General features: G+C 59.7%; 47 protein-coding genes and 1 tRNA gene (2 of these 48 cut by a window edge). 27 read left to right on the top strand and 21 right to left on the bottom strand.

Going from position 1 to position 57,671, the window contains the following annotated elements:
• Positions 1-263, bottom strand: partial view of an MFS transporter gene (locus KKQ10_RS04615; RefSeq protein WP_215500363.1) — the start only. 1,003 nt of this gene lie to the left of the window's left edge; 263 of the gene's 1,266 nt are visible here — the first part of the coding sequence; it begins with the start codon at positions 261-263; the stop codon falls past the left edge of the window.
• A gap of 52 nt (positions 264-315) precedes the next feature.
• A complete protein-coding gene (locus tag KKQ10_RS04610) occupies positions 316-1,260 on the bottom strand; it encodes a DMT family transporter (protein ID WP_215500362.1) in 945 nt (314 codons plus the stop codon).
• 99 nt (positions 1,261-1,359) lie between these two features.
• Here KKQ10_RS04610 and KKQ10_RS04605 point away from each other — a divergent pair, with 99 nt between their 5' ends.
• Entirely contained in the window at positions 1,360-2,226 is an 867-nt protein-coding gene (locus tag KKQ10_RS04605; protein ID WP_127646731.1) for a LysR substrate-binding domain-containing protein, read from the top strand.
• A gap of 47 nt (positions 2,227-2,273) precedes the next feature.
• On the opposite strand, the gene proP is transcribed toward KKQ10_RS04605, so the two are convergent.
• Positions 2,274-3,776 (bottom strand): glycine betaine/L-proline transporter ProP, encoded by a 1,503-nt coding sequence (proP, locus tag KKQ10_RS04600; protein WP_215500361.1) that lies wholly within the window; start codon positions 3,774-3,776, stop codon positions 2,274-2,276.
• 230 nt (positions 3,777-4,006) lie between these two features.
• Between proP and KKQ10_RS04595 the strand changes: the two genes are divergently transcribed.
• Both KKQ10_RS04595 and KKQ10_RS04590 read left to right on the top strand, forming a co-directional pair.
• A complete protein-coding gene (locus KKQ10_RS04595) occupies positions 4,007-6,211 on the top strand; it encodes an OsmC domain/YcaO domain-containing protein (RefSeq protein ID WP_215500360.1) in 2,205 nt (734 codons plus the stop codon).
• 75 nt (positions 6,212-6,286) lie between these two features.
• Positions 6,287-6,727 (top strand): hypothetical protein, encoded by a 441-nt coding sequence (locus tag KKQ10_RS04590; RefSeq protein WP_215500359.1) that lies wholly within the window; start codon positions 6,287-6,289, stop codon positions 6,725-6,727.
• Between the two features lie 104 nt (positions 6,728-6,831).
• Here KKQ10_RS04590 and KKQ10_RS04585 read toward each other — a convergent pair whose 3' ends face one another.
• On the bottom strand, positions 6,832-7,113 hold the full coding sequence (locus KKQ10_RS04585; protein WP_127646739.1) for a hypothetical protein: 282 nt from the start codon (positions 7,111-7,113) through the stop codon (positions 6,832-6,834).
• Between the two features lie 88 nt (positions 7,114-7,201).
• Between KKQ10_RS04585 and KKQ10_RS04580 the strand changes: the two genes are divergently transcribed.
• Positions 7,202-7,720 carry a P-loop nucleotide/nucleoside kinase family protein gene (locus KKQ10_RS04580; protein WP_215500358.1) on the top strand — a complete coding sequence of 173 codons (519 nt, stop codon included), beginning with the start codon at positions 7,202-7,204 and terminating at the stop codon, positions 7,718-7,720.
• Positions 7,721-8,025: 305 nt separating this feature from the next.
• On the opposite strand, the gene KKQ10_RS04575 is transcribed toward KKQ10_RS04580, so the two are convergent.
• Together KKQ10_RS04575 and KKQ10_RS04570 are read right to left on the bottom strand one after the other, a co-directional pair.
• The gene (locus tag KKQ10_RS04575) at positions 8,026-8,502 is read right to left on the bottom strand and encodes a hypothetical protein (protein ID WP_215500357.1); all 477 of its coding nucleotides are present in this window, start codon (positions 8,500-8,502) and stop codon (positions 8,026-8,028) included.
• Positions 8,503-8,777: 275 nt separating this feature from the next.
• Entirely contained in the window at positions 8,778-9,392 is a 615-nt protein-coding gene (locus KKQ10_RS04570) for a TetR/AcrR family transcriptional regulator (RefSeq protein ID WP_127646745.1), read from the bottom strand.
• A 131-nt stretch (positions 9,393-9,523) separates the two neighbouring features.
• Between KKQ10_RS04570 and KKQ10_RS04565 the strand changes: the two genes are divergently transcribed.
• The gene (locus tag KKQ10_RS04565) at positions 9,524-10,720 is read left to right on the top strand and encodes an MFS transporter (protein ID WP_215500356.1); all 1,197 of its coding nucleotides are present in this window, start codon (positions 9,524-9,526) and stop codon (positions 10,718-10,720) included.
• A gap of 266 nt (positions 10,721-10,986) precedes the next feature.
• The gene (locus tag KKQ10_RS04560; RefSeq protein ID WP_215500355.1) at positions 10,987-11,244 is read left to right on the top strand and encodes a DUF2790 domain-containing protein; all 258 of its coding nucleotides are present in this window, start codon (positions 10,987-10,989) and stop codon (positions 11,242-11,244) included.
• 44 nt (positions 11,245-11,288) lie between these two features.
• Here KKQ10_RS04560 and KKQ10_RS04555 read toward each other — a convergent pair whose 3' ends face one another.
• The gene (locus tag KKQ10_RS04555) at positions 11,289-12,233 is read right to left on the bottom strand and encodes a LysR family transcriptional regulator (RefSeq protein WP_215500354.1); all 945 of its coding nucleotides are present in this window, start codon (positions 12,231-12,233) and stop codon (positions 11,289-11,291) included.
• Between the two features lie 85 nt (positions 12,234-12,318).
• On the opposite strand from KKQ10_RS04555, the gene mug reads away from it, so the two are divergent.
• The 14 genes from mug (at position 12,319) to KKQ10_RS04485 (ending at position 31,975) form a co-directional block, all read left to right on the top strand.
• A complete protein-coding gene (gene mug / locus KKQ10_RS04550) occupies positions 12,319-12,840 on the top strand; it encodes a G/U mismatch-specific DNA glycosylase (RefSeq protein WP_215500393.1) in 522 nt (173 codons plus the stop codon).
• A 303-nt stretch (positions 12,841-13,143) separates the two neighbouring features.
• Positions 13,144-13,659 carry an Hcp family type VI secretion system effector gene (locus KKQ10_RS04545; RefSeq protein WP_008084998.1) on the top strand — a complete coding sequence of 172 codons (516 nt, stop codon included), beginning with the start codon at positions 13,144-13,146 and terminating at the stop codon, positions 13,657-13,659.
• A gap of 128 nt (positions 13,660-13,787) precedes the next feature.
• A complete protein-coding gene (locus KKQ10_RS04540; RefSeq protein ID WP_215500353.1) occupies positions 13,788-16,694 on the top strand; it encodes a type VI secretion system Vgr family protein in 2,907 nt (968 codons plus the stop codon).
• Complete coding sequence (locus KKQ10_RS04535; protein WP_215500352.1) at positions 16,691-21,343, top strand: RHS repeat-associated core domain-containing protein; 4,653 nt, start codon at positions 16,691-16,693, stop codon at positions 21,341-21,343. Before KKQ10_RS04540 ends, KKQ10_RS04535 begins: the two co-directional genes overlap by 4 nt.
• Positions 21,340-21,669, top strand: a complete 330-nt coding sequence (locus KKQ10_RS04530; protein ID WP_215500351.1) for a hypothetical protein — start codon at positions 21,340-21,342, stop codon at positions 21,667-21,669. The genes KKQ10_RS04535 and KKQ10_RS04530 overlap by 4 nt, the downstream gene beginning before the upstream one ends.
• Before the next feature lie 67 nt (positions 21,670-21,736).
• Positions 21,737-22,000: a PAAR domain-containing protein gene (locus tag KKQ10_RS04525; protein ID WP_039771176.1), complete on the top strand. Its 264-nt coding sequence runs from the start codon at positions 21,737-21,739 to the stop codon at positions 21,998-22,000.
• Positions 22,001-22,118: 118 nt separating this feature from the next.
• On the top strand, positions 22,119-26,825 hold the full coding sequence (locus KKQ10_RS04520; protein ID WP_215500350.1) for an RHS repeat-associated core domain-containing protein: 4,707 nt from the start codon (positions 22,119-22,121) through the stop codon (positions 26,823-26,825).
• 15 nt (positions 26,826-26,840) lie between these two features.
• Positions 26,841-27,455 (top strand): Imm43 family immunity protein, encoded by a 615-nt coding sequence (locus tag KKQ10_RS04515; protein ID WP_215500349.1) that lies wholly within the window; start codon positions 26,841-26,843, stop codon positions 27,453-27,455.
• Positions 27,431-28,093 (top strand): Imm43 family immunity protein, encoded by a 663-nt coding sequence (locus KKQ10_RS04510; RefSeq protein WP_215500348.1) that lies wholly within the window; start codon positions 27,431-27,433, stop codon positions 28,091-28,093. Before KKQ10_RS04515 ends, KKQ10_RS04510 begins: the two co-directional genes overlap by 25 nt.
• A 107-nt stretch (positions 28,094-28,200) precedes the next feature.
• Complete coding sequence (locus tag KKQ10_RS04505) at positions 28,201-28,596, top strand: hypothetical protein (protein WP_127646772.1); 396 nt, start codon at positions 28,201-28,203, stop codon at positions 28,594-28,596.
• 38 nt (positions 28,597-28,634) lie between these two features.
• The gene (locus KKQ10_RS04500; RefSeq protein ID WP_215500347.1) at positions 28,635-29,018 is read left to right on the top strand and encodes a DUF1801 domain-containing protein; all 384 of its coding nucleotides are present in this window, start codon (positions 28,635-28,637) and stop codon (positions 29,016-29,018) included.
• A 136-nt stretch (positions 29,019-29,154) separates the two neighbouring features.
• Positions 29,155-29,229 (top strand) — tRNA-Gln (locus KKQ10_RS04495).
• 172 nt (positions 29,230-29,401) lie between these two features.
• Positions 29,402-29,782, top strand: a complete 381-nt coding sequence (locus KKQ10_RS04490; RefSeq protein WP_127646776.1) for a RidA family protein — start codon at positions 29,402-29,404, stop codon at positions 29,780-29,782.
• A 204-nt stretch (positions 29,783-29,986) separates the two neighbouring features.
• Positions 29,987-31,975, top strand: a complete 1,989-nt coding sequence (locus KKQ10_RS04485; RefSeq protein ID WP_215500346.1) for a peptidase U32 family protein — start codon at positions 29,987-29,989, stop codon at positions 31,973-31,975.
• A gap of 27 nt (positions 31,976-32,002) precedes the next feature.
• Here the strand turns inward: KKQ10_RS04485 and KKQ10_RS04480 are convergent, their stop codons facing one another.
• Complete coding sequence (locus tag KKQ10_RS04480; RefSeq protein ID WP_215500345.1) at positions 32,003-32,965, bottom strand: Dyp-type peroxidase; 963 nt, start codon at positions 32,963-32,965, stop codon at positions 32,003-32,005.
• A 407-nt stretch (positions 32,966-33,372) separates the two neighbouring features.
• Here KKQ10_RS04480 and KKQ10_RS04475 point away from each other — a divergent pair, with 407 nt between their 5' ends.
• A complete protein-coding gene (locus tag KKQ10_RS04475; RefSeq protein ID WP_215500344.1) occupies positions 33,373-38,085 on the top strand; it encodes an RHS repeat-associated core domain-containing protein in 4,713 nt (1,570 codons plus the stop codon).
• A 95-nt stretch (positions 38,086-38,180) separates the two neighbouring features.
• On the opposite strand, the gene KKQ10_RS04470 is transcribed toward KKQ10_RS04475, so the two are convergent.
• Genes KKQ10_RS04470 through KKQ10_RS04450 form a run of 5 tightly spaced genes read right to left on the bottom strand, consistent with a single transcriptional unit; the run spans position 38,181 to position 44,666 of the window.
• Positions 38,181-39,449 (bottom strand): FAD-dependent oxidoreductase, encoded by a 1,269-nt coding sequence (locus tag KKQ10_RS04470; protein ID WP_215500343.1) that lies wholly within the window; start codon positions 39,447-39,449, stop codon positions 38,181-38,183.
• 3 nt (positions 39,450-39,452) lie between these two features.
• On the bottom strand, positions 39,453-41,030 hold the full coding sequence (locus KKQ10_RS04465) for an aldehyde dehydrogenase (NADP(+)) (protein WP_215500342.1): 1,578 nt from the start codon (positions 41,028-41,030) through the stop codon (positions 39,453-39,455).
• 59 nt (positions 41,031-41,089) lie between these two features.
• Positions 41,090-42,037 (bottom strand): dihydrodipicolinate synthase family protein, encoded by a 948-nt coding sequence (locus KKQ10_RS04460; protein ID WP_215500341.1) that lies wholly within the window; start codon positions 42,035-42,037, stop codon positions 41,090-41,092.
• Positions 42,038-42,088: 51 nt separating this feature from the next.
• Positions 42,089-43,015 carry a 4-hydroxyproline epimerase gene (locus tag KKQ10_RS04455; protein ID WP_215500340.1) on the bottom strand — a complete coding sequence of 309 codons (927 nt, stop codon included), beginning with the start codon at positions 43,013-43,015 and terminating at the stop codon, positions 42,089-42,091.
• A gap of 22 nt (positions 43,016-43,037) precedes the next feature.
• The gene (locus KKQ10_RS04450; protein WP_215500339.1) at positions 43,038-44,666 is read right to left on the bottom strand and encodes an APC family permease; all 1,629 of its coding nucleotides are present in this window, start codon (positions 44,664-44,666) and stop codon (positions 43,038-43,040) included.
• A 199-nt stretch (positions 44,667-44,865) separates the two neighbouring features.
• On the opposite strand from KKQ10_RS04450, the gene KKQ10_RS04445 reads away from it, so the two are divergent.
• Complete coding sequence (locus KKQ10_RS04445) at positions 44,866-45,639, top strand: AraC family transcriptional regulator (protein WP_215500338.1); 774 nt, start codon at positions 44,866-44,868, stop codon at positions 45,637-45,639.
• Between the two features lie 9 nt (positions 45,640-45,648).
• Here the strand turns inward: KKQ10_RS04445 and phnE are convergent, their stop codons facing one another.
• The 5 genes from phnE to KKQ10_RS04420 all read right to left on the bottom strand — a co-directional run bounded on the left by phnE (position 45,649) and on the right by KKQ10_RS04420 (position 49,453).
• Complete coding sequence (gene phnE, locus KKQ10_RS04440) at positions 45,649-46,416, bottom strand: phosphonate ABC transporter, permease protein PhnE (RefSeq protein WP_215500337.1); 768 nt, start codon at positions 46,414-46,416, stop codon at positions 45,649-45,651.
• A complete protein-coding gene (locus KKQ10_RS04435) occupies positions 46,413-47,240 on the bottom strand; it encodes a PhnE/PtxC family ABC transporter permease (protein WP_215500336.1) in 828 nt (275 codons plus the stop codon). The genes phnE and KKQ10_RS04435 overlap by 4 nt, the downstream gene beginning before the upstream one ends.
• The gene (locus KKQ10_RS04430) at positions 47,234-48,031 is read right to left on the bottom strand and encodes a phosphonate ABC transporter ATP-binding protein (RefSeq protein WP_215500335.1); all 798 of its coding nucleotides are present in this window, start codon (positions 48,029-48,031) and stop codon (positions 47,234-47,236) included. Before KKQ10_RS04430 ends, KKQ10_RS04435 begins: the two co-directional genes overlap by 7 nt.
• Complete coding sequence (locus KKQ10_RS04425) at positions 48,028-48,897, bottom strand: putative selenate ABC transporter substrate-binding protein (RefSeq protein WP_127646803.1); 870 nt, start codon at positions 48,895-48,897, stop codon at positions 48,028-48,030. The genes KKQ10_RS04430 and KKQ10_RS04425 overlap by 4 nt, the downstream gene beginning before the upstream one ends.
• Positions 48,898-49,054: 157 nt before the next feature.
• Positions 49,055-49,453, bottom strand: coding sequence for a RidA family protein (locus tag KKQ10_RS04420; protein WP_215500334.1), 399 nt, complete (start codon positions 49,451-49,453; stop codon positions 49,055-49,057).
• Positions 49,454-49,577: 124 nt separating this feature from the next.
• Here KKQ10_RS04420 and KKQ10_RS04415 point away from each other — a divergent pair, with 124 nt between their 5' ends.
• Both KKQ10_RS04415 and souR read left to right on the top strand, forming a co-directional pair.
• A complete protein-coding gene (locus tag KKQ10_RS04415; RefSeq protein ID WP_215500333.1) occupies positions 49,578-50,504 on the top strand; it encodes a LysR family transcriptional regulator in 927 nt (308 codons plus the stop codon).
• Positions 50,505-50,570: 66 nt separating this feature from the next.
• On the top strand, positions 50,571-51,593 hold the full coding sequence (gene souR / locus KKQ10_RS04410) for a transcriptional regulator SouR (RefSeq protein WP_215500332.1): 1,023 nt from the start codon (positions 50,571-50,573) through the stop codon (positions 51,591-51,593).
• Positions 51,594-51,618: 25 nt separating this feature from the next.
• Here souR and KKQ10_RS04405 read toward each other — a convergent pair whose 3' ends face one another.
• Complete coding sequence (locus KKQ10_RS04405; protein WP_215500331.1) at positions 51,619-52,674, bottom strand: alpha/beta fold hydrolase; 1,056 nt, start codon at positions 52,672-52,674, stop codon at positions 51,619-51,621.
• A 303-nt stretch (positions 52,675-52,977) separates the two neighbouring features.
• Here KKQ10_RS04405 and KKQ10_RS04400 point away from each other — a divergent pair, with 303 nt between their 5' ends.
• Entirely contained in the window at positions 52,978-53,391 is a 414-nt protein-coding gene (locus KKQ10_RS04400) for a cupin domain-containing protein (RefSeq protein ID WP_215500330.1), read from the top strand.
• 5 nt (positions 53,392-53,396) lie between these two features.
• Here KKQ10_RS04400 and KKQ10_RS04395 read toward each other — a convergent pair whose 3' ends face one another.
• Together KKQ10_RS04395 and KKQ10_RS04390 are read right to left on the bottom strand one after the other, a co-directional pair.
• Positions 53,397-54,416: an AraC family transcriptional regulator gene (locus tag KKQ10_RS04395; protein ID WP_215500329.1), complete on the bottom strand. Its 1,020-nt coding sequence runs from the start codon at positions 54,414-54,416 to the stop codon at positions 53,397-53,399.
• Positions 54,417-54,506: 90 nt separating this feature from the next.
• Positions 54,507-55,202, bottom strand: a complete 696-nt coding sequence (locus tag KKQ10_RS04390) for an SDR family NAD(P)-dependent oxidoreductase (RefSeq protein WP_215500328.1) — start codon at positions 55,200-55,202, stop codon at positions 54,507-54,509.
• Between the two features lie 400 nt (positions 55,203-55,602).
• Between KKQ10_RS04390 and KKQ10_RS04385 the strand changes: the two genes are divergently transcribed.
• On the top strand, positions 55,603-56,229 hold the full coding sequence (locus tag KKQ10_RS04385; protein ID WP_127646819.1) for a TetR/AcrR family transcriptional regulator: 627 nt from the start codon (positions 55,603-55,605) through the stop codon (positions 56,227-56,229).
• A gap of 196 nt (positions 56,230-56,425) precedes the next feature.
• On the top strand, positions 56,426-57,671 hold the 5' portion of the coding sequence (locus KKQ10_RS04380) for an OmpP1/FadL family transporter (RefSeq protein WP_127646821.1). The gene runs 26 nt beyond the window's last position; 1,246 of the gene's 1,272 nt are visible here — the first part of the coding sequence; its start codon is at positions 56,426-56,428; its stop codon lies beyond the right edge, outside the window.

Raw genomic sequence — 57,671 nt, 5'->3', positions numbered from 1 at the left:
CTACCGGTCACCAGCAACGCGGCAATCGCGATCACCGCCCGTTTGCTGCGAGTGTTGTCGACGAGTGCGCCGGCCGGTGTCTGGGTGAGGAGGGCAGCGATGCCGGCGAGGGTCATCACCAGCCCGATGCTGGCCGGTTCCCAGTGATGCACCGCCAACAGGTAAATGGCGAGATAAGGTCCGAGCCCGTCGCGCACATCGGCCAGGAAGAAATTGAGGCTGTCGAGTGAGAGATTGTTGCGACGATCGGAGTGAGTGATCACGCTGGTATCTTCAGTAATCGAGGTTCGGCGAAATGACACAACCTCCGCTAAGTCACTGACTTGTCGCCTGCGGATTTAGTTTCCTGCAGGATGCCGGCGGCACATTTTTTTCACTCGACTTTCGTCCCAGCAATGGCAACCCGACAAGGGTCAAGCCGATACCGAGCATCGCGCTGACACTCAGCGGATCGTCGAACTGCAACCATGCCCACAACAGCGTCACCGGTGGCGTCAGAAACAGCGCGCCACTGATGCGCTGCATGCTGAAACGCTGCAGACACAGCCAGTAAAATCCGTAACCGCCGAAGGTCGAGAAAACCACCAGCCACAGCACTCCACTGGCAAAGTCTGCACTGATGGGCGGGCGCACTTCACCCTCAAGCCCGGCCAGCAACGCAAACAGCGGGATTACCGCACACGTCTGAATGAACAGCGCCGTGGTGGCCGGCATCGCGACGCCAGGCCGGGCTTTTTCAAACAACGTGGCCGCCGCCAGCGACAGCACCGCCAGCAACGGCAAACTGTAGACCCACAGCCCCGCACCGGCCCATTCGACACTCGCGGCGCTGGCCAGCAGCATGCCGATCACGCACAACGCCAACCCCAGCCATTGCCAGCCGCGCGTGCGCTGGCCCGGGACACTGCCGGCCAGCAATACAATCGTCAACGGCAACAGATTGGCAAACAGTGACGCAGTGCCCGGTGTGACGCCGAGTTGAATCGAGGCGGCAATCGGCCCGATGTACCCGCCAATCGCGAACAGCCCAAGCAGCGTCTGATGCAGCACAGCTTTACCGCGCAAACCACGCAATCCCGCCCAGGCGAACGGCAGCAACAGTAACGCCGCCAGAAAAAAACGCCACAACGAGGCCAGGTATACGCTGCCCTGATCGGCGACGTAGCGATAGCCGATGAAGCCGGAACTCCAGCTGACCACCATCGCCATCAGCAGCGCGGCACTGCTCAGCGACGAAAAGCGAATAGGCACGACGTTCATCGAATGGCACCTGACAGAGGGTTGAGTTCGATGATATGAATCAAGCGCCGATGCATTCAAACGATACGATATGCACCACTGATGCAGGATTTCTCAACCATGGCTGAAGCCCTTGATATCGAACTGCTACGCACCTTTCAGGCGATCGTGCGTTTCGGGCAATTTCTCGCCGCCGCCAGTTTCCTCAACAAGAGCCCGTCGGCGGTCAGTCTGCATGTGCGGCGCCTGGAAGCGCTGGCGGGCGGGCGCTTGCTGGAGCGCGACAACCAGACCGTCAACCTCACGCCACTGGGGCGACGCTTCGCCCTGCAGAGCGCCGAACTGTTGCGTCATCACGATCAGTTGCTGGCGAGTTTCAGCACGCCACTGGCCAGCGGTCGGATCAGGCTGGGGATTTCCGAGGAGTACGCCGGCGCGGTGCTCGGGTGTACGTTGCCGCACCTGTCGGCGGACTTTCCGCACATCGAGCTGGAGGTCGAAACAGCTGCCAGCGGCCGTTTGAGCGCGCGCCTGGAGCGCGGTCAACTGGATCTGGCGTTGCTGGTCGTTGTGGTCGATACGGCGCCATCGACGCGTTGCGTAAAAGTGCTGGGCCTGACGCAACCGGTGTGGGTCGCTGCGCACAATTACACGCAGGATCTCGCCAGGCCGGTGCCGCTCGCTTTGCACGGCAAGGGTTGTCCTTATCGCAGCGTTGCGGTGGATGCGCTGAGTGAGCACGGACGCCGCTGGCGGGCGGTGATCGTCAGCGCCGGCGCTACTGCGCTGGAAACAGCCATCGAGGCCGCACTGGCGGTGGGCATTGTCGATCGCGCACAAGTGCGACCGGGCATGCGGGTGCTGAGCAGTGAGGAGGGGTTTCCCGAGTTGCCGCTGCACGAGTTGCGCCTGATGCAGGCGCCGGGCGAATTGAGTGAGGCGGGGGAGGTGTTGGTGCGTTTGATCGGTGACGGCTTCGTGTTGTGACGTGTTGATCGACGGCAGCCCGAGCAGGGCTGCCGCCAGTCATCACATCAGTTGATGCGCGGATGCTGCTGCACCAACTCCTTGCGCTTGGCTTCCAGCTCGGCGATTTCGGCGTCGATGTCTTCGATTTTCTGCTCGATGTTGTCGTGGTGTTCCTTGAGCAGTTCCTTGGCTTCCTCAAGGTCCGACGCGGCCGGCGCGGCACCACGCAACGGCTTGTTGGCGGTCTCTTTCATGGTGATGCCAGTGATCAGGCCGACCACGGCAATCACCATCAGGTAGTAGGCCGGCATGTACAGGTTGTCAGTGCTTTCCACCAGCCAGGCCACGGCGGTCGGGGTCAGGCCGGCGATCAACACCGAGACGTTGAAAGCGGCGGCCAGTGCGCTGTAGCGGATGTGGGTGGGGAACATCGCCGGCAGGGTCGAGGCCATCACGCCGATGAAGAAATTGAGCAACACCGCGAGGATCAGCAGGCCGGAAAAGATCAGGCCGATCTTGCCGCTGTTGATCAGCATGAACGCCGGAATCGCCAGCAGGAACAAACCGATGCTGCCGACCACGATGAAAGGCCTGCGACCAATCTTGTCGCTGATAAAACCAATCGCCGGTTGCACGAACAGCATGCCGACCATGATCGCGATGATGATCAGCACGCCGCGGTTTTCGCTGTAGTGCAGGTTGTGCGACAGGTAGCTCGGCATGTAAGTCAGCAGCATGTAATAGGTGACGTTGGTCACCGCTACCACGCCGATGCAGGTCATCAGGCTGCGCCAGTGTTTGGTCGCGACTTCCTTGAACGAGACTTTCGGGCCACCGGCCAGGCCTTCGCGATCACCTTCTTCGAGTTTCTCGACGTGCTGCTGAAATGCCGGGGTCTCTTCCAGCGCATGACGCAGATAAAGGCCGATCATGCCCAGCGGCAGGGCGAGGAAGAACGGCAGGCGCCAACCCCATTCGAGGAATTTCTCTTCGCCGATGATTGTGGAGATCAGCACCACCACACCCGCGCCGAGAACGAAACCGGCAATCGAGCCGAAGTCCAGCCAACTGCCGAGGAAGCCACGTTTGCGGTCGGGCGCGTATTCGGCGACGAAGATCGACGCACCGGTGTACTCGCCGCCGACCGAGAAACCCTGGGCCATTTTCGCCAGCAACAACAGGATCGGCGCCCAGATGCCGATCGACTCATAGGACGGTATCAAGCCGATCGCGAAGGTGCTCAGCGACATGATCACGATGGTCGCGGCCAGGACTTTCTGCCGCCCGTACTTGTCGCCCAGCGCACCGAAGAACAGGCCGCCCAGCGGCCGGATCAGGAACGGCACCGAGAACGTCGCCAACGCCGCAATCATCTGCACGCCAGGATCGGCACCGGGGAAGAAGATCTTGCCCAGTGCGTAAGCGACGAAGCCGTACACCCCGAAGTCGAACCATTCCATGGCATTGCCCAGTGCGGCGGCAGTGATCGCTTTGCGCATCTTGGCGTCGTCGACAATGGTGATGTCTTTCAATCCGATCGGATTGACGGTGTTTTTCCTTGATTTCATGCGAGTCACTCATAGCTGAACGGATTCGATGCCATTGTTTTGGTGGCATGGGTTCTTTCCGTCAGATACAAGCAGACACGAAATAATTCACTGCTTGTGGCATTTTTGTCGTCCGCACGAGCAGAGGCGCAGCAGAGCCCACCCGACGGCGATTACGCAAAAGCACAAGACGTCGGGCTGAAAACCCGGATAATGGCCGCCAATTCGTTTTTGCTCTCTGGTAAACCCGCATGGAAATCAAGGTCAACTTTCTCGACAACCTTCGACTTGAAGCCAAGTTCGACGACTTCACGGTGATCGCCGATCAGCCCATTCGCTACAAGGGCGATGGCTCGGCACCGGGGCCGTTCGACTACTTCCTGGCGTCGTCGGCCTTGTGCGCGGCTTACTTCGTGAAGTTGTACTGCGAAACGCGCAACATCCCCACCGACAATATCCGTCTGTCGCAGAACAACATCGTCGACCCGGAAAACCGCTACAACCAGATCTTCAAGATCCAGGTCGAGTTGCCGGCGGACATTTCCGAGAAAGATCGTCTGGGCATCCTGCGTTCGATCGATCGCTGCACGGTGAAGAAAGTCGTGCAGACCGGCCCCGAGTTCGTGATCGAGGAAGTCGAGAACCTCGACGCCGACGCGCAGGCGCTGCTGATGCCGCATTCGACGTCGGAGGCGGGCACCTACATTGTCGGCAAGGATCTGCCGCTGGAGCAGACCATCGCCAACATGTCGGGGATCCTCGCCGATCTGGGCATGAAGATCGAAATCGCTTCGTGGCGCAACATCGTGCCTAACGTGTGGTCGCTGCACATCCGCGACGCGCACTCGCCGATGTGTTTCACCAACGGCAAGGGCGCGACCAAAGAGGGTGCACTGGCCTCGGCACTGGGCGAGTTCATCGAGCGCCTGAACTGCAACTTCTTCTACAACGACCAGTTCTGGGGCGAAGACATCGCCACCGCCGAGTTCGTGCATTACCCGAATGAGCGCTGGTTCAAGCCCGGCCCGAAAGACGAGCTGCCGCCAGAGATTCTCGACGAATACTGCCTGGACATTTACAACCGCGATGGCGAGCTCAAAGGCTCGCACCTGTACGACACCAATTCCGGCAACACCCAGCGGGGCATCTGCTCGCTGCCGTTCGTGCGCCAGTCGGATGGCGAGGTGGTGTACTTCCCGTCCAACCTGATCGAAAACCTGTTCCTGAGCAACGGCATGAGCGCCGGCAACACCCTGGCCGAAGCGCAGGTGCAGTGCTTGTCGGAGATCTTCGAACGCGCAGTCAAGCGCGAAATCCTCGAAGGCGAATTGGCCCTGCCGGACGTGCCGCAGGACGTGCTGGAGAAGTACCCAAGCATTCTCGCCGGGATCAAAGGCCTGGAAGAGCAGGGCTTCCCGGTGCTGGTGAAGGACGCGTCGCTGGGGGGTGAATTCCCGGTAATGTGTGTGACCCTGATGAACCCGCGCACCGGCGGGGTGTTCGCCTCGTTTGGCGCGCACCCAAGCCTTGAAGTGGCGCTGGAGCGCAGCCTGACCGAATTGCTGCAGGGCCGCAGTTTCGAAGGCCTGAACGACCTGCCACAGCCGACGTTCTCTGGCCAGGCGGTGACCGAGCCGAACAACTTCGTCGAGCACTTCATCGACTCCAGCGGTGTGGTGTCGTGGCGCTTCTTCAGTGCCAAGGCCGATTTCGAGTTCGTCGAGTGGGACTTCTCCGGTCAAGGCGAAAACTCCAATGCCGAAGAAGCCGCGACCCTGTTCGGCATCCTGGAAAGCCTGGGCAAAGAAGCGTACATGGCGGTCTACGACGACCTCGGTGCCAACGCTTGCCGGATCCTGGTGCCGGACTACTCGGAAATCTACCCGGTGGATGATCTGATCTGGGACAACACCAACAAGGCCCTGCAATTCCGCGCCGACATCCTCAACCTGCACAGCCTGAGCAAGGTCGGCCTGCGTAACCTCGTTCAGGGCCTGGAGAACAGCGAGCTGGATGATTACACCGACATCACCACGCTGATCGGCATCGAGTTCGACGACAACACGCCGTGGGGCAAGTTGACGATTCTGGAACTGCGTCTGCTGATCTATCTCGCCCTGCAGAAATTCGAACCGGCCAAAGACCTGGTCGAAGCCTTCCTGCAGTACAACGACAACACTGTCGAACGCGGCTTGTTCTACCAGGCGGTGAATGTGTGCCTGGAAATGGAGCTGGACGAGGATCTGGAACTGGCCGATTACGAAGCCAACTTCCGTCGCATGTTTGGTGACGAGCGGATGGACGCGGCGATTGGTTCGGTCAACGGCAGTGTGCGTTTCTATGGTCTGACGCCGACCAGCATGAAACTGGAAGGGCTGGATCGTCATTTGCGTCTGATCGACAGTTACAAGAAGCTGCATGCGGCGCGGGCCAATGCGGCGGCGTTGAAGCGCTGAATGCCAGCCCTGTGCTGAGGGGATAAATCCCCTCAACACGTTGTTTTGCCACTAATGGATCATGGAGATTCAAGGATGGACGAAAAGGTCGTCAAGTCGAAGTTGGTCAACTTTCTGGTGGCTGACGTCGAAGTCGATTACGAAGGCGTAGGTGATTTTTACGATGCTGCCGGCAGTGGCAATGTCAGTGCCTTGGCCGGCGTGCTGGAGGGCTTCCAAGAGGTTTACGGCGGGCTGTGGGTCGGCGGCAAAATGACCCTTACGAATGCCGCTGTGTACTTGAACGCCAACGCCATGAATCGCATGGTTCAGGACGGCACACTGGACATCAGAGTGCCGCTGGGAATGGTCCGCAAGGTCACCCTTGAAGGCGGCTTCATCACTAAAATCGTCTGTCTCGACACGGATGCCGGCAGCCTTCTGTTCCGTTGCTATGGCGCGAAGGACGTCGTTGCGTTGATCGAGAAAATGATCCAGCCACGGGTTTCGACGGGCGTGCTCAAGCGCGGCGCCTAGTGCGATCGTAAGGTCGTGCGCCAACCCCTCATGCACCGCAAAACCTGAGGGCGCTGGGCTTGTCGGCGATGGGGCGGTGTCAGCCAACATCATTGTCGTCGCTGTCAGCGTTTGCACTGTGCCTGCACCACCTGACAAGTGTTCGGCGTTCCGCCGGAGCGGCTCGCATAACGCATGCAGTTATTCATCGATTTCTTGCGCGCCATGCTCAGGGTGTCGCCCCAGGCCAAACCGCCTTCGCCGGAGGTGGGCACGGCTTTGGCGTAGCAGTTCGAGCCGTTGGTGGCGTAGCGTTTGCTCGAACAGCCTGCCGTCAGCGTCACGGCGGTGGCGAGCAGGGTGAGTAGCAGCCAGGACGAGCATTGGCGGACGGTGGTTGCGGTCATCAGGTGTCCTCGTTGGGTCAGAGGCTGCAATTGCCTCGCTGACAGGCGTTGGGCATTATCCAGCAATCGACATAAGGAAGCGTCCCCGATGTGTGCACCGACATTACACCTGATGTGCGGCAAGATCGCCTCGGGCAAATCCACACTGGCCAAATCGCTTGCAGAGGAGCACGGCGCGATTGTGCTGAGTGAAGATCAGTGGCTGTCGCGGCTGTATCCGCAGCAGATCAAATCCGTAGCGGATTACGTTCGATGCGCGCGACAGATTCGCGGGGTGCTGGGGCCGCTGGTGATCGATGTGCTGGCGGCGGGGGTGAGTGTGGTGCTGGATTTTCCAGCCAATACTGTGGCAGATCGGCAGTGGTTGCGAGGGCTGGCGGATAGCGCGCGGGTGCCGCATTGCCTGCACCATCTCGACGTGGATGACGCCACCTGCCGCGCCCGGCTGCATGCACGCAACGCGCTGGCCGAGCATGAGTTCGCGGCGTCGGATGCGGAGTTTGATTTGATCACACGTTACTTTCAGGTGCCGGAAGTGGGAGAGGGGCTGGAGATCGTCACGCACCGCATTCACCAGCAGGCTAGCTCCCACAATGATCTCGACTAGCCGTCAATCCTGAGTTCACCGCAGTAACCCTGTGAGCGAGCTTGCTCGTGAAGAGGCCGTGTCAGCCGCCATCCTCTTTGGCTGACCCTCCGCAATCGCCAACAGGTTAGCTTCCCCTGGCGACTCAGTTGCCCATCCTCCCGCGCCGCAATGTCGGCCCACGCTTGCCGGTTTTCAGCCAGCGGATTCACGCCATCAACCACGACACTGTGCCAGGTTCCTGCCAGGCCGCTGAACACAATTAGCATTGGCAATCCTTGGTCGCAGCGGCCCATGTCGCGTGCACAGTGAATCGCGATCCGAACTTACAACGCCCACATCCGGACCAGAGCAAATTTCAGATCGACACTGACGCAGGTCCGGCCATCCACCCATTCATCTTCGCGAAGGCGGCGTCCGGTGTTGGTTTCGCGCTCGCCTTTGGCGATGACCAGAACGAACAGGCGGGTCGGACATTCGAAAGAGCGCAAACGGTCGACATCGGCCCGCACCGACCAATCGCCTTCCAGGCACTTGGCCTGCGAGACATCGCCCAGGCATTTGATTTCGGCGACCATCCTTGTTGCGCCGTTGTCGTCCAATGAGTACAGATCGGCTTTGCGTCGATCGCCTATTGGCAGGTCTGTCCAGATCTCGACCTCGTCTTCGAACCAGGCTTGAAGGCTGATTTGCGCCTGAATCCAGTGTTCGCGGCAACTGTTGAGTTGCAGCACTTGCTCAAGGTTCTTCTCCATGCCGCGAAAAGCTCGTTCGAACAACTCAAGCCATTGAGTGGTGTCCATTTCACACGTCCTGTTTCGGTCCATTTGGGGGAGGGGATTATGGACGGGATTGCCTTCAATCGAGAACCCCACATTCATCACCGAACCCTGCAGGAGTGAGCCTGCTCGCGATAGCGGTATGTCTCTGACATTTCCGTTGTCTGACACACCGCTATCGCGAGCAGGCTCACTCCTACATTGGATCTGTGATAACCCCCCATCTCGTGTTCATCGCGGCCTGATGAAAAAAATCTGATTGACTTCACCATCAGAAACTTCGTTGTTGAAGCCAATGTTCAGGGTGAGGCAGTAATGTCCCACGCCAACATCACCTGACTGATCGCCGCATCAATCACCGCAAGCGCGGTGTTATCCCGCGCCAGTATGGAAATCCCCTGCAGAAAGCTGTCAAACACGGTCGCCATCGCGACGGCGTCAGTCTGCTCGGGTAGCTGACCCTCGCGAATCCCACGCTCGACACACGCCACAATCCCCGCTCGAGTGCGGGCGCGGGACCGGGTGAGGGCTTCGACCACGCGGGCATTCTCCGGGCCTGGCGCGCTCATGACGCCGAGGGTGACCATGCAGCCCTTGGGGTGGCCGTCGTCGCACTGCATGCGCGCGGACTGGCGCAGGGCGGTTTCGATGGCTTGGCGCGGTGGCAGGGTTTCATCCCACAGGCATTCGGTGACCTGGGCGAAGGTTGCCAGGTAACGCTGCACGCATTCATCGAACAGGGCTTCCTTGGAGCCGAACGCGGCGTAGAAGCTCGGCGCGGAAATGCCGCCACCCAGTTCCGCCTTCAACAAGGCGAGGGAAGTGGAGTCGTAGCCGTGTTGCCAGAACAGTTGCATGGCCTGATCGACGGCGTCGTCGCGGTCGAAAGCGCGGGGGCGGCCCATTCTCGCCATATCGGAACTCCTCGAAAAGATGATTTAGATACTAGTCGATACATAAGTCGTTGACAACGAGCGGGACCTGCCGCCAGTATTTTATATCGATCGGTATCTAAGTCTGAATTTCTCTGCTCAAGGAGCTTCCCGTGACACCTTCAATCACTTTATCGGCAGCGCCCAAACGCCTGCCCGTCGGCGCATTGCTGGCGCTGGCGATGACCGGGTTCATCTGTATTGTCACTGAAACGCTGCCTGCGGGCCTGTTACCTCTGATCAGCGAAGGCCTGGAGATTTCGCCGTCGATGGCCGGCCAAATGGTCACCGCGTATGCGTTGGGTTCGGTGCTGGCGGTCATACCCATGACCATTGCGACGCGCGGCTGGCGTCGGCGCAATGTGTTGCTGCTGACCGTTGTGGGATTCCTGCTGTTCAATTCGATCACGGCGTTGTCATCCCACTATGGGGTGACGCTGGTGGCAAGGTTCTTCGCGGGAGTTTCGGCGGGGTTGGCCTGGAGTCTGCTGGCCGGTTATGCCCGGCGCATGGTCGAACCCGATCAACAGGGCAAGGCGTTGGCGCTGGCCATGGTCGGTACGCCGATTGCCCTGTCGCTGGGTGTGCCGCTCGGTACCTGGCTGGGCGGGCTTGTGGGCTGGCGGACGACGTTCGGCATCATGTCGGCCATGACCTTGATATTGATCGTCTGGGTGTTGGTGAAGGTGCCGGACTATCCGCCGCAACCTGCGCATCAGCGCATGTCACTGCGCAGCGTGTTGACGACGCCGGGTGTTCGACCGGTGCTGGCGGTGGTGATCAGCTGGATGCTGGCGCACAACATTCTCTACACCTACATCGCGCCGTTCGTGGCACCGGCAGGGCTACAGGATCGCGTGGATCTGGTGTTGCTGGTCTTTGGCATCGCCGCGCTGGCGGGGATCTGGCTGACCGCGAAACTGGTGGAGCCGCTGCTGCGCAAGACGGTGTTGGTGAGCCTCGCGACGTTTGCGGCAGTGTGCGTGGTACTGGGTTTGCTGGGGCGCGTGCCGGAAGTGATCTACGTCGGTGTAGCGGTGTGGGGACTGAGCTTCGGCGGCGCGGCGACGTTGTTGCAAACGGCGTTGGCGGACGCGGCAGGGGACGGCGCCGATGTGGCGTTATCGCTGAATGTAGTGGCATGGAACAGCGCGATTGCCGGCAGCGGGGTGGTCGGTGGGGTGTTGCTGGACAAATGGGGTGTTGCCTCGTTTCCGTGGGCGATGGTGGTGTTGGTGGGTGTGGGATTTGCGATTGCGTGGTGGGCGCGGGTGCATGGCTTCAGGCCTGGGGCGCGTGGGGCGCGGTAGTTTCTGCATCATCAGTGACTGGGCTGGCGCTTTCGCGAGCAGGCTCGCACACATTGGTTTTGCGGCGTTCACGAATGCAGTGTCGGACACAAAACCTGTGGGAGCGAGCTTGCTCGCGAATTGGGTGTCCACGGTGTGCAGGTTTTATTCATCACCATTTTGGACACAGTGTTTGTCCAGCCGACCGATTTTTGCCGTGCGCTTCAAGCCCTAACATCGTCTGCAACCCGTGACCCAACACGGTTCCTCACAAGACGGTGAACATCATGAAGCTTTCAAAAATCGCTCTTCTTCTGGTCCTTGGCGGTATCGGTGCGCAGGCGTTTGCTGCTGACGCACCTGCCAGCCCCGAGGTAGAGGTCTATAACTATGCGACTCAACTCGACATCGCTCATGTGATCTCGATCTCTGACACCAGTGAGCAGTGCGGCGTGGTGCCTGCGCAGATGACTTATGACGACTCGAACGGTGCGCGGCATGTCGTGCAATACCAGGTGATGGGCAGCGGTTGTTCCAACGGTTGATGTCGGTGCAGGCGCTGGAGGGTCGACACTCCAGGTCTGCGGCACTAAGCGTTGGCGAGTTGTCTGGCGCCGGCCGTGTCCTCATCGGACGCCAGCAGTTGTGGGATGGCGGTTTTCAGGAACTCCACCCAGGTCTTGATTTTGGCGTCGACGAATTTGCGCGACGGGTAGATCGCGAACAGGTTGTATTCCTCCAGGCGGTACTCCGGCAGGACCCGCACCAAAGTGCCTCCCTCCAATCCTTCGACGGCTGATGCCAGCGGCTGAATGCCGATGCCCATGCCATTTCTGATCGCCGTGGCCATGCCGTCGGCGGTGTTGATGTGGAAAGGCGAGTCCGGGATATTCTGCGTTTCCATGCCTTGTGGCCCTTCGAACACCCAGTTTTCTGCGGGCATCACCGTGTTGACGATGCGCAGGCAGTCGTGCGCGCTGAGGTCGGCGGGTGTGGCGGGGTGGCCGCGTTTGGCGAGGTAGCTCGGCGAGGCGCAAAGGATGCTGTAGGTGGTGCCCAGGCGTTGCGCGACGAAGCCGGAATCGGGCAGGTCGCGGGCAAGAACGATGGACATGTCGTAGCTTTCTTCGATCAGGTCGGGCAGGCGATTGCTCAGGTTCAGGTCGAACATCACCGAGGGGTGAATCTCGCGGTAGCGGGCGATGGCGTTGATCACGTAGTGGTTGCCGATCGCAGCCATGGCGTGGATCTTCAGGCGCCCGACCGGCAGGGTCTGGGCGGTGCCGGCTTCTTCATCGGCTTCGCGCAGGTCATCGAGAATTTTTTCGGCGCGCTGCAAATAACGCACGCCGGCTTCGGTCAAGGCGAGGCGGCGGGTGGTGCGGTTGATCAGGCGCGTGTGCAACCGGGCTTCGAGGCTGGAGACGGCTTTGGACACGTTGGTCGTGGTGGTGTCGAGCACATCGGCTGCGGCGGTGAAGCTGCCGCTCTGGGCGACGGTGACGAAGCAGCGCAGGGTCTGAATAACGTCCATCGTGTTGTTGTCTCTGTGGATGGGGCTGCCATTCTAGAGTTTGCCGTGGGGGGTATTGCAAATGTTTGCGAGCGAGGGCGGGTGCATGGCGGGTGAAGGGCTTGAGGACATTCTTGTGCCGGGGCTTTCGGTGGTGTTCTGTGGGATCAATCCGGGCTTGCTCGCGGCATCGCAAGGGCATCATTTTGCCGGGCGCAGTAATCGCTTCTGGCGCACCTTGCACCTGGCCGGGTTCACGCCGCATGAAGTGCAGGCGGAGGATGACCGCAGCCTTGTGCAATTTGGCTGCGGGTTGACGGCGGTGGTCGAGCGGCCGACGGCGCGGGCGGATCAGTTGGCGGTGGCGGAGTTCGCCGCAGCGGCCATGGGCTTTGAACAGAAGATCACCCGCTATGCGCCGCGCTATGTGGCGTTTCTGGGCAAGCCTGCGTATGCCGCGTTGTCGGGGCAGAAAGTCGTGGCGTGGGGACCGCAGGCAAAGACCTTTGGCGGCGCGCAGGTGTGGGTGTTGCCGAACCCGAGCGGCAGGAATCTCGCGTTCAATCTTCAGCAACTGGTGGACGCTTATCGTCAACTGCAAGTGGCGGCGTCAGAGCCGAAAATCTAAACATCACAACTGCGCAAAAAGTTGCGCAGTTGTTTCGCGGATTTCACCCGAGAACGCCCTTCAAACCCTTATAAACCGTGCCCTCCAGCCAAGTGCGCAAGAAGTTGCACAGTACTGCGCAACTTCTTGCGCACTTTTTTCTGTTTGTCGACGTTTAAAGCGTTAGAGCGCGAAGACATGGTCGCTAAATCCTTGATCGGTAATAGCTAGATGATGGCTGGCATGGATTTTGATATCTGAGCAGACACCCGGACGGGCAATGGTGCCTGTCGGTGTGTTTTTTCAAGCAAGGAGAGCATCCCCATGGCAACACCAGCGTACATGTCCGTCACTGGCGAAAAACAAGGTCTGATCACTGCCGGCGCATTCACCGCCGACTCCGTGGGCAACACCTTCCAGGAAGGTCACGAAGACCAGGTCATGGTTCAGGCATTCACCCACGACGTGATCATCCCGCGTGACCCGCAATCCGGTCAGCCAACCGGTCAGCGCGTGCACAAACCAGTGGTGATCACCAAGGTCTACGACAAGGCTTCGCCACTGCTGCAAGCAGCACTGACTTCCGGCGAGCGCATGAGCGAAATCGTTATCCAGTGGTACCGTACTTCGGCTCAAGGTACTCAAGAGCACTACTACACCACCAAACTGGAAGACGCGATCATCGTCGCCATCAACAACAAAATGCACAACTGCCAGGATCCAGGCAACGCGCACTTCACCCACCTGGAAGAAGTGCAGTTCACCTACCGTAAAATCACCTGGACCCACGAAGTCTCCGGTACTTCGGGTTCCGATGACTGGCGTGCTCCAGTCGTTTAATCGCGACTGATTGTTGTACCGCCCCGGCCAGTGCGGCTGGCCGGGGCGGCTTTGACCTACAGAATTTTTTGCGTGCGCCACGCTCCACGGAACCGGCGCCCGTCGCAGCATTGCGCGAGGAACAAGGGATGTTCTCACCGGCCAATCAGCCTCATTTCAATCTGACCATCGATGGCGCGGACAGCGATTTCCAGGTGCTGTCGTTCACCGGGAAAGAGGCGCTCAACACCCCCTTCGAATTCGAACTGGAACTGGTCAGTGAGAAGGCCTCGATCAACCTCGAAAGCCTGCTGCACAAACTCGCGTTCCTGCAGCTGTCGCCCAGCGGCACGGGGATTCACGGGCTGATCTACAGCATCGCCCAGGGCGAGGCCGGCAAGCGCCTGACCCGCTACAAAATCTCCCTGCGCCCGCAGCTGTCGTACCTCGCGCATCGGGTCAATCAGCGCATCTTCCAGCAGATGACCGTGCAGCAGATCATCAGCAAGGTGCTGGAAGAACACGGCATTCTCGCCAGCGACTATCACTTTCAGTTGAGCGCGATTTACCCGGAGCGCATCTACTGCGTGCAGTACGACGAAAGCGATCTGCATTTCGTCCAGCGCCTGTGTGAGGAAGAGGGGATTCACTACCACTTCCAGCACACCGCCAGCGGCCACAAACTGATGTTCGGCGATGACCAGACGGTGTTCCCGAAACTGGCGCCAGTGGCCTATCAACAGGACTCCGGGCTGGTCGCCGATCAACCGGTGGTCAAGCGTTTCGGCCTGCGTCTGGCGACCCGCACCAGCCGCACCACGCGCCGCGATTACGACTTCGTCAAACCGAAGATCGAGCTGGAAAGCGACGCCAAGAGCAACGCCCAGCCGGATCTGGAAGATTACGATTACCCGGGGCGTTTCGTTGATCGCGAGCGCGGCAAACACCTGGCCAACCGTGCACTGGAACGCCATCGCACGGACTATCGACTGGCCGAGGGCAACAGCGATCAGCCGATTCTGGTCAGCGGGCATTTCCTCGCCCTGACCGAACACGCCAACCCGACGTGGAACGACCTGTGGCTGCTCACCGAGATCTTCCACGAAGGCAAACAGCCGCAAGTGCTTGAAGAGTCGGTGACCAGCGACACCACCGACAACAAGGACGATTTCCACCAGGGCTATCGCAACCGCTTCAATGCGATCCCGTGGGACGTGCCGTACCGTCCGCCGCTCGATCACCCGAAACCGAAAGTGCTCGGCACCCAGAGCGCCGTGGTCTGCGGCCCTGAGGGCGAAGAGATCTACTGCGACCAGTACGGTCGGGTGAAGGTGCAGTTTTTCTGGGACCGCGAAGGCGAGCACGACGACAAGACCAGTTGCTGGATGCGCGTGGCCTCAAACTGGGCCGCGGAAACCTTTGGCGCGATCAACATTCCGCGGGTCGGCATGGAGGTGTTGATCACCTTCCTCGAAGGCGATCCCGATCAGCCGCTGATTACCGGTTGCCTGTACCACGGCGCGAATCTGCCGCCGTACAAACTGCCGGACTTCAAGACTCTGGCGACGGTCAAGAGCAAGGAATACAAGGGCAGCCGCGCCAACGAACTGCGCATCGACGACACCACCAGCGAGATCAGCATCGCGCTGCGCAGTGATCACGGCGCCAGTGCGATCAACCTCGGCTACCTGACCCATCCGCGCCCGAGCGGCGGTCAGCCCCGTGGCGAAGGTTTCGAGCTGCGCACCGACCGCCATGGCGCGGTGCGTGCTGGCGCCGGTTTGCTGATCACCACCGAGCCGCGTCCGAACGAATCCAAGCACCACAAGGACCTGCCGGAAACCGCTGAACGTCTCGCCACCGCGAGCGACCAGCAAGATGGTTTTGCGGTGCAGGCCAAAGAGCTACAAGCGCAGGAGGCCGGCGATCAGGACGACGTGGCCAAAGCCTTGCACGCGCAGCATCAAGGCGTGCTCGGCTCAGGCCCAGCGAACATGACCGCCAACGAATTTCCGGAATTCACCGAGCCGCATCTGGTGCTCGCCAGTCCCGCCGGCATCGCCCTGACCACCCCGCGCTCCAGCCACATCGCCACCGGCGAACACCTGGCGCTGAGCAGCACCGGGCACACCAGTTTCTCCATCGGCAAACGCCTGCTGGCCAGTGCCAGTCGCGGCATGCGCCTGTTCGTGCAAAGCATGGGTTGGCGTCTGGTAGCCGCGTCCGGCGACATCGACGTGCGTGCGCTGAAGGACAGCATCAACCTGCTGGCCAAACTCAACATCACTGCCAACGCCGACCGCATCACCATCACCGCCAAGACAGAACTGGTGATCCAGGGCGGCGGCAGCGCCACCACCTACAACGCCGGCGGCATCACCCACGCCACCAGCGGCCCGTACACCGCGCACGCAGCGAACTTCGCCTACACCGGTGCGAAAAGTCTGGCCGGCGTGTTCCCGGAACCGCCGAAACCGGGCAAGGGCAATCTGGAGTTGTTCAACCAATACGCCGGGCGTCAGGGCATCAAGGAAGGCGATTACGAAGTGATCGACGCCTTGGGCAAAAGCATCAAGGGCAAGCTCGACGCCAAGGGTTTCGCCAGCGTCGCCGGCGCCGCCCCGGGGCCTGCGCGCGTGCTGTTCGGCAAGGACCCGGCGGACACCTGGAGTGAAGGCAGCTACATCGGCAAACCGGAATGGCCACTGAAACCGCCAAGCGCTGAAGACGTACCGAGCCAGGTGCAGGCGATGGTTGCGCAGGTCCTGCCGAACAAGAACTGGGACATGCTGGAAAAGGGCAAGGAACTGGCCCAGACCGGCATGGGCGCCATGCAGACCGCCCAAGGCGCGATGCAAACGGCGCAGCAGGTGAAGGGGGCGGTGCAGGGCGGGGCGGCCGGGTTGCCGAAACTGGCGAGTGCGGCGCTGCCGAGTGCTTCGGGGATTTTGGGGGCGGCGAGCAAGGCGGGCAAGTTGCCAACGCTTCCTGCTCCAGCCCTACCAAAAACTTCTATTAAAACCCCGGGCCTGCTGGCGGGTGAGATGCTGTCATGACGACTGAAACTGCTGTTGTGAAACGTGAGCCTCAGGTTGCCATCGTTCCACTCAATACGCTGGACCTCCAGGACGTAGGGCGCGGCGCTGCGGTGTTTGACGCATGGCTGCAATCGATAAGCGGCGGTGTGGTGACTTTGGACCGCATCAAGAATGTCGCGGGTGCCTTGCCTGTTATTGGCAACATCATGGCCCTGGTCGATGCCTTGGGTGACATTGTGACTCTCGCCAAAAGCAAACAACGAGAAGTGCTCGACTGGGTCAGTCTGGGTATCAACTTGATCGGTGTGCTGCCTGCTCCACCGACGATGGCGGCGGCTCGTATGAGTTTGCGTCCGACGCTGTTTCTTGTGCGTCAGGAGTTACGCAATAGCGCCAAAGTGCTGTTGGGTGATTCGATGATCGAGGTGTTGGTCGGGCATTTGAACGCCACAATCGTTGGCACCATCGATGACTTTGTGAAGCAGGCCCAACCAAAACTGGCGGGTATTCTCAACGATGCGGGCGAACTGGGTCAGAGCGCAATTACCGAAATCGCCAAAGGTCTGGAGACAACGGTCAATGGCAACCTGAATGCCAAGGGGGATGTTCAGGCAGCCAAGAAAAAGTTGAGCGCCGCCGGTGACCAGTTGCTCAATGATCCAAAAGCTGCGATCAGCAATATTTTTGGTGCAGCATTCAGTGCATATAAGGCGGCGGGGAAAGGCGTAGCCAATACCGCGGCGAAGAACCTGCTACCGGAGCAGGCCAGGCAGTTGGTGCTCAAACACACCACTTCGCTGAAAGCGCTGGGTCCGGAGTTGCGTAGCCAGCTGGGCAAATTGGCTGACCCTGGCACTCGGCATTCAATCGGTTGGTTGATTCAAGTATTGGGCGGCGCCGTGACCAGTTTCCGCAAACGTCGCGGACACGGGCAAAGCGCAGGCGTCAAGCCCAATGCTACCACCCAGGCCAAGCACAAGGCTGGCGAAGGCCGTCTTGAAGCCAGCAGTCGTCAGGCCCCCGCATCAGCAAACTGCAACAGGTGCAAGAACGGCGTCAAGTCAGGTACCGGAAACAGTATCAGCTTCGCTATGGGATCAGAAAGCCTCAGCCATGTTGACTTCCGCTTGCCAGGTCCTTTTTCAATCGAGTGGGTGCGCACCTATAACTCACGACTCAGCACTTACGATCAGGGCGAATTGGGCGCTCGGTGGGTCACTGAATTTACAACCCGAATCGACTGTGTCGACGACGGCTTGGCGTTCCACGATATAGATGGTCGTAGTCACACTTTCCCTCTACCGAAAGTCGGGCAGTTTCATTACGACGCGATAGAAAACATCACACTGGTTCGAGTTGACGAAACAGAGTTACTGATTTGTCGTGGTTTCGAGCGTCGGGAGACCTATGTTCGAAGTGGACAACGTTATCTATTGAGTGGCGTTGTCCTGCGCAGCGGTGCGGGTATCAAACTGCATTATGAGCATCACCATGGGACCATTCCTGTGTTATCCGACCTGATGACCTATCAGGGCGACGTGACGAATGTCCTCACGCATATCGGCACAATGATGGATGACCACGGGCGCCTTACGGGGCTTTGGGAAATTCGTGAAGGTCAACCGGAGCGTCAACTGTGTGCGTATCAATACGACACCCAGGGTGACCTCATCCTGGCTCAGGACGAAAATGGCGCAGTCTGGAATTATCAGTATCAACAACATCTGATAACCCGCTATACGGATCGAACCGAGCGGGGCATGAATATTGAGTGGCTTGGCCAGGGACCCGATGCCAAAGCCATTCGGGAATGGGCGGATGACGGCAGCTTTGATACGCGCCTTGAATGGGATGAAAACATTCGCCTGACCTACGTCACCGATGCTCACGGCAACGAGACATGGCATTACTACGACATCCTTGGCTACACCTACCGCATCCGTCATCCCGACGAACGTTCCGAGTGGCTGTTCCGTGATGACGCAAAAAACCTGATCAGACACGTGCATGCCAATGGCAGCACAGACCGTTACAGCTACGACGAGCGAGGCAATCTCCTCGAACACATCCGGGCCGACAACACCGAAGTGCATTTCGCCTATGACGATCAAGACCTGTTGATCAAGATCAGTGATGCCGAGGGTGGACAATGGCAACACGGCTTTGACGATCAAGGCAATCTCGTTGAGGCGACCGACCCGCTAGGGAACAAGACCGAGTACGCCTATAACTCGGCGGGTGTACCAGTCGCCATCAAAGACGCCAACGGAAACGGAAAAGCCCTTGAATACAATGACCTTGGGCAGCTGGTCGAATACACCGACTGTTCTGGCAAGACGAGTGCCTGGGAATACAACTCACGTGGGCAGATGATTTGTTTCACGGACGCCTGCGGCGAAAGTACAGAGTACGAATACCGCGCAGGTCAATTGGTACTGATCAGGCATCCCGACAAGACCGAAGAGCGTTTCGAACGTGACGCCGAAGGCCGGATGCTTGCACATACCGATGGCCTCGACCATTGCATTACCTGGCGTTACAACGCCGCAGGGTTGGTGATTGAACGAGTCGACGCAGCAGAACAGATCCAGCGTTACAGCTGGGATACGTTGGGTCGGTTGACCGAGGTGGAAAACGAGAATGGTCGCTCCACGCTATTTCGCTATGACTCGCTTGGGCGCCTGTTGTCCGAAACCGGAGTAGATGGTCACACTTCTTACTATCAGTACGATCCTGAAACCGGCCGTCTGGCACGCATCATCAACGGTGAACGCGCAGTTTCATTTAGCTTCGACCCGATGGGGCGAGTGACGGGGCGTCGAGCCAGTCTTGGGGACCAGGTGCAGAGTGAGGCGTTCGCCTACGATGGTAACGGCAAAATGGTGTTGGCCGAAAACGCTGACAGTCGCCTGCAGTTCTTTCATGATCTGGCCGGTAACCTTCAGCGCGAGCACCATTACTATCTTTCATTGGAAAAGCCAACCGTCGCTGTCTGGCGACACGACTACGATGCGTTGAATCAACGTGTTTCCACCCTCCGTCCGGACGGGCATCGTGTCAGCTGGCTTACGTATGGCAGCGGTCATCTGTTGGGTATGCGGCTTGATGATCACGAGCTGATCAGCTATGAACGCGATGACATGCATCGAGAGGTGGCACGGCATCAAGGCAACTTTTTGCTGCAAACGCAAAAGTGGGACCCGTTGGGGCGCCTCCAGGAGCAGTTGGTCGGTCGACGTGATGACAAAGCGACCCTGCTCAAACGTGAATATCAATATGACGCGGCCACCCAACTGTCTGGCATCAGTGATTCGCGTCGTGGTGCTCACGCTTATCTCTACGACCCCGTCGGGCGGTTGCTCAGCGCGCTTACTCGCCATGGTGAGGAAACATTCGCGTTCGATCCAGCGGGCAATCTGTTAGAGAACAAAGCCATGGAAATGCGTGGGCCGCTGGACCTGACCCCGCCGCGCGACAAACTGGTCGACAATTTGTTGCTGGAGTACGCAGGCACTCATTTCGAGTATGACGATCGCGGCAACATGATTCAGCGCTGGAAAAGCGGCAATCGCAGCCAGATGAAATGGGATCTGTTTGATCGCCTCGTGCATTTCGAAGACAACCGCCTTGCGGTGGACTTTGCTTATGACGCGCTGGGCAGACGCCTGTACAAAAACTCCGTTGCGCACTTCAAACGCCGTCCGGAGGCGGGCTCTCAGTGGAATCGCAATGAACACAGTCGCGTACAGCGTGAACATGGTTGCGGTTTCACCCTCTATGGCTGGGACGGTGATAATTTGGCCTGGGAGAGCAGTCCGGATGAATTGGATGGCACACCCGGTCGAACGGTTCACTATGTCTTTGAACCGCAAACCTATGTTCCCCTGGCGCAGGCGGTGCGTCATGCACCGATAAGTCTGTCTGGTGTGACCGAATTCAACGGTGAATACAGTCTGGAAAATGACCCCGTCTGGAATGACGAACCCACCGCGAAACCGTTTGATGCGTTGGCCTGGTACCAGTGTGACCACTTGGGCACACCGCAGGAACTGACGGATGCTCAGGGCCAGATTGCTTGGAGTGCGCAGTACAAGGTTTGGGGGGCTGCCAGTGAGCAGCGTTCAGAATGGGCGCGACAGAACGGGATCAAGAATCCGATAAGGTTCCAGGGTCAGTATCATGATCATGAGACTGGGCTGCATTTAAACCGCTATCGCTACTATGAACCCGAAACGGGCCGTTTCATCAGTAAGGATCCGATTGGCCTTGCAGGTGGTTTGAACCTGTATCAATACGTGCTTAACCCATTGAGTTGGGTCGATCCGCTGGGGCTCTCGGCATCTTCGGATCTGCCTCGCATGAAGGGCACGAACACCCGTCGCGCAGGCACTACATTGACTAATGCCGGGTTCACAAAAACCAACGACAATGGTGTCAATCAAAAGTGGAAGCATCCCGACGGGTCCGAGGTCAGGGTTCATAAGTACGGGAACCAGAATCCCTGCCCTTACAAGTCAGGCAATAACGCGCATATCCATAAAGAAGATCCATCCGGAAATCAGCTGGACGATCGTGGATCAATATCCACCGATCCAAACAAAACACACATCGGCATGCGCAATCCTGCCGACCTACCGACGGTTCGAAACAGGCCACACGGATCATGAGTTACGAATACAAACTGGTGTTCGACGACACCACCTCTGCCAGTAAGGTAATGAGCGAAGTAGAGGGCAGCGACGCGTGTGTTCGCGTGCAGCCCGGTGATCTCTACTTGAAAGATCGGTCGCTCAACAGCAGCGCTGATTATGACGCTCGATTGATCCATGAAAACGAGAGCGTTCTGTGGCTTCAGGTCAATTTCAAATCATTGAGCCTGTACCAGACCATGCTTTCGGCGCTGGGTGACAGTGCCTATAGATGTCTTGAGGATGGTGAGGAAGATGAAGAGGTGCAGCTCAAGGAAGCATTTCGCATCAAGGGCATTGTTTGAACAGCGCTTGAATGTCTGCATCGTGCATCCGTGCCAATAGACAGGCCAAGGTCAAAGGAGTGACAACATGAAAGACGCCATTCGCTTGGGCGACTCCACCACTCACGGTGGCAAGGTGCTCGAAGCGTTCTCCCGGACCGATCTCAACGGCAAGCCGATTGCCGGGCTCGGTCACAAGGTCAGTTGCCCGTTGTGCAAGGGGATTTTCCCGATTGCCGAGGGCAGCAGCACCTACACCGTCGATGGCGTGCCCATCGCGCTCGACGGCATGAAAACCGCCTGCGGTGCGGCACTCATTGCCAGCGGCCCGAAAGGGGCGGTTGTCAGCTGAGCCACTGAATTTCGATAGGGAACCGGATCTCCGATCAGGGGCGTTGTATCGCCTGGTCGCCAGAGGTCTGCACCTTCAATAACCACCCGAAGAGACCTCCGGTCTGTTGGATGTTGTCATGACGACTGAAACTGCTGCGGTAAAACGAGAATCCCAGGTCGCTGTTGTACCGCTTAATCAGATTCAAGTAGCGGACGTCGGACGCGATGCTGCCAAGTTCGATGCATGGCTGCAGGAAGTCAGTGGTGGTTATGTAACGCTTGAACGGATCAAGTATTTCGCCGGAGCCCTGCCCGTAGTCGGCAACATCATGGCGCTGGTCGATGTATTGAATGACATTGCCGTTTTATCGCGTAGTCAAAAGCGTGATCCGCTGGATTGGGTCAGTCTTGGCATCGACCTTATTGGCGTCATACCTGTGCCGGCGAATATGGCTGCCGCACGCATGAGCCTGCGACCGACGCTTTACCTGGTCAGGCAGGAAATGAAGGTCGCTGGCAAGGCTCTCTTGGGCGATGCGTTGATCAACGTGATTGCCGGTCACCTGAACGCGACGATTGTTGGCGAGATTGATCATTTCGTTAAGACGGCCCAATCCGCCTTGCCGGATTTACTGGATAAAGCCGGGCAAAAGGGTGAGGAGTTCCTGAAGCAGATTGCCACGGGGTTGAACGCGGTCGTAGACGCTGATCTTGATTCGGGTGTTGACCTCAAGCGAGCAGGGAAAAAAATGGACGGTGTGGGAGGACAACTCCTGCATGACCCCAGCAAAGCTATCAGCAATATTTTTGATGCTGCCTGCGATGTCTATAAAGCGGCCGGGAAGGGCGTAGTGAACAGTGCTGCCAAGCACTTGTTGCCTAAGGAGGCCAAGAAACTCGTCCACGATCAGACAAAAATTCTGGTTGCCATGGGGCCGGAGTTACGGACCCAGTTAAAAAAACTCAGCGATCCGAACATGCCGTTTTCCATCGGTGCGCTCTTGATCGTATTGGCCAAGGCTGTGAAAGCCTGGCATCTGCGTAACAGGCGTGGTGTCGCGGGGCACGTGAAGGTGGGGGGTACGAGCCAAGCCAAACACCGGGCGGGTGAGGGCAGAACAGAAGTCAGGAAAACGGAAGTCCCGGCGAAGAAGAAACCCAATGCGGAAAAAAATGGTACGTGTCCGGGTACTTGCGACAGCATCAGCTTTGCGGTCGGTTCCGAAAGTATTGCTCACACGGATTTCAACCTGACCGGCCCATTCCCGATCGAGTGGACGCGCATCTACAGCTCAGACCTGCAGGCCTATGACCAGGGCGATCTGGGTGCACGATGGATTACGTCATTCACAACACGCTTCGACCTCGTCGACGGTGCCTTGCAGTTCCATGATGCGGATGGGCGTAGCCATGACTATCCGCTGCCTGAAATCGGGCTGTTTCACTACGATGCGATTGAAAATCTCACCGTTGTTCGGGTGAGTGACGACAAGTTGCTGCTCTGCCGTGGTTTCGAACGCAAGGAAACCTATGTGCGTCGTGGTCAACAGTTTTTGCTGGTCGGTGTGGAGTTGCGAAGCGGCGCCGGCCTCATGTTGCATTACGAGCATCAGCAGGGTGACCGGACAGTACTGTCTGACCTGATCACGTATGAAGGTGAACCGGGCAAGGTGCATCTGCATCTCGGCACGATGATTGACGAACAGGGGCGTTTGACCGGGCTCTGGGAGATTCGTGACGGTGAACCTCTGCGTCAGCTTTGTTCCTATGTGTACGATTCGGCAGGCGATCTGGTTCAGGCCCAGGATGAAAATGGTGCTGCCTGGCGTTATCAGTATCAACACCACCTGATCACCCGTTACACCGACCGCACTGGCCGGGGTATGAATTTGCAGTGGCAAGGCGACGGCGCCGATGCGAAGGCTGTTCGCGAGTGGGCTGATGACGGCAGTTTCGATACGCGTCTGGAATGGGATGAAAACATTCGTCTGGTGTATGTCACAGACGCGCTCGGTCACGAAACCTGGCACTACTTTGACAGCCTTGGTTATACCTACCGCATCCGGCACGCCGATGATCGCTCCGATTGGTTCTTCCGCGATGACGCCAAGAACGTCATTCGCCACGTTCGCGCTGATGGACGTTCTGAACGCTACAGCTACGACGAGCGAAGCAATCTTCTCGAGCACATTCGTGCCGATGACACGGTGGTGCACTATGCCTACGACGATCTCGACCAACTGATCAAGATCAGCGATGCCGAGGGCGGCCAGTGGGTGAGGGCTTACGACGATAAAGGCAATCTTGTCGAGAGTGTCGACCCCCTGGGCAACAAGACCGAATACGCCTACAGCCCGGCGAGCCTGTTGGTCGCCGTCAAAGATGCCAACGGCAACGAAAAAAAGCTTTCCTACAATACTTCCGGGCAACTGGTGGAGTACGTCGACTGCTCAGGCAAGACCAGTGCTTGGGAGTACAACGAACGTGGGCAAATGGTTTGCTTCACAGATGCCGCCGGTCAGAGCACCGAGTACGCGTACAACGCCGGGCAACTGATGTTGATCAAGCACCCGGACAAGACCGAAGAGCGTTTTGAGCGCGATGCGGAAGGCCGTTTGCTGGCTCATGTCGATGACCTGGATCGTTGCACCACCTGGAATTACACCGCCGCAGGATTGATTGCTGAACGGGTTGATGCGCTGGAGCATGCGGTCCGGTATCGCTGGGACAAGCTTGGTCGTCTGGTCGCCCTGGAAAACGAAAACGAACGCCGTGCGCATTTCACCTACGACCCGATCGGCCGGCTGCTTGAAGAAACCGGTTTCGATGGCCGTTCCACTCGCTATGTGTATGAGCCGGAATCCGGACGCCTGGCCAGTATGTACAACGGGGAGCGGTGCATCGAGCTGCGTTACGATCCGATGAACCGCGTGATTGAGCGTCGCGCCACTCTGGGTGATCAGCAGCAGAGCGAGACCTTTGCCTATGACGGCAACGGCCACCTCATTTTTGCAAGCAATACCGATAGCCGCCTGCAATGGTTCCATGACCTGGCTGGCAACCTGGTGCGTGAACATCAACACTATCTGCAGTTGGAGCGTCCGAAAGTCGCGGTTTGGCAGCATGAGTACGATGTGCTCAATCAGCGGGTTGCGACTATCCGCCCTGACGGGCATCGCGTCAGCTGGCTCACCTATGGCAGTGGGCACTTGCTGGGGATGCGTCTGGACGATCACGAGTTGATCGGTTACGAGCGAGACGATTTACATCGTGAGGTGGCACGACATCAAGGCAATCACTTGTTGCAAACGCAGAAGTGGGATCCGGCAGGTCGGCTGCTCGAACAGTTGCTCGGGCGTAGCGACGATAAATCTGTGCTGCTCAAACGAGACTATAAATATGACGCCGCTGGTCAACTGACCGATATCAATGACAGTCGCCGTGGCCCGTTGTCCTATCGTTACGATCCAGTCGGTCGGCTGATCGGTGCTGTTTCCCGTCTTGGCGTGGAAACCTTCGCATTCGATCCGGCCGGTAATCCTCTGGATGACACGGCTTTTGAAATCATCAGACCGCTGGACCAGGCAGCGCCCCGCAGCAAACTTCTCGACAACCTGTTGCGTGAGTATGCCGGGACGCACTATGAATACGACGCGCGTGGAAACCAGATCAAACGTTGGCAAAACGGCCGTCATAGTCAGATGCAATGGGATCTGTTCGATCGTCTGGTGCGTTTCGAAGACGACCGCCTGGTGGTGGATTATGCGTACGACCCACTCGGTCGCCGCTTGCATAAAAACTCCAGCGCTCACTACAAACAGCGTCCAGAGGCCGGTTCGCTCTGGAACCGCAATGAGCATGCCCGCAAACAGCGTGAATTGGGCTGCGGTTTCACGCTGTTTGGCTGGGATGGTGACCATCTGGCATGGGAAAGCAGTCCGGTTCAACATGATGGTGATACGGGCCGTACTGTCCATTATGTATTCGAGCCGGCGACATTCGCTCCCGTTGCCCAGGCATTGAGTCACAAGCCGATCAGTCTTGCCAATCAACCCACCTATGATGATGCCTACGCTCAGGAAGATGACCCACTGTGGAATCACAAGCCGATTGCGCAAGCCTTTGATGCCATCGCGTGGTACCAGTGTGACCACCTCGGCACACCGCAGGAACTTACTGACCAGCAAGGCGAAGTGGCGTGGAGCGCGCAATATAAAGCGTGGGGCAGCGCAATCGAGCATCACTCGCCCTCAGCTCATCAACAAGGGCTGACTAACCCGATCCGCTTTATGGGGCAGTACCACGATCATGAGACCGGTCTGCATTACAACCGGCATCGGTACTATGACCCGGAGGTCGGCCGCTTCATTTCTCGCGATCCGATCAGCTACGCCGGGGGGATCAATTTCTATCAGTATGCGGTCAGCCCCACGCAGTGGGTCGACCCGAACGGGTTGTGCAGTACTGCGCTCAATCGAGCGCTCGGCGGCACAACCCATGACAAAATGCAGGCGCATCACCTCATTCCTGAGGAAGTGTGGGGAAGGCAAGCCAGCTTCTTCTCGGATATCGGGATGGGCGCAGACCGCGATAAAAAGGCAAACGGGTTATTGATGCCTGACAGTGCGGATAAGGCGAAACAAACCAAGCGCGTTTTTTATCATTGCGGATCGCATGGTAAGGTTTATAGCCCGATGGTTAACAACATGGTGACGACCGTCAGGAGCAAATATGAGGCTGGTGTCATCGATGAAGCTCAGGCGCGAGCTCAGATATCCGCGATTCAGACAAGATTAAGAACAAGTCTGTCAGTGCGCGGAACAAGACAACGCCGACTTCGATAAGCAGGGAGAGTTGATATGGAATTTTATGTGCTTTCTCAAAAGGAAGAGCCTGGTTGCCCGACAGGCTTCTTGCAAGCCGATCTTTACGATAAATTTTACTCGGATACCAAAGCTGTCGAGCATGGTTTTTTTTCGTGGTATGCGGAGAAAATTCATTACAAAACACACACGCCCTATCCTGAAGGAATGGTGCTTATTTCTAAAGACAAATTCTATGACTTTGATATAAGGAGCGTGGCGCGATTTTACATAGTTAGTGACGACTTCATGTCTGTTTGCAGCGATTTAGACGTAGGCGTTACTGATGCTGTAGCCATTCAGGTGGTTTCCAAGGGCGGGGAAAAAATCTCATCAAAAAATTACAATGCCGTACTTTTTGAAGAGCTGGATGTGCGCTCGGAGACCGATCCTGCTTCTACTTTTATAGAAGAGGATGGATTGATTTTCAGGTTCAAAAAGTTAGTGCTGCCTACCGATTTCAAACGTCATCTGTTCAAATTCAAGGGTTTGATTTCAGGAAGTAATACACTTATTTGTTCGGGTGAATTCAAGGCGCTTGCAAAAGATATTAAAGGGGTGAACTTTACGCCTTTGGAAGATGTGGTTTGGTCGGCTATCAAGCCAGTTTGAGTATGGCTGATTGCAATACGATGAATTATTATGTTCTGTCTCAGAAAGAAGCGCCGGGTTGCCCGTCAGGGATTTTATATGCCGACCTTTTTGATAAATTCTATGCAGATACAAAGGGTGTGGAGTTCGGCTTTTTCCCTTGGTACGCAGAAAGAGGAAAGCCCGGGCCACGCACTACTTTTCCGGAGGGTATGGTTCTTATATCCAAGGACAAGTTTTATGATTTCGATGTCCGTAGCGTTTCAAAGTTCTTTTATGTCGTGAGTGACGAGTTTCTGGCTGCCTGTCGTCAGGTTGAAGTCAATATTGTCGACAGCGTGAAAATCCAGGTTCTGTCAGAAGCGGGTGAGAGGATCTCGAAAAAGGATTACCATGCCGTGTTGTTTGAGGAACTGGATGTGCGGGCTAACAGTGATCCGAGATCCACATTTGTAGAGGAAAATAGTAGGCCGATCAGGTTTAAAAAGCTGGTTCTTCCTGATGATTGGAAGTTGGACCTGTTCAAATATAAACGGCTGATTTCTGGTAGCGACAGTCTGGTCTGCTCTGAAACATTCAAAAAGTTGGCGGAGGGATTCAAAGGTGTTGAGTTCAATCCGTTAGACTCCGTTCAATGGTCCGGGATCAGAAGAGTTTGAAAACGGCAAGACAATAGGATGGCTGTGCTCAGCCCATGAGTTGGTTGAGTAAGAAGTAATTGACGCCATGATGGAACTTAAATCGCTCTAATCTTAAAGGAATAAATATGAAAGCCACTTCTTGGATCCTCGCACTGACCACCACTATCGGCCTTTCCGGCCTGGCTCGCGCAGAAACGCCAGATCCCGCTACCCTGAAAGGCATGTACGACACCGGTCGCAACATGTCCGGCCTGATCAAGCATTGCGTCGACAAGGGCTATCTGAAAGCGGACAGCACTGAAAACGCCAACAAAATGGTGGCGTTCGTTGCCAATATGCCGGGCGAGTTCGACAAGGCCGATGGCGACAAGAACGAAGGTTTCGGGCGCAAGGGCGAAGTGTTGGCCGACGGTCAATACAAGAGCCTGGAAGGCAACCTCCCGCCGGATCTGAGCCTCAAGCAATGGTGCGAGCAAGCGGATCAGGGAATGCGCGAGGGACTCAAGCAAATCGGCTTGTAATCGAACCGATTCAAACGACGCCATGGAGAACCTCCGCCATGAAACCCGAAACACCGCTCACCGACGCCTCGGCCCTGATCGACGCACGAATCGCTGAACTGGCCGATTGGCGCGGCGCCATCCTCGGCGAGATCCGCAAGGTCATTCACCAGGCCGATCCCGAGGTGGTGGAGGAGTGGAAGTGGCGGGGGGTTCCAGTGTGGTCGCGGGGTGGCATCATTTGCACCGGCGAGACCTACAAGGCCGCGGTGAAAATGACCTTCGCCAAGGGCGCGGCGCTGACCGATCCTGCGGGGTTGTTCAACGCCAGCCTGGAGGGCAACACCCGGCGGGCGATTGATATTCACGAGGGCGATCAGCTCGATGAGCAGGCCTTGAAAGCGCTGATTCGCGAGGCGATTGCGTTGAATTTGTCGACGTGAAACGCGGCGTTTGCCCTGATTCATAAATAACTGGCTGTTTTAAAACAATTTTTTTGCACTTGGGGCTTCCCAGATCAGAAAAAGGTTGGTAAATTGCGGCCCATTCTCGCAGAGCTTGTTACAGAGCTTGAGATACAGGGGCGTCGCCAAGCGGTAAGGCAGCAGGTTTTGATCCTGCCATGCGTTGGTTCGAATCCAGCCGCCCCTGCCATATTCAAGAAAAACGCCAGTCCGAAAGGGCTGGCGTTTTTTTATGCGTGCGATTTGTGTCTGGCCGCGACGGTTGCCTGAGCCGGAGCGGGGGACTGTTGTAAACTCCCCCGCGAAAAGTCCCGGCAGGTTGTTCGCCGGCGACCCTCACTCTCTCCAGACAAGAGACTTACATGGCTAATCAAGACCTCAGCTTCACCCCTGATCCGGATGTGGATTCGATTTCCTCCGACGTTGTCGGTTTCAACGGCATTCTGGTTTCGACCCAGATCCCGACTCGCGCCGACGGCAGCCTGGAGCTGGGCGACATCACCCTGCAAAGCGAATGCACCTTGCAAGCGCTGAAAGTGGCGCTGGAGCGGGCGGGCAGTTCGATGGATCGGGTCATGCACCTGACTATCTATCTCACCGACATGGCTGACCGCGCGGCGTTCAACGAAGTCTACAAGCGCTTCTTCGCCAAGCCATGGCCGGTTCGCGCCGCTGTGGGCGTGGCATCGCTGGCGGTTGAAGGCATGCGTGTGGAAGTCACCGCGATGGCCGCCAAGGCCTGATGTAATGCCGCATCTCTGTGCAGGAGCTGTCGAGTGCAAAGAGGCTGCGATCTTTTGATCTTGAAAATCAAAGTCAAAAGATCGCAGCGTGCCGCAGCTCCTACAGAGGCGGATTGAGTTGCCACTTGGCAGCACAGGCGTGCCGGCCGGGCGTTTCGCAGCTACAATGCGCGCCTTAACCGTGACCGCCTGACTAAAAAAACTATGTCCTTGCCCAAGCATCACCTGGAACTGCTCAGCCCCGCCCGTGACGTGGCCATTGCCCGTGAAGCCATCCTGCACGGCGCCGACGCCGTGTACATCGGTGGCCCGAGCTTCGGCGCGCGCCATAATGCCTGTAACGAGGTGAGCGAAATCGCCGAGCTGGTGGAGTTTGCCCGCCGTTATCACGCGCGCATTTTCACCACCATCAACACCATCCTGCACGACAACGAACTGGAGCCGGCGCGCAAGCTGATCCACCAGTTGTACGACGCCGGTGTCGACGCGCTGATCGTCCAGGATCTGGGCGTGATGGAACTGGATATCCCGCCGATCGAGCTGCATGCCAGTACCCAGACCGACATCCGCACGCTGGAGCGGGCGAAGTTCCTCGATCAGGCCGGTTTCTCGCAACTGGTGCTGGCCCGTGAGCTGAACCTGAAAGAAATCCGCGCCATTGCCGACGAAACCGATGCCGCCATCGAGTTCTTCATTCACGGCGCCCTGTGCGTGGCGTTCTCCGGGCAGTGCAACATCTCCCACGCGCAGACCGGCCGTAGCGCCAACCGGGGCGACTGCTCCCAGGCGTGCCGCTTGCCGTACACCCTGAAAGACGAAAAGGGTGGGGTGATCGCCTACGAAAAACACCTGCTGTCGATGAAGGACAACAACCAGAGCGCCAACATCCGCGCGCTGGTCGAGGCCGGTGTGCGCTCGTTCAAGATCGAAGGTCGCTACAAGGACATGGGCTATGTGAAGAACATCACCGCCTATTACCGCCAGCGCCTCGATGACGTGCTCGAAGACCGCCCGGACCTGGCTCGTGCCTCCAGCGGTCGCACCGCGCACTTCTTCCTGCCGGACCCGGAAAAGACCTTCCACCGTGGCAGCACCGACTACTTCGTCACCGATCGCAAGATCGACATCGGCGCGTTCGACTCGCCGACCTTCACCGGTCTGCCAGTGGGCACGGTCGAGAAAGTCGGCAAGCGTGACATGCAGGTCGTGACCCAGGAGCCGCTGTCCAATGGCGATGGCCTGAACGTGCTGGTCAAGCGTGAAGTGGTGGGTTTTCGCGCCAACATCGCCGAACCGAAGGGCGAGTTCGAAGAGGATGGCGAGAAGCGCTATCGCTACCGCGTCGAGCCGAACGAGATGCCGGAAGGCCTGTACAAGCTGCGCCCGAATCATCCGCTGAACCGTAACCTCGACCACAACTGGCAACAGGCGCTGCAGAAGACTTCCGCCGAGCGCCGCGTGGCCCTGAGCTGGGTGGCGCGTCTGCGTGAAGAGCAACTGGAAGTGACCGCCACCAGTGAAGAGGGTATCAGTGCCAGCGTGACCCTGAACGGTCCGTTCGGTGTCGCCAACAAGCCGGAGCAGGCGCTTGAGCAACTGCAGGATCTGCTCGGTCAGCTCGGCACCACCCAGTACCACGCCATCGACGTGAAACTGGATGCACCGCAGGCGTTCTTCATCCCGAACTCGCAGCTCAAGGCCTTGCGCCGTGAAGTGATCGAAGCCCTGACTGCCGCCCGTGTCGCGGCGCACCCGCGTGGCAGCCGCAAGGCCGAAACCACGCCGCCGCCAGTGTACCCGGAGTCGCACCTGTCGTTCCTGGCCAACGTCTACAACCAGAAGGCGCGCGACTTCTATCACCGTCACGGCGTGAAGCTGATCGATGCGGCGTACGAGGCCCACGAAGAGGCTGGTGAAGTGCCGGTGATGATCACCAAGCACTGCCTGCGTTTCTCGTTCAACCTGTGCCCGAAACAGGCCAAGGGCGTGACCGGTGTGCGCACCAAGGTCGCGCCGATGCAGCTGATTCACGGCGACGAAGTGCTGACCCTGAAGTTCGACTGCAAGCCGTGCGAGATGCACATCATTGGCAAGATGAAAGGCCACATCCTCAACATGCCGCAACCGGGCAGTGTGGTCGGCCACATCAGCCCGGAAGACCTGCTGAAAACCATCCCGCGCGCGCCACACTGAGTGACGGGCGGGCGTGGCGCTACGGTGTCACGCCTGCTCCGGCTCGCGATCCGCCAGCGCTTCGAGCAGGTCGGCTGACGGCACAAAGAACAGACCCCCGGTGACCGCCGTGCTGAAGTCCAGCAACCGGTCATAGTTGCCGACGGGGTTGCCGACAAACATGTTCTCCAGCATCTGCTCGATCGGTTCCGGCGAGCGCGCGTAACCGATGAAATAGGTGCCGAATTCGCCGGCGCCTGGGCGGCCGAACGGCATGTTGTCGCGCAGTATCTTCTGCTCCTGGCCGTCCTTGGTAATGGTTGTCAGGGCGCTGTGGGAGTTGCTCGGTTTCACCTCTTCACCCAGTTCGATGTCGGCCAGCTTGGTACGACCGATCACCTTTTCCTGAGCCTCGACGCTCAGCGCATTCCACGCGTCCATCTTGTGCAGGTACTTCTGCACCAGCACATAGCTGCCGGATTCGAACGCCGGGTCCTCGTTGCCGATCAGGGTGAAATGGTCCGCCTTGCGCCCCACCGGGTTCTCGGTGCCATCGACGAAACCGATGATGCTGCGCATGTCGAAGTAGCGGAAACCCTGTACCTCATCCACCACCGTGATCGCGCCATTGAGTGCGCTGCACAACTGCGTCGCCAGTTCGAAACACAGGTCCATCTGGTCGGCACGGATGTGCAACAGGATGTCCCCCGGGGTGGCCACCGCACGGCGACCCTCGACGCCAAACTCACGGAACGGATGCAGCGACGCCGGGCGCGGGCTGCCGAACAGGGCGTCCCAGGCATTGGCGCTGAATCCGCAGACACACGACAGGTTGCCGTTGGGCACACGCTTGCCGACCGAACGGGTGAGGGCGGCGATGTCGCCGCACCAGCCGCGCACCTGGCTGGCGGCGTCGCTACCGGGCATCAGCGTGGCGACGATGAAGATCGCGGCGCTGGTGATCGGGTTGCAGATGGCCTGCGGTTCCGGGGAAGTGTGATCAGTTGGCATATTGGCGATCCTGAAACAGTTGCTTGGGCGGTCAGACAAAGTTGCATGACCTTAGCAGAATCGCCGCCAAATTATTGTTGAGCGGGGCCCATGCAGGGCTGAATCCGGATCACGGCGCCAGAATGCGATTGCGCAAGAAGTTGCACAGTTGATGTGTGAGTAGTGCCCTGGAATGGCCATGCCGGCGCTCTAGACCGCGCTTGGTAGCCAAGTGCGCAAGAAGTTGCGCAGTACTGCGCAACTTCTTGCGCACTTCTACCCTGTCTGGCGCGGTGGAACAGCGCTATCCCCGGCGGTTTGATTTCAAGTTCTTGATAAGTAATGGCCACAGGTTGGCTGGCATGACTTTTGGTTGTTCTTTCGCACACTGGCAGCCCCGTGGGCAGCTTCGTACGAGGAACAATGGAATGTTCGCATCGATCGAGAGCTCCATCGACCCGCATCAGCCACAAGTCGCGGTTGTTCCGTTGAACCTGATTCAGGTCGAAGATGTCGGGCGCAGCGCCGCCCGGTTCGATGCCTGGCTCAGAGCAAACAGCGCCGATCAGGTGACGCTTGAGCGCATCAAGACGCAGGCCGGTGCACTGCCCACCGCCGGCAACATCATGGCGCTTGTCGATGTCTTGAACGACATCACCGGACTCTGCGACAACCCAAGACGCGAGCCTCTGGACTGGGTCAGCCTGGGTATCAACCTGATCGGAGCCCTGCCTGCGCCGCCAAACATGGCCGCTGCACGCATGAGCTTGCGTCCGACACTGTTTCTGGTACGCCAGACGCTGAGCCAGAGCGGCAAACAAGTGCTCGGTGATTCGCTGATTGAAACGGTCATTGGCCATCTGAACGCCGATATCGTCGGCACTCTGGATGATTTCGTGACGCAGGCTCAGGCCCGACTCCCGGAGATTCTCGAAGCCGCGGCCAGTCTAGGTACGAGTGTCGTCAACGAAATTGCCAATGGCCTGGAGGGCGCCGGTAACGCTGCGCTCGATGGCAAGCCTTTCCAGCACCAGGCCGGGGCGCCGGTCGAGCAGTTCTTGCACGATCCCAAGGCGACCATCAGCAACCTTTTCGCCGCTGTCGCCAATGCCTGCAAAGCGGCTGGTCGTGGCATGGCCAGCAGCGGGCCCCCAACGTTGCCTGCTGCTCAGGTCAGGCAACGGCTTCTCGACACTGTGGCCGCATTGCGGGCAATGGCAACCGAGTTGCACACGCGGATCACCAGCCTAGGCAATGTCGAGCAGCAACACTCCATTGGCGGCCTGCTGCAGGTACTCGCCCAGGCGGTAGAGGCCTGGCGTCGGCGCAATGACCAAGGGCAGGGCGCTAACGTCAAACCGACGACCACAAGCCAGGCCAGGCACATGGCCGGCGAAGGCGCGCTGGAGGTGCGCAAGGACGAGGTCCCCGCCGATAAACCTCCCAACGAAGAAAAGAACAAAGTGTTGTGCAGCACCTGTCGGCGCATCAACTTTGCCGTGGGCAGCGAGTCGTTCGATCACACGGACTTCTCGTTACCGGGACCGTTCCCGATCGACTGGACCCGAACCTATTGCTCCAGCCTTGATGTCTATGACAAGGACGTGCTTGGTGCTCGCTGGATCACCCCGTTCACCACGCGCTTTGATCGTCTTGGCAATGGTCTGGCGTTTCACGAATCCGATGGCCGTCAGATCGGCTTTCCGCTACCCGAAGTCGGCGCAACGCATTACGACCCCATCGAAAACCTGACGCTGGTGCGCAGCAGCGAAGAGCAGTTGCTGCTCTGTCGCGGCTTCGAACGGCAGGAGTGCTACGTCTGGCACGGCGAGAGTTTTCAACTGATCAGCATCGTTCTGCGCAATGGTGCCGCGATCATGTTGCACTACGAGCATCGCCACGGTGAGCGTTCGGTGCTGTCGGATCTGATGACTTATCAGGGCGACATGACCCAGGTCCACCGGCACCTGGGCACCCTGATCGATGATCACGGTCGACTGACTGGCCTCTGGGAAATCGTCGATGGCGTGCCGCAGCGGCAACTGTGCGCCTATCAGTACGATGAACTGGGCGACTTGATCCAGGCGCAAGACGAGAACGGCGAAGCCTGGGCGTATCAATACCAGCACCATCTGGTGACGCGTTACGCCGATCGCACTGGCCGCGGCACCAACCTGCAATGGCAAGGGGCGGGGGCCAATGCCCGAGCGATTCGCGAATGGGCGGACGATGGCAGCTTCGATACGCAGCTGGAATGGGATCCGCGTATCCGTCTGACCCGCGTCACTGACGCCCTCGGCAATCAGACCTGGCACTACTGCGACGCCCTTGGCTACACCTACCGCATCCGTTACGCCGATGGACGCTCCGAATGGCTGTTTCGCGATGAAGCCAAGAACGTCCTGCGCCATGTTCACGCCGATGGCGGCGTCGATCGCTACTGCTACGATTCCCGTGGCAACCTGCTCGAACACATTCGCGCCGATGACAGTGTGGTGCACTACGCCTTTGATGATCAGGATCAGTTGATCAAGATCCTTGATGCCGAAGGCGGGTTGTGGCGTCGAGGTTACGATGATCGCGGCAGTCTGGTGGAGATGTTCGATCCGCTGGGTAACCGGACGCAATTCATCTACAAGGCCGACGGCCTGATGGCGGCTATCAAGGAGGCCAACGGCAGCGGGAAAAAGTTGAGTTGTAACGGCGACGGCCAGTTGGTCGAGTTTGTTGATTGTTCCGGCAAGAAGAGTCGCTGGGCATACGACGATCGTGGACAAATGATCTGTTTCACTGACGCGGCGGGGAACAGTACCGAGTATGAGTACCGCTGCGGCAAGGTCGTGCTGATCAAGCGAGCGGATAAAAGCGAGGAACGCTTCGAGTACGACGCCGAAGGGCGACTGCTGGCGTATTCCGACGGTCTTGAACGGTGCACGACATGGTCCTATAACGCTGCCGGAATGATTGCCGAGCGCGTTGACGCCTGCGAGCAGACCCTGCGCTATCGCTGGGATCGTGTCGGGCAATTGCTGGCGCTTGAAAATGAGAACGAGGCCATTGCCCGTTTCCGGTTCGACGCCATGGGGCGAATGCTGGAAGAGAGTGGCTTCGACGGACGAACCACCTGCTATCAATATGCGCCGGAAAGTGGCCGGTTGATGTGTGTGATCAGCGGCGAGCACCGGCGCTCGCTGCGCTTCGATCCAGTGGGGCGCTTGACTGAAATCGTGGTCAGTCTGGCGGGGCACTCCCAAAGTGAAACGTTCGCCTACGATGGCAATGGCAACCTTATTCAGGCCAGCAACGCCGACAGTCGCCTGCAATGGTTTTTTGATCCGGTCGGCAACCTGCTGCGCGAGCATCAACACTACCTGAGCCTGGAGCAACCGACCGTTGCGGTCTGGCAGCATGAATACGACCAGCTCAACCAGCGGATCGCGACTATTCGCCCGGATGGTCATCGGGTCAGTTGGTTGACGTATGGCAGCGGACATCTGTTGGCTCTGCGGCTGGACCAGCACGACCTGATCAGCTACGAGCGCGATGACCTGCATCGCGAAATCGCAAGGCACCAGGGCAATCAACTGCTGCAAACGCAGCAGTGGGATGCGCTCGGCCGACTCCAGGAGCAAATACTGGTACGCCGCGATGACCGCTCAACACTGCTCAAGCGCGGCTATCAATATGATGCGGCCGGCCAGCTCACTGATATCAACGACAGCCGACGCGGGCCAATCGGCTATCGCTACGATCCTGTGGAACGGCTGCTGTCGGTCACGACCCGCCAAGGCGTGGAGAATTTTGCCTTCGACCCGGCGAGTAACCTGTTGGATGACACCGCTAACGAGATCCGTCGTCCGCTGGATCAGACGCCTGCGCACAACAGAAGGGCAGACAATGTGCTGCAAGAACAGGCCGGCATTCACTACGATTATGACGAGCGCGGCAACCTGATTCAGCGTGCTCAGGAGGGCGACCGCAGCCAGTTTCAATGGGATCTTTTCGATCGGCTGGTGCACTTCGAAGACCAGCGCCTGACCGTTGATTTTGCTTATGACGCGATGGGACGGCGGCTTTACAAAAGGTCCAGCGCACACTTCAAGCATCATTCGCAGGCCGGCTCGCAATGGAACCGCACCGAACAGGCCCGGGCGCAACGGGAGTATGGCTGCGGTTTCACGTTGTACGGATGGGACGGCGACCACCTGGCTTGGGAAAGCAGTCCGGGCCAGCAGGATGGGGGGGCGGGGCGCACCGTTCATTATCTCTATGAGCCGGACAGTTTTGTGCCGTTGGTACAGGCGATCCGCAATGCCCCCATCGATTTATCTGCCCCACCAGAATACGGCGAAGACTACAGCCTTGAGGACGATCCTCTATGGACCCGCCAACCCGCAGCATCGGTCTTCGATGCGGTGCTCTGGTACCAGTGTGACCACCTCGGTACACCGCAGGAGCTGACGGACGCTGCTGGCAATCTGGCCTGGAGCGCGCAGTACAAGGCCTGGGGGCAAGTGCAGGAGCGACGTTCGGAATCGGCGCTGCAGTCAGGCGTAGTGAACCCGATACGGTTTCAGGGGCAGTACCACGATCATGAGACAGGGTTGCACTACAACCGGCATCGGTACTACGACCCGGCGGTTGGGCGGTTTATCAGTCCGGATCCGATCAGCTATGCGGGAGGGCTTAATTTTTATCAATATGCGCCAAACCCGGTGCTCTGGATTGATCCGTATGGATTGATGATGAAGTTTTTCAGTCGTTCACCGTCACTCTCAAGAAATCTCAGATTCTTTTCCAGCGCTTCAGACTTACCGCCAATTAAGGGAAAAGATATTCTTCAAATTCAGAAAATGTTGACGCAAGAGAAGTTTGCTAAGAAGGGTCCACCCAATCCGGCTAACGAAAACTGGTATGCGGAAGATGGCTCAGTGGTGAGGATTCACAGGTGTGGGGACCTTAATGCGGAAGTACCTGTTCCCCACGCTCACAAAGTAGACCCTGGAAAAATACGTCTGAATGATGAGGGTAAACCTTCGGACATCCCTGCGGAGAACCACATACCGATCAACAATCCCGATCTACAAGGAAATATTCAACAACGTGATGCCTATCGAGCAGGGCTACAAAAAAAGCCATAGCGGACACTTCTTGAGTCCAGCCTTTTCCATCACCTCGGCGCGAACGTGAGCAAATTCCGGCATCGGGTGGATGCCGGTCTGACGCTGCTTGTTGTTTAAAAGCGATCCAGCCGCAGGGCCGCAAGCGTTGGCAGTTGCTCCGGAGCAGCTGCCGGTGGTGCCAGCTGCGCAATCATCTCGGCCGTAATCGCCGCCTGCGTCAGCCCCAAATGCTGATGCCCGAACGCGAGCAGCACCTTGCCGTCGCAGACCTTGTCGATGATCGGCAGCGAGTCCGGCAGCGACGGGCGAAAGCCCATCCATGGCGTCGCGTCTTCAGCATTCAAGTCGCGGCGGAACAGGCCCTTGCTCAAGCGGTGTAACTGCCAGGCGCGTTCCATGAACGGCGGGTGCTCCAGACCTGCGAACTCGACGGTGCCGGCCAGGCGCAAGCCGCCGGCCATCGGCGTCATGATGAACTTGCGCTCCAGCGAGGTGACCGCGAATGGCAGCCGCTCGTGCTCATGCGGCAGCATCAGGTGATAGCCGCGTTCGGTGTCCAGCGGTACTTGTTTGCCGGTCAGTGCAGCCGTGAGTTTTGCCGAGTGCGCGCCACAGGCGATCAGCACCTGGCGCGCGGTGAAGCGGCCCTGATGGGTGATCAGCGACACACCATGTTCCTGCAACTGGCCGCCCAGCACCTCTTGCTCGAGAAACTGCACGCCGGCCGCTTTGGCGGCGCTCACCAGTTCACACACCACTCGATACGGGTCGAGAAAGTGCCCGGTGCGCGGGAAAAACAAGCCGCCCTGAATCTGCGCGCTGAGTTGCGGCGCGCTGTTCTGCACGGTACTGGCCGACCAGAAATCCACCGGCACCTGTTGCTGGCGCATGCGCGCCTGCAGGGCTTCGATGGCTTGCCGCGATTCGGCGCGCTCGAACACCAGCAGCGAGCCGTCCTCTTTGAGCAGACCCGTCTGGTCGATGCTCTGCAGCAAGCGATTCCAGGCGGCGAAGCTGCTTTCGTTGAGTGCACGCAGCCCGGCGATGGTGCGTTGGAACGGCGCCGGGCGCAGGTTCAGCAACAAACGGGTGAACCACGGCACGGCGCGCGGCATGTATTTCCAGTCGAGGCGCAGCGGGCCCATCGGGTCCATCAGCATCGCCGGCAGGCGCTTGAGGATCGATGCGTCGGCAATCGGAAACACCTGCTCGGTGGCCAGATGCCCGGCGTTGCCGAACGAGGCGCCATGGCCCGGCGGCTGACGGTCGATGACCACCACCCGCCGGCCCTGACGCGCCAGTTGCAGGGCGCAGGCGACGCCGATGATGCCGGCGCCGATCACCGCGATGTCGGCGTTGTCCGCTGTGAGGTTGTCGGGCATGGTTCAGGCTTCCCTCTGACCGTCGAGCAAGCGCCGCAGGTGCAGCGGATTGGCTTTTTGCAACGCTGACGGCAGCAGACTGTCGGGGAAGTCCTGATAGCACACCGGGCGCAGAAAACGCTGGATCGCCGCCGTGCCCACCGAGGTGCTGCGCGAGTCCGAAGTGGCCGGAAACGGCCCGCCATGCACCATCGCATCACACACTTCGACCCCGGTCGGCCAGCCGTTGACCAGCAGGCGTCCGGCCTTGCGCTCCAGTGTCGGCAACAAGGCCCGGGCGCGGTCCAGATCGGCGTCATCCAGGTGCAAGGTGGCGGTCAACTGGCCTTCGAGATGCTCGCAAACCTGACGGATTTCATCGTCGTTGGCGCACTGTACGATCAGCGACGCCGCGCCGAAGATTTCACCTTGCAGACGTGCGTCGGTGAGGAAGTCCTGCGCCCGGGTGACGAACAACTGCGCCTGACACGGGTTCGGCCCTTCGGCCGGGAGACCGCTGGCCACGCGCTGCGCTTGCGGGTGTTCGGCCAGCGCGCCGACAGCGCTTGCGTAGGCGCGGAAAATGCCCGGTGTGAGCATAGTCTGCGCCGGGCTGCGCTGGACATGCTCAGCGGCCGCCGCGATGAAACTGTCCAGCGCCGTCCCTTGGCGAGCAATGACCAATCCGGGATTGGTGCAGAACTGCCCGGCGCCCTGGGTCAGCGAGGCGACGAAGCCCTGCGCCAGCGCTTCGCCCCGCGCCGCAAGGGCCGCCGGGAACAGCAGCAGCGGATTGATCGAGCTCATTTCCGCGTACACCGGAATCGGCTCGGGCCGCGCCTGTGCCGCTTTGCTCAGCGCGAGGCCGCCACTGCGCGAACCGGTGAAGCCCACGGCCTTGATGCGCCAATCGCTGACCAACGCGATGCCGACTTCGTTGCCGGAACCGAACAGCAGCGAGAACACGCCTTCCGGCAAACCGGATTTTTTCACCGCCCGGGTCAGCGCTCCGCCCACCAGTTCACTGGTGCCGGGATGCGCGCTGTGCGCCTTGACGATCACCGGGCAACCGGCGGCCAGTGCCGAAGCGGTGTCACCACCGGCGACGGAGAACGCCAAGGGAAAGTTGCTGGCGCCAAACACCGCCACCGGTCCCAGCGCGATCTGCCGCTGGCGCAAATCCGAACGCGGCAGCGGCTGGCGTTGTGGTTGCGACTGATCGACCCGCACGTCCAGCCATTCACCAGCGCGTACGGTACGGGCGAAGGTGCGCAGTTGTCCGCAGGTGCGCCCGCGTTCGCCTTGAATACGTGCACGCGGCAGGCCGCTTTCGGCCACCGCACGCTCAATCAGCTCATCGCCGAGGGCTTCAATCTCGTCGGCAATGGTTTCGAGAAATTCGGCGCGAGCACTCAGGGACGTCTCGCGATAACGATCAAACGCTTGCCACGCCAGGGCGCAGGCCTGTTCGACATGCTCAGCGCTGCCGCCGGCGTAGGCCGGTTCCAGCACGGCATCGGTGGCGGGGTTGATCGCGAAGATCGCTTCACGGCTGCCGGCGATGGCTTGGCCGCCGATCAGCATGTGGCCTGTCAGAGTCATGGCGCTTCCTGATAATTCAAGTGAAGCCCCGGTATGTGATACCGGGGCAGGGACAGCGGTCAGGCGAGGTTCTGTTCGGCGGACCAGTTTTTGTACCACTGGCGGAACAGCGCGTACTGGGTCTCGGCGTAGCGGCGCTGAGCGTCGCTCAGGGCATCGGTTTCGTTGAAGTGCAGGGCGTATTCGCGGTCGCCGTTGAGCACCATCAGGTGCTTGTAATACAGCACCAGATCGCAGCCTTCATCGAACGACGACAACACTGCCAGCGCCGCTTCCAGTTCGCGGGCCTGGCGCCGGGCTTTGGCGTCACCCTTGGCCGCTTGCTTGCTCAGCGCCACCAGTTGCAGGACTTCGCGGGGCAGGGCGTTACCGATGCCGGTGATGGCGCCGGTGGCGTTGCAGTTGACGAAACCGTGCACCACTTGCGTATCGACGCCGACCATCAGGGTCACGGAATCGTCCTGTGAGGTGATGTTTTCGGCGGCATAGCGCAAGTCAGCGCCACCACCGAATTCCTTGAAGCCGATCAGGTTCGGGTATTCGCGACGCAGTTCGAAGAACAGATCGGCGCGGGTGGCGAAGCCGTAGTAAGGGCTGTTGTAGATCACCGCCGGCAGGTTCGGTGCGGCTTGGAGAATGGCGGCGAAGTGGGCCTTTTGCGCGGTCGCTGAAGCGCCACGGGACAGCACGCGTGGAATCACCATCAGGCCGTGGGCACCGACTTTCGCAGCGTGGGCCGCGTGGGCCACCGCTTCACGGCTGTTGACCGCGCCGGTGCCGACAATGGTCGGTACGCCAGCCGCCACCAGACGCGCCACGCCTTCCTGACGTTCGGCCTCGGTCAGCAGCGGCCAGTCGCCCATCGAACCGCAGTAAACCACGGCGCTCATGCCGATATCGATCAGCTCGCGGCCCTTGGCGACCAGGGCGTCGAAGTCAGGTTTGCGTGCGGCTGTGCAGGGGGTCATCAGGGCCGGAATGCAGCCAGTGAAGATGTTATCGCTCATTGTTGTAGCTCCTCGGGACATTCATTCAGATCGGTTAAAAAGCGGGGCAGGTCAGATGCCCCAGGCGAAAGGGTCTTGTTCGTCGATTAGCAGGGTGGCGTCGGCGGTCATGTAGGCGCGGCCGGTGATGAACGGGCGCACGCGCTCGCCTTCCCATTCGAAGCGGCCTTCGAACTGGCTGCCGGTGATGCTGGCCTGGGTCCAGACCTGACCTTCGGCGAGTTTGCCGTCGGCGGCCAGGCAGGCCAGTTTGGCGCTGGTGCCGGTGCCGCACGGCGAGCGGTCGTAGGCCTTGCCCGGGCACATGACGAAGTTGCGGCTGTCGGCCTGGTCGTCGTCGGCAAACAGTTCGACGTGATCGATCAGGGCGCCATCCTCGCCGTGGATGCCTTGGGCTTGCAGGGCCTTGAGCATCGCCCAGGTGTAATCGGTCAGGGCTTCGACGTTGCTCATCTGCAGGTCCTGGCCGTGCTCGGAGACGAGGAAAAACCAGTTGCCGCCCCAGGCGATGTCGCCTAACACGCGACCGTAGCCCGGCACTTCCACCGGCACCTGTTTGCGATGGCGGTAGGCGGGCACGTTGCGCAGGGTCACGGTGCCGTCCTCGTGCAAAGTGGCGCTGACCGGGCCGACCGGGGTGTCGATCTTGTGTACGCCCGGTTCGATACGGCCCAGGTGATGCAGCGAGTTGATCAGGCCGATGGTGCCGTGGCCGCACATGCCGAGGTAGCCGGCATTGTTGAAGAAAATCACCCCGCAGGTCGCATCCGGCGAGACCGGCTCGCAGTACAGCGCGCCGACCAGTACGTCGTTGCCACGCGGCTCCAGCAGGCAGGCGCGGCGCCATTGATCGTGTTCGGTGCGCAGGCTGTCGCGCTTCTCGGCCATGCTGTTGCCATGCACGTCGGGGAAGCCTTGCATCACCAGACGCGTAGGTTCACCGCCGGTGTGGGAATCGATGATGTGTACTCGTTTCATGAACTCGTCCCTTGCGTGAAAGTCAGGCGTGAGCCGGGCGTTGGCCGGTGGCGGTGCTGGCGGAGGATTCGGCGACTTCACTTTCGTCATCCTCGGTTTCCAGGCGAATCAGGTGCGCGGGTACGCCGGTGGCGGCGCCCCAGTAGTAGATGCCCAGTGCGCAGACCGCGACGATCACCGTGTCGAACGGATGGCTGAGCACGCCGATACCGCCGAAGCTGCCGAGCTTGGAGAGGACGATGGTCACCGCGTAGAAGCCGATCAGCCACGCCGAGGAGCGCACTTGCTGGCCGAGGTTGAGGTGCGCGGTCGGCACCAGGCGGCCACACAACAGGTAGATGACAAACATCAGGATTTGCAGGCCGAGCAACCACGACACGGTGCCCCAGCCCGACCAGTAGACGATCAGCGCAGCGATAATGAACGACAGCGGCCCGAGCACGTTCATGCCCTTGACCCGGAACGGACGCGGCATGTCCGGCGCGTTGCGGCGCAATGCGGCAACCGTCACCGGGGCCACGGCGTAGCTCAATACCAGCGCGGCGGAAACCACGTTGATCAGCGCTTCCCACGACGGGAACGGCAGGGTCCAGAACACCGACAGGCCAAAGGTCAGCCACAGCGCCGGACGCGGGATGCCGGACTTCTCATCGATGCGGGTGAAGATCTTGAAGAAGGTCCCGGTTTGCGCCCAGCCGTAGATCACCCGTGGGGTGGCGTTCATGTAGATGTTGCCGCAGCCGCTAGGCGAGATCACTGCATCGGCCACCACCAGATACGCCAGCCAGCCGACGCCGAGTGCCAGGGCGATATCGCGATACGGCAGGGCCAGTTCCTTGGCAACGCCCGCCCAGCCATTGGCGAGCATTTCGGTCGGGATGCCGCCGAGGAACGCGGTTTGCAACAGCACGTAGATCGCAGTGGAGAGCAGCACCGACAGAATCAGCGCAATCGGAATCGTGCGTTGCGGATTCTTCACTTCACTGGCCACCGAAATGATCGGCGTCAGGCCCAGATAAGCGAAGATCACGCCGCCGGCCGACACCGCCATTTCGATGCCGGACAGGCCGAACGGCGCAAAGCCATGCACGTCGAAGTTGGCCGGTTTGAAGAAGGTAAACAGCACACCGATCACCAGCAACGGCACGATGAACTTGAACACGCTGACCAGGTTGTTGGCCATGGCGAAGGTTTTCACACTGCGGTAATTGAGCAGGAAAAACAGGCACAACAGACCCAATTGCACGAACCAGCCGAGCACGGTCGGGTCGCTGGAACCGGCCTTGGTCAGTTCGGGAAACCACGCCGCCGCATATTGCCGTGAGGCGACCACTTCGATCGCCACCAGACTGGAAAACGCGATCAGTGTGATGAAACCCATCAGGTAGCCGAGCAGCGGCCCGTGGGAGTAAACCGGGTAGCGCACCACACCGCCGGCACGGGGCAGCGCGGCACCCAGTTCGCAGTAGACAATGCCCAGCAGCAACACGGCGAACCCGCCGAGCAGCCAGGAAAAAATCCCCGCGGGACCTGCGATGGCGGACACGTGACTGGCGGCGAACAACCAGCCCGAACCGAAGATCGCCCCCAGTCCGATGAACGTGAGGTCTATCAGTGAAAGTTGTTTCTTGAACTTGCCTTGGCCTGTCATAGCGTCGCCTTCTTGTTGGTTGTTGGAGGGGCGTGCAGTGGCGCTACAGTGAACTCATCAAGCGCGGCGCGATTGATGTTTTTTGCCGGCAGCGATGACGAAATCAGCACAATGACCCACATCAAAGCCCCGGCTCGACAGGCTGTCAGCCTTGGGGCAATCTGCGTGCAAGTGACAAAACCGAGTGGGAGTCAGAGGTATGCCGCAGAACGCGTTTGCGATCCTGAGCCAACACAACGAGGCGAGCCGGCCGCAGACGCTTGACGATCTGCTGGCGGGCATGGCGCTGCTGCTACCGATGCTGGACGTGATTCCCAACGCGGCGATCTTCATCAAGGACCTGCAGGCGCGCTACGTCATGGCCAACCGTACGCTGGTGCAGCGCTGCGGTTTGAAAGACCTGCGCCCGTTGCTCGGCAAGACCAGCGCCGAAGTGTTTCCGGCGCAATTGGGCCCGGGCTACACCGAGCAGGATCGACGGGTGCTGGAGGAGGGGTGGGTGCTGGAGGATCAGCTGGAACTGCATCTGTACGGCAGCCGCGAACCGGGCTGGTGCCTGACTCACAAGCGTCCGTTGTACGACCGCGACAATCGGATCATCGGCCTGGCGGGAATCTCCGTTGATCTGCAAACCGCCAGCGAAACCCATCCGGCCTATCAGCGTCTGGCGGCGGTGGATGAATACATTCGGGCGAACTTCAATCGTCGCGTCAGCCTCGGCGAACTGACGCGCATCGCCGGGATTTCAGTGGCGCAACTGGAGCGTTACTGCAAACGGGTGTTCCACCTGACGCCGCGGCAGATGATCCAGAAAGTGCGTCTTGAGCATGCGCACCGGTTGTTGCACGGCGACTTGCCGATCACCGAGGTGGCACTGCAGTGCGGTTATACCGACCACAGTGCGTTTACCCGGCAGTTCAAGGCCTCGACCGGATTTACCCCGCGCCAGTATCGGTTGGCGACGGGGCAATGAGGCTTCTCGTCAAGCCTTGACCCAGCGCTGCCGACTCCACGCACTCAGCGAATCCACGCCCAACACCAGAATCAGCATCGCCAGAATCACCGTGCTCGCCTGCGCCTCCTGAAACAGGCTCAGGCTGACATACAGCATCTGCCCCAGCCCGCCAGCGCCGACGAAGCCCAGCACGCTGGCCATGCGGATGTTGTTTTCCCAGCGGTACAGACAGTAGGCGAGTAACTGCGGGGCGAGGTTGGGCAGGGTGCCGTAGCAGAACGCCAGAACCGGATTGCCGCCCTGCAAACGGATCGCTTCGGCAGGCTCCGGTGGGGTGTTTTCCAGCGCTTCGGCGAACAATCGGCCGAGCACGCCGGTGGTGTGCAGGGCCAGCGCCAGGGTGCCGGCATTCGGGCCGAGGCCGGCGGCGAGCACCATCAGCGCCGCCCACACCAGCTCCGGAATCGCCCGCAGACCGTTGAGCAACAACCGCGAGGCGCTTTGCAGCGGCCAGCCGAAACGCCCGGCGGCCGGTAGCGCGAGCAAAATGCCGAACACCGCCGCGAGCAGGGTGCCGAGGGCCGACATGGCGAGGGTTTCCATTGCGCCTTTGGCAATCGCTTGCAGGTGTGTGGCGCTCAGATCCGGGCTGAGAAAGCGCTGCGCGTAGGCGCCCATCTGCTTGAGGCTGGCGCTGCTGCCCAGGTCACTCAGGTCGAGTTGCAGATAGCCGAACGAGGCGATGACGGCGACGCCGATACCGACGATCAGCAACAGATTGATCAGGCGGTTCATGTCAGCCTCCAGCGCAGCAGGCGGCTGAGTTGATCGGCGCCGAGCACCAGGATCAGGAAGGTCAGCAACATGCTCGCCACTTCACCGCTGGCGAACATGCGCAGCGACAGGTCGATCTGCTGCCCGAGACCTCCAGCCCCGACAAACCCCATCACTACCGACGCACGAATCGCGCACTCCCAGCGATAGACCGTGTACGACAGCAGCTCCGCCGCGACATTCGGCACAATCCCGTAGGCAAAACCTGCGAGCCGTCCGCTGCCGGCCTGCATCAGGGCATGCGCCGGACGCTGGTCGGTGGACTCGAAAATTTCCGCGTAGACCTTGCCGAGCATGCCGCTGTAGGTGATGGCGATCGCCAGCACACCCGCTGCCGGGCCGAGGCCCACAGCGCGCACGAACAGTAGCGCCCAGACGATTTCCGGCACGCTGCGCAGGAAGATCAGCAGCCCGCGCACCGGCCAGCGCAACAAGCGCCCGACCCGGCTCGGAATGCCGCCGCGCGACGCCGCCGACAGCGACAGCGCGCGACTGGCAATCAGGCTGGTCGGCACCGCCAGCAGCAAAGCCAAGGCCATACCGGCGGTGGCGATGGCCAGGGTTTGCAGGGTGGCTTTAAGCAGCAGCTGGAGAAAATCGGCGTCGTGGGCCGGTGGCCAGAAGCCGGCGATGAAGCGGCCCATTTCCGTCTGGCTGTCGCTGTGCAGCAGCACGCCCAGATCCAGTTCGCTGAGCTGAATGCCCGGCCACAGCAAGGCGATCGCCAACAAGGTCAGCAGCAGTCGCGGCGCGCTAGCCGGGTCTCGTGAATCGGCCCTCAGCATCGCGGAATCTGCACGATCAGTGGCGCACTCGGTGTCGTCGGGCTTTCCAGTTGTTCGTTGGCGTACAGCGTGTCGAGCATGTCGCGGCTGACCTGTTCGGCAGGGCTGTCGAAGAGGATCTGGCCGTCGCGCAAACCGATGATGCGCGGGAAATGCGCCAGCGCCAGTTCCACCGCGTGCAGGCTCGCCACCAGCGTCACGCGATGCGCCCGGGCATGCTGCGAGAGGATCGACAGGGTGTGCCCGGCCAGTACCGGGTCCATCGCAGAAACGGGTTCGTCCGCCAGCAGAATCTCCGGCGCCTGATACAGCACCCGGGCAATGCCCACGCGCTGCAATTGACCGCCGGACAGTTGCTGACAGTGGGCGAACAGTTTGTCGCCCAGATCCAGTCGTGCGAGTGCCGCGCGGGCACCGGGAATGTCCAGCGGATGCAGCAGATTCAACAGGCTCTTGCCCAGGCTCCATTGCCCGAGCTTGCCGGCCAGCACCGCCGTCACCACGCGTTGGCGCGGCGGCAGCGGTGGTGCCTGATGGACCAGACCGATACGCGCGCGCAGGCGTTGGCGCTGGTGGGCGGAGAGGTGCCAGGGGCGTTCGCCCAGCACCTCGATATCGCCGCTGCTGGGGCGTATAGCCGTGGCCAGCAGGTTCAACAGACTCGACTTGCCGGCCCCGGACGGACCGATGATCGCCACCTGTTCACCGGCACCAATCTGCAGGTCGACGCCGCGTAGCGCATCGACCCCGTTGGTGTGGTGCAGGCGGCCTTGTGTGAGGCTCAGGGTCATTTCAACAGATCGGCGGCGCGAGCAGCTTCCTCGATGCCCTTGTAGTTCTCGGGCTTGGTGTCGATGAAACGGCTGGCCGCCTGCAGATCAAGAATCTTCTTCTGCTCAGGGTTGGCCGGGTCGAGGTCGAGGAAGGCTTTTTTGATCTTCGCTGCCAGCGCCGGGTCGAGGGTGCCGCGTACGGTCCAGTTGTAATCGAAGTAGGCCGGGGTGGTGGCGAACACATGAACCTTGCTGGTGTCGACCTTGCCGGCGTCCACCAGTTTCTGCCAGACGCTGGCGTTCAGCACACCGGCATCGACCTTGCCGGCCTGGACCCAGGCGACGGTGGCGTCATGGGCGCCGGAATAGGCGACACGACTGAAATAGGCTTCAGGTTTGATGTTGTCGTTTTTCAGCATGAAGTAACGCGGCATCAGGCTGCCGGAGGTGGACGACACCGAGCCGAAGGCAAAGGTCTTGCCCTTGAGGTCGGCCAGGCTCTTCACGTTCGGGTCGGCGGTGATGAACTTGCTGGTGAACTGCGCATCCTGCTCGCGCTGCACCAGCGGGATCACCGGAGTCTTGCCTTCGCCCTGAGTCTTCAACTGCGCCTGAACAAAGGTGAAACCACCCAGCCAGGCCATGTCGAGGCGATCGGTCGCCAATGCCTCGACCACCGCCGGATAGTCGGCCACCGGCACGAACTGCACTTTCATGCCCAACTGTTGCTCCAGATAAGCACCCAGCGGTTCGAACTTGCGCAGCAACTCGGTCGGTGCTTCATCGGGAATCGCGCTGACCCGCAGCACATCGGCGGCGTGCGTCACCAGAGCGGAAAAAGACAGGGCCAGGCCAGCGGTCAGTGCGAGGGTGCGTTTGAGCATGGAAATCTCCGTTTCATGAGCGTCGCATTCTAAGCGCCACGGGGCGAGGTGTCGCGCCCGTGCGCTCAATCAGGTTAGACGAAACGGCGAGGTTATACGCAGCCGGGCAGTTAAAGGCCAGCGGTGGTCTCTTGCGATGTTTTACCCCAGGTTACGATCAGGTTTTTTCCGGCAATCTGGCGATCACCTTGATCTCGAAGCGAAAGCCCGCCAGCCAGGTCACGCCCACCGCGGTAATCGTCGGATAGGGCGCCTGGCCCCAGAACTCTGGCACCACTTCCCAGATGGTTTCGAACGTCGCTTGCGGATCGACCATGAACACGGTCACGTCCACCGCATCATCGAAGCTGCAACCGGCGGCATCGAGGATTGCATTCAGGTTGTTGAAGGCCAGGCGCACCTGACTCTGCAGGTCCGGCTCGGGTGAGCCGTCTTCAAGGCTGCCGACTTGCCCCGAGACGAACAGGAAACCGTTGGAGCGAATCGCCGGCGAGTAGCGATGGCGCTCGTACAGGGCATGGCGGGCGGGTGGGAAAACGGCATCACGTTGGGTCATGGCTGTGTCTCCATCATTGTTTGAGTGTTGACGATGGAGCGACTGTAGGGGCTTGCGCAGCGCCGATAAACGCGCAACCTTGGCGTTCACTGTTTGCAGATTCCAAACAATCGGAGGTCGAAAAGTGGACCGTTTCGATGCAATGCAGGCGTTCGCCCGGGTGGTCGAGGCGGGCAGCTTCACCAAAGCCGCCGAGACCTTGCACATGAGCAAGACCACCGTGACCCAACTCGTCCAGCAACTGGAAGCCCGGCTGCGGGTCAAGTTGCTCAATCGCACCACACGCAAGGTCAACGTCACCGCCGATGGCGCGATTTACTACGAGCGGGTAATTCGCTTGCTGGCCGATCTGGACGATGCCGAGACGGGCTTGTCCGGCGCCTCGGCGTTACCCCGGGGGCGCTTGCGGGTGGATGTGCCGAGTCCGCTGGCGAGGCTGATTCTGATGCCAGCGCTGCCGGACTTTCACCAGCGCTATCCGGACATTCAGATCGACATGGGCGTCAGCGATCGCATCGTCGACATCATCGATGAGAACGTCGATTGCGTGGTGCGCGGCGGCGAGTTGCTGGATCAGTCGCTGATGGCCCGGCGGGTGGCCGATCTGCAGCTCGGGGTATTCGCTGCGCCGAGTTATCTGGCCCGCGTCGGCACGCCTGTGCACCCGCAGGAGCTGGAAGATTCCGATCATCGGGTGGTCGGTTTTATCTGGGCGCGTACCGGCAAACCGGTGCCTTACACCTTGCACAGGGGCGGCGAACACCTGCAGATCAAGGGGCGCCACGTGCTGGCAGTAGATGACGGCAATGCCTATCTCGCGGCAGGGCTGGCCGGCATGGGCGTGCTGTGGTTGCCCAAATACATGTCGGACTCACATCAGGCTCGGGGCGAGTTGGTGCCGCTGTTCGAGGACTGGCAACTGGAACCGATGCCACTCTACGTGGCGTACCCGCCGAACCGGCATGTCAGCCTGAAACTGCGGGTGTTCATCGACTGGATCGTCGAGTTGATGGCGCAACATGCGCCGGTCATTGCTCGCCGAGGTGAGTGATCAGCCGCAAGCGTGATTGACTCTTTGGCCCATCGCGCCAACTATCGGCGGATAACAACATGACCGATGGGCCAGACCTTGATCGAACGACGTCAATTCAGCGGAGGCATGAAGGGCAAAAACCTCCGCTATCTGAATGAACAATCTGCAGATTCGCACCTCACCCGCACCGGTTTCCTGCTGCTGGAACACTTTTCATTACCGGCCTTCACCCAGGCGCTGGACACCATCATCACCGCCAACCTGTTGCGCGCCGGGCTGTTTGCCTCGCGCACGTTCGGCTTGGGTGAGGAGGAAGTGATCAGCGATCTGGGCCTGGTCATTCGCCCCGACGCACGGATTGATCCGGCCAGCCTCGCCGAACTGGATTTGCTGGTGGTGTGTGGCGGTTACCGAACCGAGCTGAAGGCGAGCGAGGAGTTGATCAGTCTGCTGCGCGCGGCCACGGAGCGCGGGGTGAGTCTGGCCGGTTTGTGGAACGGGGCTTGGTTTCTCGGGCGCGCCGGCTTGCTCGATGGTTATCGTTGCGCGATTCACCCGGAACACCGTCCCGCGCTCACGGAGATTGCCAAGTCCACTCAGGTCAGCAGCGAACCTTATGTGATCGATCGCGACCGGCTCACGGCGTCCAGTCCGTCCGGGGCTTTCCACATGGCGCTGGACTGGATCAAGAGCCTGCACGGCAAGGCGCTGGTCGAAGGCATCGAGGACATTCTGGCGTTCGAGGAATCGCGCTATCGGCGGATCAAGCCGGACGAAAACCTCTGCGTCAGCGCGCCGTTGCGCGAGGTGGTCAAACTGATGGACGCCAACCTCGAAGAACCGCTAGAGCTGGAGCAACTGGCGGTGTACGCCGGCCGCTCGCGGCGGCAACTGGAGCGTCTGTTCAAGGAGCAACTGGGCACCACACCGCAGCGTTATTACCTGGAACTGCGCATCACCGAAGCCCGGCGTCTGTTGCAGCACACCGAGCTGTCGCAGATGGAAGTGCTGGTGGCCTGCGGTTTTGTCTCGCCGAGCCACTTCAGCAAATGCTACAGCGCGTTTTTCGGCTATCGACCGTCCAAGGAAAAACGCCTGGTCAAATAGCCCGAGCCATTGTCTGCCGGTGGCTTCAGAGGTGGTCGGCGTCGATCACCGCCTGAGCGAACGCCTGTGGATTTTCCTGCGGCAGGTTGTGGCCGATGCCACCGTTGATCAGCCGGAACTGATACTTGCCGGTGAAGCGCTTGGCGTAATCCTCGGGCGCCGGGTGCGGCGCGCCGTTGGCGTCGCCCTCAAGGGTGATGGTCGGCACGTTGATCGACGGTGCGCCGGCGAGTTTCTGCTCAAGCGCCGCGTACTGCGCTTCGCCCTGCACCAGGCCCAGACGCCAGCGGTAGTTGAACACGGTGATCTCGACGTGATCGGGGTTTTCCAGGGCCTTGGCGCTGCGCTCGAACGTGGCGTCATCGAACGCCCATTTCGGCGAGGCGAGCTGCCAGATCAATTTGGCGAAGTCGTGGGTGTTTTTCCGGTAGCCCTCGCGGCCACGCTCGGTGGCGAAGTAGAACTGATACCACCACTGCAACTCGGCCTTGGGTGGTAACGGGGTCTGGCCGGCGGCCTGATTGCCGATCAGGTAGCCGCTGACCGACACCAGCGCCTTGACCCGCTCCGGCCACAGGGCAGAGACGATGTCTGCCGAGCGTGCGCCCCAGTCGTAGCCGCCGAGCACAGCCTGCTTGATGTTCAGGGCATCCATGAAGTCGATCACGTCGCTGGCCAGCGCTGCGGGTTGGCCGTTGCGCAGGGTCTTGTCCGAAAGGAAATGCGTGTCGCCATAACCCCGGGCATACGGCATCAACACCCGATAGCCCTTGGCGGCGAGCAACGGCGCCACCGCGTCATAACTGTGAATGTCGTAAGGCCAGCCGTGCAGCAGAATCACCACCGGACCTTGCGCAGGGCCGGTTTCGGCGTACGCCACGTCCAACAAGCCGGCCTTCACGTGCTTGAGTGGGCCGAACGGCGAGGGCGCGGAGTAGGTGATGGCCTGGTCACTGGATTCAGGTTGTGCGGCGGTGGCCGCCTGTATCTGAGCGACTGCAGCCGCGCCAAACAGTGTGAGGGCCAGGATCGAATGTCTAGGGGTTTTAGCGGTTTTGCGGTTCTTCTCAACGATCTTCATGGTGATGTCTCCTTGGCAAGCCTTTGTGGCGGGAGGTTCTGCAACCCGTGCAGGCATTTGAGCGCCTTGACGTATCTGGCCCATGTCGAAAAAACGCCGAGACTCAAGCACGTGTATCGCTGAGGCGTCTGTACACACTGTGATACACAGCCGATCCGGTGGCGGCGTTGCTTTGTACGGCTGTGTATCCAGCCGTGCGTGCGACACACGCCGAGACTAAACGCCCACCTCCTGACACATCGCCGCTACACGCCGCACGCACAGTCGTGGCCTTCACACCACGACTGTCGAGAGGGCACTCCCATGCAACGCACACTGATTCTGGCCACCGTGGCCGCACTGGTTTCATTCACCGGCCTGGCGCAGGCCGCGGACGCTCAGGCCATGAGCTGGCAGCAAGGCCTAAGCCGTACCGACCTGATCCGTCAGGACCTGGGCGCGGCGGATCGCGAAGTGATACAGGCGCGTATCGATTTCGAACCGGGGGTGACTGCGCCACGGCATGCACATCCGGGTGTCGAGGTGGCGTACGTGATCAGCGGAACCCTGGAATACCAGCTCGAGGGCCGGCCAGCGGTGACCCTAAAGGCCGGGGATTCGCTGTTCATCCCGGCAGGCGTTGCCCATGTGGCGAGAAACGTCGGCAGCGACAAGGGCGTCGAACTGGCGACCTATGTCGTGAACAAGGGCGAGTCGTTGTTGCAGTTGAAGCCATGACCGGCCTATCTGGCCCGCAGCAATTTGCGGTAATCCACCGGTGAGATCCCGCGTGCCTGGCGGAAGGAATGGCTGAAAGAACTGGCCTGCGAGTAACCCAGCATCAGGGCGATGTTCATGATGCTGGTATCGGTGCGACGCAGGTAATGGTCGGCCAGTTCCATGCGCATGGTTTCCAGCACCTGATTGAAGTTTTCCCCTTCAGCCGCGAGTTTGCGCTGCAAGGTGCGCGGCGAAATCGCCAATTGCCGGGCCAGGCTTTTCAGGCTGAAATCGCCGGTCGGCAGTTGTTCGGTGAGCAGGGCGCGCAATCGGTCGGTCACCGAAAATGCCGGGTACGACAGACACAACTGCCAGTCGGCTTCCAGCAGCATGCTGCGATGCATGCGCGGGTCGGCGCCCTGGATTCGCGTCGAGAGTGCCGACTCGGCAAACACCAGCGCATTGCTGCCGGCCTCGAACTGCACCGGACAGCCAAAAAAGCGCTCGTACAGTGCCGGTTCGCCGATCGCGGCATGCATCATTCGCACTTCCAGCAGCGGTGGGTGGCTGGCGATCAACCAGCGCCCGAACGCGGCCCAGCCGACCATCAAGGCTTCCTGGTGCAGGGCGCAGTAAGGTTCCAGTTCATTGGTGCGCTGATCTTCGAGGGTCACGCGGCCGTCGCCGATGACGATCCGTGTCTGGCTGGACGGGCTGTCGTAAACGATCTTGCCGAAACGCAGAATCATGTTCAGCGAGTCACCCAGCGTCGCGCTGGTCATCAGTACATAACCCAACACACCGTAGGTGCCTGGGCGCGCGGCGGCGCCGACCAGCAGGCCGAAATGCCCCTGGTCGCTGCTGCGCGCCGCCAGTTCCAGCAGGGCACGCAGTTGCTTCATGGGGATGCGCACGATGGAGTCGGACAACTGCTCGCGTGACAGTCCGGTCTGGTGCAACAGCCACTCGCCATCGCAGCCGTGTTGTTCGGCGACATCAAGGACGTGGTTAACGAAGGCAGCGCTGGAAGTGGCGGGTCGCATGGGGGGAGGGGAAGTCCGGTAATCCGGTGATCTTGCTTTTCCGAAAGATGAAGAGAGCGACGTCGCCAAGGCGCGCGGCGTCAATAGACCCTACATGCGCCCGATGACCGGAATGCCGGTGCCGGTGACCGCCGAAGCTTGTTCCGAGATCAGAAACAGAATGACCGCCGCCAACTGGGCCGGCGTTACCCAACGCTGATGCTCGGCGTTGGGCATGGCTTCACGGTTTTGCGGGGTGTCGAGAATGCTGGGCAGCACGGCATTGACGGTGATGCTCATGTCCTTGAGCTCTTCGGCCAGGCTTTCGGTCAGGCGCAGCACGCTGGATTTCGACGCGGCGTAGGCGCCCATGCCCAGCCCGGCCTTCGCCGCCATGCTCGCACCGATATTGACGATGCGCCCCGCCGAGGACTGCAGCAGTAACGGCAGCAAGGTTTTGCTGGCGTTCAATGCGGTTCGAAGATTCAGCGTGTAGAGCCGATCCCAGGCGTCTATCGTCCCGCCGAGCAACGGCTCCCACGCATAGCCGCCGGCGCCATTGACCAGCGCATCGAGGCGGCCGAAATAGCGGTTGATCTGCCGGGCGATCTCCTGGCAATCGGCAAGGGAGGCCAGATCCACGCCAGACAGGACCAGTCGATTGTGCGAACTGGGCAGCGCAATTGTCGCCTGATCGATCAGCACCAGATCTGCGCCCTGGGCCGCGGCCATGTCCGCCAGGGTCTCGCCGAGATTCCCCAGGGCGCCGGTAATCGCCACAACGCGCCGTGAGAGTGACTGAGTCATCAAGAGTCCTTTCCTTTTTAAGGGCGCATACTCTAATGATATCGGCCGCCCATGGCATGCTTTTGGATGTCAACTTGTTGTGCAAAAGTGCCAATTTTTTATGCTTGAAGAAACCTGCGCAAAGGGTCGTTAAACAGGCGTCAGAAAGTTGGCTTTTGAGGGGCGCCGAGACCTCGGAAAATGCCGTTTCATAGCCAAGGAGCGGAATCTGCCGATAGCAACAACCCGGAGAGCGCCGACAGCTCGTTTGGCGGTCAAGGCGCAAGGAATATGCAGCCCGAGAACCCGTCAAGCGTTCGGCCGGGTATCTGGGGACAAGTAGTTTTGTTCGAGGATGCGTGACTGTATTCAGTGTCAGTCACACGTTGTCAGCCCACGAGAGGGTGAGTAAGCTGCTCTCATGAATCAGCCATCTATCACTTCATCTGCGCCCAGCACTCGTGGCCCCGCCGATCATGACATTCGCGATCAGATTGTCGCGGCTGCCAACGAGCATTTCAGCCAGTATGGCTACGGTAAAACCACGGTTTCCGATCTGGCCAGGGCCATCGGTTTTTCCAAGGCGTACATCTATAAATTCTTTGATTCCAAACAGGCGATCGGCGAAGCGATCTGTTCAAACTGTCTGGGGCAAATCGTTGCAGCAGTCGAACTGGCGGTTAACGCAGAGGCGATTTCACCGACCGAGCGTTTGCGCAGACTGGTGAAAACCGTGATTGCTACGGGTGTGAACCTGTTCTTCAATGATCGCAAGCTCTACGACATCGCGGCATTTTCCGCGTCGGAGCGCTGGCCCAGTGCCCAGGTTTATGAGGAACAGATCAAGCGCTTTATCTTCGATATCGTGCGTGAAGGGCGAGAGCTTGGAGAGTTCGAGCGCAAGACCCCACTGGACGAAACCGTCGAAGCGATCCATCTGGCCCTGCGTCCCTTCGTCAACCCGTTGCTGCTGCAGCACAATCTGGATTTTATTGACGTAGCGCCCACGCTGACCTCCAACCTTATCTTGCGCAGCCTCATGCCTTGACCCGGCGCTGACCCAATATTCAGCTGATTCGAGTCAAGCCGACATCCCTTTCATTCGTCTCCTGTTCCCGGCACCTTCGTGCCGGGAGGGCATTCAATTTAGCTGTTTGTGACCATTGACTGAAATGGTCACTTGGATAATATGGCTTCGCTGCAGTTTTCGATGTTCTTTTTCAGCGACCCATAGAGTCCAGACAATGAAAAAAATAACGCTCAAGAGTCCCGTTGGCCTGGCCGTCGTGCTGGCGTCCTCCAATGTGTTGGCCGGTGGCTTTGCACTCAACGAACAAAGCATCAGCGGGATGGGCTCCGGTTTCGCCGGTCGATCTTCATCTGCCGAAGACGCCAGTACGGTCTTCGGTAATCCGGCGGGTATGGCGCGGCTTAAACGAGAGCAGGCCAGCGTGGGGGCGGCGACGCTGTTCGCCAAGTCTGACATCAGCCAGACACGCAGTACGTTTGGGGGGAAGGAAGACGGCGACATGGTTCCCACCACCACTGTACCGATGGGGTATTACGTCAAACCCATCGACGAGCATTGGGCATTCGGCGTCGGGTTTTATGTGCCTTTCGGGCTGATCACCGACTACGGCAGTGGTTTTGCCGGGCGCTATTACGCCAACAAGAGTGAAGTCACCACGCTGACCTTCCAACCCACTATCAGCTACGCCTTCAACGAAAAAGTCTCGATCGGATTCGGGCCGACCATCAACCGTATCGGCGGAGAGATATCGGGCATGGTGCCCAACCCGCTAAGCCCGGGGCGTAATGACGGCAAGCTCAAAAGCACGGGCGATGACACCGCGCTGGGCTTCAACGCCGGCGTGCTGGTGCAGGCGACCGATCAGACCCGCCTGGGCCTGACGTATCACTCCAAAGTCAGTTACCACCTGGATGCCAAAACCAAGGTCACCGATGGCATCTTCAGCGTGCTGGGTGTCAGCGGCCGTAGCTACGACGCATCGCTGGATGTGGACACGCCGGAGTCGGTGGACTTTTCGGTGACGCATCAACTCAATAACGACTGGACACTCTACGCGGGCAGTACCTGGACGCGCTGGAGCCGCTTCAAGGAGCTGACGATTGAGAACAGCGGCTTGCCGCCATTACTCAGCGGCCAATTGGGAACGATCAGCGAAGAGCAGAACTGGCATGACACGTGGGCTCACGCGATCGGGGCGGCCTATCAATTGAATGACCAGTGGGTGCTGCGTGGCGGGTTTTCGGTGGATCAGTCACCCACCAACAATACCAATCGCGGGCCGCGCATTCCTACGGGCGACCGTAAGGTTGTCAGCTTCGGTGCCGGCTGGACGCCCGTGGACAATGTCACGATCGATCTCGCGTATTCCTATCTGTGGGAAGAGAGCGTACAGATCAACGACACCTCGGCCACCCGAGGTGCGTACAGTGCCAAGTACAAGAACAGTGCCAGCGGCTTCG

This window comes from Pseudomonas sp. MG-9 (assembly GCF_018729515.1).
GTDB lineage: Bacteria > Pseudomonadota > Gammaproteobacteria > Pseudomonadales > Pseudomonadaceae > Aquipseudomonas > Aquipseudomonas serboccidentalis.
This window is presented reverse-complemented; position numbering and strand designations above follow the sequence as displayed.

Bases quoted from the DNA above. Each gene is read 5' to 3' on its own strand.
- KKQ10_RS04610 (WP_215500362.1), bottom strand. From the start codon at position 1,260: ATGAACGTCGTGCCTATTCGCTTTTCGTCGCTGAGCAGTGCCGCGCTG.
- KKQ10_RS04605 (WP_127646731.1), top strand. From the start codon at position 1,360: ATGGCTGAAGCCCTTGATATCGAACTGCTACGCACCTTTCAGGCGATC.
- proP (WP_215500361.1), bottom strand. From the start codon at position 3,776: ATGAAATCAAGGAAAAACACCGTCAATCCGATCGGATTGAAAGACATC.
- KKQ10_RS04595 (WP_215500360.1), top strand. From the start codon at position 4,007: ATGGAAATCAAGGTCAACTTTCTCGACAACCTTCGACTTGAAGCCAAG.
- KKQ10_RS04590 (WP_215500359.1), top strand. From the start codon at position 6,287: ATGGACGAAAAGGTCGTCAAGTCGAAGTTGGTCAACTTTCTGGTGGCT.
- KKQ10_RS04585 (WP_127646739.1), bottom strand. From the start codon at position 7,113: ATGACCGCAACCACCGTCCGCCAATGCTCGTCCTGGCTGCTACTCACC.
- KKQ10_RS04580 (WP_215500358.1), top strand. From the start codon at position 7,202: ATGTGTGCACCGACATTACACCTGATGTGCGGCAAGATCGCCTCGGGC.
- KKQ10_RS04575 (WP_215500357.1), bottom strand. From the start codon at position 8,502: ATGGACACCACTCAATGGCTTGAGTTGTTCGAACGAGCTTTTCGCGGC.
- KKQ10_RS04570 (WP_127646745.1), bottom strand. From the start codon at position 9,392: ATGGCGAGAATGGGCCGCCCCCGCGCTTTCGACCGCGACGACGCCGTC.
- KKQ10_RS04560 (WP_215500355.1), top strand. From the start codon at position 10,987: ATGAAGCTTTCAAAAATCGCTCTTCTTCTGGTCCTTGGCGGTATCGGT.
- KKQ10_RS04555 (WP_215500354.1), bottom strand. From the start codon at position 12,233: ATGGACGTTATTCAGACCCTGCGCTGCTTCGTCACCGTCGCCCAGAGC.
- mug (WP_215500393.1), top strand. From the start codon at position 12,319: ATGGCGGGTGAAGGGCTTGAGGACATTCTTGTGCCGGGGCTTTCGGTG.
- KKQ10_RS04545 (WP_008084998.1), top strand. From the start codon at position 13,144: ATGGCAACACCAGCGTACATGTCCGTCACTGGCGAAAAACAAGGTCTG.
- KKQ10_RS04540 (WP_215500353.1), top strand. From the start codon at position 13,788: ATGTTCTCACCGGCCAATCAGCCTCATTTCAATCTGACCATCGATGGC.
- KKQ10_RS04535 (WP_215500352.1), top strand. From the start codon at position 16,691: ATGACGACTGAAACTGCTGTTGTGAAACGTGAGCCTCAGGTTGCCATC.
- KKQ10_RS04530 (WP_215500351.1), top strand. From the start codon at position 21,340: ATGAGTTACGAATACAAACTGGTGTTCGACGACACCACCTCTGCCAGT.
- KKQ10_RS04525 (WP_039771176.1), top strand. From the start codon at position 21,737: ATGAAAGACGCCATTCGCTTGGGCGACTCCACCACTCACGGTGGCAAG.
- KKQ10_RS04520 (WP_215500350.1), top strand. From the start codon at position 22,119: ATGACGACTGAAACTGCTGCGGTAAAACGAGAATCCCAGGTCGCTGTT.
- KKQ10_RS04515 (WP_215500349.1), top strand. From the start codon at position 26,841: ATGGAATTTTATGTGCTTTCTCAAAAGGAAGAGCCTGGTTGCCCGACA.
- KKQ10_RS04505 (WP_127646772.1), top strand. From the start codon at position 28,201: ATGAAAGCCACTTCTTGGATCCTCGCACTGACCACCACTATCGGCCTT.
- KKQ10_RS04500 (WP_215500347.1), top strand. From the start codon at position 28,635: ATGAAACCCGAAACACCGCTCACCGACGCCTCGGCCCTGATCGACGCA.
- KKQ10_RS04490 (WP_127646776.1), top strand. From the start codon at position 29,402: ATGGCTAATCAAGACCTCAGCTTCACCCCTGATCCGGATGTGGATTCG.
- KKQ10_RS04485 (WP_215500346.1), top strand. From the start codon at position 29,987: ATGTCCTTGCCCAAGCATCACCTGGAACTGCTCAGCCCCGCCCGTGAC.
- KKQ10_RS04480 (WP_215500345.1), bottom strand. From the start codon at position 32,965: ATGCCAACTGATCACACTTCCCCGGAACCGCAGGCCATCTGCAACCCG.
- KKQ10_RS04475 (WP_215500344.1), top strand. From the start codon at position 33,373: ATGTTCGCATCGATCGAGAGCTCCATCGACCCGCATCAGCCACAAGTC.
- KKQ10_RS04470 (WP_215500343.1), bottom strand. From the start codon at position 39,449: ATGCCCGACAACCTCACAGCGGACAACGCCGACATCGCGGTGATCGGC.
- KKQ10_RS04465 (WP_215500342.1), bottom strand. From the start codon at position 41,030: ATGACTCTGACAGGCCACATGCTGATCGGCGGCCAAGCCATCGCCGGC.
- KKQ10_RS04460 (WP_215500341.1), bottom strand. From the start codon at position 42,037: ATGAGCGATAACATCTTCACTGGCTGCATTCCGGCCCTGATGACCCCC.
- KKQ10_RS04455 (WP_215500340.1), bottom strand. From the start codon at position 43,015: ATGAAACGAGTACACATCATCGATTCCCACACCGGCGGTGAACCTACG.
- KKQ10_RS04450 (WP_215500339.1), bottom strand. From the start codon at position 44,666: ATGACAGGCCAAGGCAAGTTCAAGAAACAACTTTCACTGATAGACCTC.
- KKQ10_RS04445 (WP_215500338.1), top strand. From the start codon at position 44,866: ATGCCGCAGAACGCGTTTGCGATCCTGAGCCAACACAACGAGGCGAGC.
- phnE (WP_215500337.1), bottom strand. From the start codon at position 46,416: ATGAACCGCCTGATCAATCTGTTGCTGATCGTCGGTATCGGCGTCGCC.
- KKQ10_RS04435 (WP_215500336.1), bottom strand. From the start codon at position 47,240: ATGCTGAGGGCCGATTCACGAGACCCGGCTAGCGCGCCGCGACTGCTG.
- KKQ10_RS04430 (WP_215500335.1), bottom strand. From the start codon at position 48,031: ATGACCCTGAGCCTCACACAAGGCCGCCTGCACCACACCAACGGGGTC.
- KKQ10_RS04425 (WP_127646803.1), bottom strand. From the start codon at position 48,897: ATGCTCAAACGCACCCTCGCACTGACCGCTGGCCTGGCCCTGTCTTTT.
- KKQ10_RS04420 (WP_215500334.1), bottom strand. From the start codon at position 49,453: ATGACCCAACGTGATGCCGTTTTCCCACCCGCCCGCCATGCCCTGTAC.
- souR (WP_215500332.1), top strand. From the start codon at position 50,571: ATGGGCCAGACCTTGATCGAACGACGTCAATTCAGCGGAGGCATGAAG.
- KKQ10_RS04405 (WP_215500331.1), bottom strand. From the start codon at position 52,674: ATGAAGATCGTTGAGAAGAACCGCAAAACCGCTAAAACCCCTAGACAT.
- KKQ10_RS04400 (WP_215500330.1), top strand. From the start codon at position 52,978: ATGCAACGCACACTGATTCTGGCCACCGTGGCCGCACTGGTTTCATTC.
- KKQ10_RS04395 (WP_215500329.1), bottom strand. From the start codon at position 54,416: ATGCGACCCGCCACTTCCAGCGCTGCCTTCGTTAACCACGTCCTTGAT.
- KKQ10_RS04390 (WP_215500328.1), bottom strand. From the start codon at position 55,202: ATGACTCAGTCACTCTCACGGCGCGTTGTGGCGATTACCGGCGCCCTG.
- KKQ10_RS04385 (WP_127646819.1), top strand. From the start codon at position 55,603: ATGAATCAGCCATCTATCACTTCATCTGCGCCCAGCACTCGTGGCCCC.